This is a genomic window from Cupriavidus pampae, from assembly GCF_914271485.1.
Lineage (GTDB): Bacteria > Pseudomonadota > Gammaproteobacteria > Burkholderiales > Burkholderiaceae > Cupriavidus > Cupriavidus pampae.
Map to the genome: position 1 here is coordinate 628,773 of NZ_CAJZAG010000003.1, position 55,530 is coordinate 684,302.

General features: G+C 65.3%; 54 protein-coding genes (2 of these 54 running past the window's edge). 22 read left to right on the forward strand and 32 right to left on the reverse strand.

The features are described from left to right. Nucleotides 1–395 carry the start of a methyltransferase domain-containing protein gene (locus LDO41_RS10520; RefSeq protein ID WP_223986459.1) on the reverse strand. 544 nt of this gene lie to the left of the window's left edge, so the window shows 395 of its 939 coding nt (coding positions 1–395); the start codon lies at nt 393–395; its stop codon lies beyond the left edge, outside the window. Nucleotides 396–479: 84 nt separating this feature from the next. On the opposite strand from LDO41_RS10520, the gene LDO41_RS10525 reads away from it, so the two are divergent. Both LDO41_RS10525 and trmL read left to right on the forward strand, forming a co-directional pair. After that, the gene (locus LDO41_RS10525; protein ID WP_223986462.1) at nt 480–1,247 is read left to right on the forward strand and encodes a ComF family protein; all 768 of its coding nucleotides are present in this window, start codon (nt 480–482) and stop codon (nt 1,245–1,247) included. A gap of 59 nt (nt 1,248–1,306) precedes the next feature. Continuing rightward, nucleotides 1,307–1,777: a tRNA (uridine(34)/cytosine(34)/5-carboxymethylaminomethyluridine(34)-2'-O)-methyltransferase TrmL gene (gene trmL / locus LDO41_RS10530; RefSeq protein WP_223986464.1), complete on the forward strand. Its 471-nt coding sequence runs from the start codon at nt 1,307–1,309 to the stop codon at nt 1,775–1,777. 37 nt (nt 1,778–1,814) lie between these two features. On the opposite strand, the gene LDO41_RS10535 is transcribed toward trmL, so the two are convergent. The 5 genes from LDO41_RS10535 to LDO41_RS10555 form a co-directional block, all read right to left on the reverse strand. Continuing rightward, nucleotides 1,815–2,804: a Bug family tripartite tricarboxylate transporter substrate binding protein gene (locus LDO41_RS10535; RefSeq protein ID WP_223986466.1), complete on the reverse strand. Its 990-nt coding sequence runs from the start codon at nt 2,802–2,804 to the stop codon at nt 1,815–1,817. Between the two features lie 132 nt (nt 2,805–2,936). After that, nucleotides 2,937–3,965, reverse strand: a complete 1,029-nt coding sequence (locus tag LDO41_RS10540; protein WP_223986469.1) for an NAD(P)H-dependent glycerol-3-phosphate dehydrogenase — start codon at nt 3,963–3,965, stop codon at nt 2,937–2,939. A gap of 57 nt (nt 3,966–4,022) precedes the next feature. Beyond that, nucleotides 4,023–4,541, reverse strand: a complete 519-nt coding sequence (gene secB, locus LDO41_RS10545; protein ID WP_223986471.1) for a protein-export chaperone SecB — start codon at nt 4,539–4,541, stop codon at nt 4,023–4,025. A gap of 225 nt (nt 4,542–4,766) precedes the next feature. Further along, nucleotides 4,767–5,024 carry a glutaredoxin 3 gene (gene grxC, locus LDO41_RS10550; protein ID WP_223986474.1) on the reverse strand — a complete coding sequence of 86 codons (258 nt, stop codon included), beginning with the start codon at nt 5,022–5,024 and terminating at the stop codon, nt 4,767–4,769. Nucleotides 5,025–5,106: 82 nt separating this feature from the next. Beyond that, nucleotides 5,107–5,520 carry a rhodanese-like domain-containing protein gene (locus LDO41_RS10555; protein WP_223986477.1) on the reverse strand — a complete coding sequence of 138 codons (414 nt, stop codon included), beginning with the start codon at nt 5,518–5,520 and terminating at the stop codon, nt 5,107–5,109. A 134-nt stretch (nt 5,521–5,654) separates the two neighbouring features. On the opposite strand from LDO41_RS10555, the gene gpmA reads away from it, so the two are divergent. The 3 genes from gpmA (at nt 5,655) to LDO41_RS10570 (ending at nt 9,089) form a co-directional block, all read left to right on the forward strand. Then, nucleotides 5,655–6,401 carry a 2,3-diphosphoglycerate-dependent phosphoglycerate mutase gene (gpmA, locus tag LDO41_RS10560; RefSeq protein WP_223986494.1) on the forward strand — a complete coding sequence of 249 codons (747 nt, stop codon included), beginning with the start codon at nt 5,655–5,657 and terminating at the stop codon, nt 6,399–6,401. Nucleotides 6,402–6,635: 234 nt separating this feature from the next. Then, nucleotides 6,636–8,252 (forward strand): S41 family peptidase, encoded by a 1,617-nt coding sequence (locus LDO41_RS10565; protein WP_223986497.1) that lies wholly within the window; start codon nt 6,636–6,638, stop codon nt 8,250–8,252. An 87-nt stretch (nt 8,253–8,339) separates the two neighbouring features. Beyond that, entirely contained in the window at nt 8,340–9,089 is a 750-nt protein-coding gene (locus tag LDO41_RS10570) for a HesA/MoeB/ThiF family protein (RefSeq protein WP_223986500.1), read from the forward strand. Nucleotides 9,090–9,326: 237 nt separating this feature from the next. On the opposite strand, the gene bfr is transcribed toward LDO41_RS10570, so the two are convergent. The 10 genes from bfr to LDO41_RS10620 form a co-directional block, all read right to left on the reverse strand. Then, complete coding sequence (gene bfr / locus LDO41_RS10575) at nt 9,327–9,806, reverse strand: bacterioferritin (protein WP_223986502.1); 480 nt, start codon at nt 9,804–9,806, stop codon at nt 9,327–9,329. A 126-nt stretch (nt 9,807–9,932) separates the two neighbouring features. Further along, nucleotides 9,933–10,250 (reverse strand): (2Fe-2S)-binding protein, encoded by a 318-nt coding sequence (locus tag LDO41_RS10580; protein ID WP_223986505.1) that lies wholly within the window; start codon nt 10,248–10,250, stop codon nt 9,933–9,935. A gap of 191 nt (nt 10,251–10,441) precedes the next feature. Then, nucleotides 10,442–12,202, reverse strand: a complete 1,761-nt coding sequence (gene ptsP / locus LDO41_RS10585) for a phosphoenolpyruvate--protein phosphotransferase (RefSeq protein WP_223986508.1) — start codon at nt 12,200–12,202, stop codon at nt 10,442–10,444. A 65-nt stretch (nt 12,203–12,267) separates the two neighbouring features. Further along, nucleotides 12,268–12,537: an HPr family phosphocarrier protein gene (locus LDO41_RS10590; RefSeq protein WP_150372940.1), complete on the reverse strand. Its 270-nt coding sequence runs from the start codon at nt 12,535–12,537 to the stop codon at nt 12,268–12,270. After that, entirely contained in the window at nt 12,506–12,961 is a 456-nt protein-coding gene (locus LDO41_RS10595) for a PTS sugar transporter subunit IIA (RefSeq protein ID WP_223986524.1), read from the reverse strand. The genes LDO41_RS10590 and LDO41_RS10595 overlap by 32 nt, the downstream gene beginning before the upstream one ends. Before the next feature lie 110 nt (nt 12,962–13,071). Continuing rightward, nucleotides 13,072–14,028 carry a glutathione synthase gene (gene gshB, locus LDO41_RS10600; RefSeq protein WP_223986527.1) on the reverse strand — a complete coding sequence of 319 codons (957 nt, stop codon included), beginning with the start codon at nt 14,026–14,028 and terminating at the stop codon, nt 13,072–13,074. A 33-nt stretch (nt 14,029–14,061) separates the two neighbouring features. Beyond that, complete coding sequence (gene gshA, locus LDO41_RS10605) at nt 14,062–15,357, reverse strand: glutamate--cysteine ligase (protein WP_223986530.1); 1,296 nt, start codon at nt 15,355–15,357, stop codon at nt 14,062–14,064. A 497-nt stretch (nt 15,358–15,854) separates the two neighbouring features. Next, nucleotides 15,855–17,378 (reverse strand): ammonium transporter, encoded by a 1,524-nt coding sequence (gene amt / locus LDO41_RS10610; RefSeq protein ID WP_223986533.1) that lies wholly within the window; start codon nt 17,376–17,378, stop codon nt 15,855–15,857. A 31-nt stretch (nt 17,379–17,409) separates the two neighbouring features. Beyond that, entirely contained in the window at nt 17,410–17,748 is a 339-nt protein-coding gene (locus LDO41_RS10615; RefSeq protein ID WP_109582230.1) for a P-II family nitrogen regulator, read from the reverse strand. 54 nt (nt 17,749–17,802) lie between these two features. After that, nucleotides 17,803–18,600 carry a TorF family putative porin gene (locus tag LDO41_RS10620; RefSeq protein WP_223986550.1) on the reverse strand — a complete coding sequence of 266 codons (798 nt, stop codon included), beginning with the start codon at nt 18,598–18,600 and terminating at the stop codon, nt 17,803–17,805. 521 nt (nt 18,601–19,121) lie between these two features. Between LDO41_RS10620 and LDO41_RS10625 the strand changes: the two genes are divergently transcribed. Then, the gene (locus LDO41_RS10625; protein WP_223986553.1) at nt 19,122–19,391 is read left to right on the forward strand and encodes an accessory factor UbiK family protein; all 270 of its coding nucleotides are present in this window, start codon (nt 19,122–19,124) and stop codon (nt 19,389–19,391) included. A gap of 97 nt (nt 19,392–19,488) precedes the next feature. Next, a complete protein-coding gene (locus tag LDO41_RS10630) occupies nt 19,489–21,027 on the forward strand; it encodes a YifB family Mg chelatase-like AAA ATPase (protein WP_223986556.1) in 1,539 nt (512 codons plus the stop codon). A gap of 252 nt (nt 21,028–21,279) precedes the next feature. Here the strand turns inward: LDO41_RS10630 and LDO41_RS10635 are convergent, their stop codons facing one another. Both LDO41_RS10635 and LDO41_RS10640 read right to left on the reverse strand, forming a co-directional pair. Next, entirely contained in the window at nt 21,280–21,924 is a 645-nt protein-coding gene (locus LDO41_RS10635; protein ID WP_223986585.1) for a LysE family transporter, read from the reverse strand. 19 nt (nt 21,925–21,943) lie between these two features. Further along, entirely contained in the window at nt 21,944–22,504 is a 561-nt protein-coding gene (locus LDO41_RS10640; protein ID WP_223986586.1) for a hypothetical protein, read from the reverse strand. Between the two features lie 98 nt (nt 22,505–22,602). On the opposite strand from LDO41_RS10640, the gene LDO41_RS10645 reads away from it, so the two are divergent. The 3 genes from LDO41_RS10645 to LDO41_RS10655 all read left to right on the forward strand — a co-directional run bounded on the left by LDO41_RS10645 (nt 22,603) and on the right by LDO41_RS10655 (nt 26,009). Beyond that, a complete protein-coding gene (locus LDO41_RS10645; protein WP_223986589.1) occupies nt 22,603–23,094 on the forward strand; it encodes a SoxW family protein in 492 nt (163 codons plus the stop codon). 128 nt (nt 23,095–23,222) lie between these two features. After that, nucleotides 23,223–23,747: a TlpA disulfide reductase family protein gene (locus LDO41_RS10650; RefSeq protein WP_223986604.1), complete on the forward strand. Its 525-nt coding sequence runs from the start codon at nt 23,223–23,225 to the stop codon at nt 23,745–23,747. A gap of 165 nt (nt 23,748–23,912) precedes the next feature. Continuing rightward, the gene (locus tag LDO41_RS10655; RefSeq protein ID WP_223986607.1) at nt 23,913–26,009 is read left to right on the forward strand and encodes an ATP-dependent helicase; all 2,097 of its coding nucleotides are present in this window, start codon (nt 23,913–23,915) and stop codon (nt 26,007–26,009) included. 13 nt (nt 26,010–26,022) lie between these two features. Here the strand turns inward: LDO41_RS10655 and LDO41_RS10660 are convergent, their stop codons facing one another. The 3 genes from LDO41_RS10660 to LDO41_RS10670 all read right to left on the reverse strand — a co-directional run bounded on the left by LDO41_RS10660 (nt 26,023) and on the right by LDO41_RS10670 (nt 30,834). Next, entirely contained in the window at nt 26,023–27,354 is a 1,332-nt protein-coding gene (locus LDO41_RS10660; protein ID WP_223986610.1) for a sigma-54-dependent transcriptional regulator, read from the reverse strand. A 17-nt stretch (nt 27,355–27,371) separates the two neighbouring features. Then, a complete protein-coding gene (locus LDO41_RS10665) occupies nt 27,372–29,399 on the reverse strand; it encodes a sensor histidine kinase (RefSeq protein ID WP_223987078.1) in 2,028 nt (675 codons plus the stop codon). A gap of 139 nt (nt 29,400–29,538) precedes the next feature. Beyond that, nucleotides 29,539–30,834, reverse strand: a complete 1,296-nt coding sequence (locus tag LDO41_RS10670; RefSeq protein WP_223986613.1) for a dicarboxylate/amino acid:cation symporter — start codon at nt 30,832–30,834, stop codon at nt 29,539–29,541. 401 nt (nt 30,835–31,235) lie between these two features. Here LDO41_RS10670 and LDO41_RS10675 point away from each other — a divergent pair, with 401 nt between their 5' ends. The 7 genes from LDO41_RS10675 (at nt 31,236) to LDO41_RS10705 (ending at nt 36,659) form a co-directional block, all read left to right on the forward strand. Next, nucleotides 31,236–31,553, forward strand: a complete 318-nt coding sequence (locus LDO41_RS10675; protein WP_223986615.1) for a (2Fe-2S) ferredoxin domain-containing protein — start codon at nt 31,236–31,238, stop codon at nt 31,551–31,553. A gap of 72 nt (nt 31,554–31,625) precedes the next feature. Then, nucleotides 31,626–32,279, forward strand: a complete 654-nt coding sequence (locus LDO41_RS10680) for an alpha/beta hydrolase (protein ID WP_223986618.1) — start codon at nt 31,626–31,628, stop codon at nt 32,277–32,279. Between the two features lie 35 nt (nt 32,280–32,314). Then, nucleotides 32,315–33,505, forward strand: coding sequence for a D-alanyl-D-alanine carboxypeptidase family protein (locus LDO41_RS10685; RefSeq protein WP_223986622.1), 1,191 nt, complete (start codon nt 32,315–32,317; stop codon nt 33,503–33,505). A gap of 31 nt (nt 33,506–33,536) precedes the next feature. After that, a complete protein-coding gene (locus tag LDO41_RS10690) occupies nt 33,537–33,860 on the forward strand; it encodes a DUF493 family protein (protein WP_223986625.1) in 324 nt (107 codons plus the stop codon). Continuing rightward, entirely contained in the window at nt 33,861–35,054 is a 1,194-nt protein-coding gene (locus LDO41_RS10695; protein ID WP_223986628.1) for a class I SAM-dependent rRNA methyltransferase, read from the forward strand. Between the two features lie 233 nt (nt 35,055–35,287). Next, complete coding sequence (locus LDO41_RS10700; RefSeq protein WP_223986629.1) at nt 35,288–36,265, forward strand: NAD(P)H-dependent flavin oxidoreductase; 978 nt, start codon at nt 35,288–35,290, stop codon at nt 36,263–36,265. Next, entirely contained in the window at nt 36,231–36,659 is a 429-nt protein-coding gene (locus tag LDO41_RS10705; protein WP_223986632.1) for a YbaN family protein, read from the forward strand. Before LDO41_RS10700 ends, LDO41_RS10705 begins: the two co-directional genes overlap by 35 nt. Here the strand turns inward: LDO41_RS10705 and LDO41_RS10710 are convergent. From LDO41_RS10710 to LDO41_RS10740, 7 genes are all read right to left on the reverse strand, one after another. Then, the gene (locus tag LDO41_RS10710) at nt 36,650–37,930 is read right to left on the reverse strand and encodes a phenylacetate--CoA ligase family protein (RefSeq protein WP_223986649.1); all 1,281 of its coding nucleotides are present in this window, start codon (nt 37,928–37,930) and stop codon (nt 36,650–36,652) included. The two genes, LDO41_RS10705 and LDO41_RS10710, sit on opposite strands and share 10 nt — an antisense overlap. Before the next feature lie 11 nt (nt 37,931–37,941). Beyond that, nucleotides 37,942–38,751, reverse strand: a complete 810-nt coding sequence (locus tag LDO41_RS10715) for an ABC transporter ATP-binding protein (protein WP_223986653.1) — start codon at nt 38,749–38,751, stop codon at nt 37,942–37,944. A 4-nt stretch (nt 38,752–38,755) separates the two neighbouring features. Beyond that, nucleotides 38,756–40,093 carry an ABC transporter substrate-binding protein gene (locus tag LDO41_RS10720; protein WP_223986666.1) on the reverse strand — a complete coding sequence of 446 codons (1,338 nt, stop codon included), beginning with the start codon at nt 40,091–40,093 and terminating at the stop codon, nt 38,756–38,758. A 65-nt stretch (nt 40,094–40,158) separates the two neighbouring features. Then, nucleotides 40,159–41,235, reverse strand: a complete 1,077-nt coding sequence (locus LDO41_RS10725; RefSeq protein ID WP_223986669.1) for a branched-chain amino acid ABC transporter permease — start codon at nt 41,233–41,235, stop codon at nt 40,159–40,161. 12 nt (nt 41,236–41,247) lie between these two features. Next, nucleotides 41,248–42,162 carry a branched-chain amino acid ABC transporter permease gene (locus LDO41_RS10730; protein ID WP_223986672.1) on the reverse strand — a complete coding sequence of 305 codons (915 nt, stop codon included), beginning with the start codon at nt 42,160–42,162 and terminating at the stop codon, nt 41,248–41,250. Nucleotides 42,163–42,181: 19 nt separating this feature from the next. Continuing rightward, nucleotides 42,182–43,138 (reverse strand): ABC transporter ATP-binding protein, encoded by a 957-nt coding sequence (locus tag LDO41_RS10735; protein WP_377741756.1) that lies wholly within the window; start codon nt 43,136–43,138, stop codon nt 42,182–42,184. Between the two features lie 18 nt (nt 43,139–43,156). Beyond that, nucleotides 43,157–45,145 (reverse strand): AMP-dependent synthetase/ligase, encoded by a 1,989-nt coding sequence (locus LDO41_RS10740; RefSeq protein ID WP_223986689.1) that lies wholly within the window; start codon nt 45,143–45,145, stop codon nt 43,157–43,159. A gap of 250 nt (nt 45,146–45,395) precedes the next feature. On the opposite strand from LDO41_RS10740, the gene LDO41_RS10745 reads away from it, so the two are divergent. Next, complete coding sequence (locus LDO41_RS10745) at nt 45,396–46,088, forward strand: Crp/Fnr family transcriptional regulator (RefSeq protein WP_223986693.1); 693 nt, start codon at nt 45,396–45,398, stop codon at nt 46,086–46,088. A 4-nt stretch (nt 46,089–46,092) separates the two neighbouring features. On the opposite strand, the gene LDO41_RS10750 is transcribed toward LDO41_RS10745, so the two are convergent. Continuing rightward, nucleotides 46,093–47,496 carry an aminotransferase-like domain-containing protein gene (locus tag LDO41_RS10750; RefSeq protein WP_223986696.1) on the reverse strand — a complete coding sequence of 468 codons (1,404 nt, stop codon included), beginning with the start codon at nt 47,494–47,496 and terminating at the stop codon, nt 46,093–46,095. Between the two features lie 163 nt (nt 47,497–47,659). On the opposite strand from LDO41_RS10750, the gene LDO41_RS10755 reads away from it, so the two are divergent. The 4 genes from LDO41_RS10755 to LDO41_RS10770 all read left to right on the forward strand — a co-directional run bounded on the left by LDO41_RS10755 (nt 47,660) and on the right by LDO41_RS10770 (nt 52,846). Next, the gene (locus LDO41_RS10755) at nt 47,660–47,989 is read left to right on the forward strand and encodes a DUF2917 domain-containing protein (RefSeq protein ID WP_223986699.1); all 330 of its coding nucleotides are present in this window, start codon (nt 47,660–47,662) and stop codon (nt 47,987–47,989) included. A gap of 157 nt (nt 47,990–48,146) precedes the next feature. Further along, nucleotides 48,147–51,437, forward strand: coding sequence for a fused isobutyryl-CoA mutase/GTPase IcmF (gene icmF / locus LDO41_RS10760; protein WP_223986702.1), 3,291 nt, complete (start codon nt 48,147–48,149; stop codon nt 51,435–51,437). Between the two features lie 76 nt (nt 51,438–51,513). Beyond that, a complete protein-coding gene (locus LDO41_RS10765; RefSeq protein WP_223986706.1) occupies nt 51,514–51,960 on the forward strand; it encodes an HIT family protein in 447 nt (148 codons plus the stop codon). A 31-nt stretch (nt 51,961–51,991) separates the two neighbouring features. Further along, nucleotides 51,992–52,846: a 3-hydroxybutyryl-CoA dehydrogenase gene (locus LDO41_RS10770; protein WP_223986709.1), complete on the forward strand. Its 855-nt coding sequence runs from the start codon at nt 51,992–51,994 to the stop codon at nt 52,844–52,846. 48 nt (nt 52,847–52,894) lie between these two features. Here the strand turns inward: LDO41_RS10770 and LDO41_RS10775 are convergent, their stop codons facing one another. The 3 genes in view from LDO41_RS10775 to LDO41_RS10785 are tightly spaced (at most 30 nt apart) and all read right to left on the reverse strand, a layout consistent with a single transcriptional unit that may run on beyond the window. Continuing rightward, nucleotides 52,895–53,872 carry a Bug family tripartite tricarboxylate transporter substrate binding protein gene (locus tag LDO41_RS10775; RefSeq protein WP_223986712.1) on the reverse strand — a complete coding sequence of 326 codons (978 nt, stop codon included), beginning with the start codon at nt 53,870–53,872 and terminating at the stop codon, nt 52,895–52,897. A gap of 23 nt (nt 53,873–53,895) precedes the next feature. Further along, the gene (locus LDO41_RS10780; RefSeq protein ID WP_223986715.1) at nt 53,896–55,038 is read right to left on the reverse strand and encodes a CaiB/BaiF CoA transferase family protein; all 1,143 of its coding nucleotides are present in this window, start codon (nt 55,036–55,038) and stop codon (nt 53,896–53,898) included. Nucleotides 55,039–55,068: 30 nt separating this feature from the next. Continuing rightward, nucleotides 55,069–55,530: the 3' portion of a citryl-CoA lyase gene (locus tag LDO41_RS10785; RefSeq protein ID WP_223986717.1), read on the reverse strand. It continues 345 nt past the right edge of the window; the window shows 462 of its 807 coding nt (coding positions 346–807); the start codon falls outside the window, past its right edge; it ends in the stop codon at nt 55,069–55,071.

The following is a 55,530-nucleotide window of genomic DNA, read 5'->3' on the forward strand; positions in this document are numbered from 1 at the left end:
CTGGCTGCCTCGAAAGGCAGTGTGGCAAGATCGCCCTGGACCAGATCGAACGTCGGCCGCTTGCCGAGCATGCGGCCGAGCCAGCCCGGCTGGCGCTGCGGATCGCGCTGAGCGGCCTCGCGCAGCATCGCGCCGGAGATGTCGAGCCCGGCGATCTGCGCATCGGGAAAGCGCGCGCGCAGCGCCGCAAGGCCTTGGCCATGGCCGCATCCGAGATCCAGCGCGCCGCGCGGCGCGAGCCGGATCACCTCCATGCGCTCCTGCATGCGGCGGCCGATTTCGCCGAGCATGAAGTCGAGCTGGCCGAATCCGGCGCTGCGCCGGTCGAAGGCAAGACGAGTCAGCCGCGTGGGCGGCAGCCAGGCATCGGGAGTGGCGGCGGAATGCGAGGACACGAGGGAATCGATAAGAAAGATGGCGAACAGCGGAGTGGCGAACCACAGGATGGCGCGCGACAGCAGGCAACCCCGCCGCGGCCCATGAACCGGCCGCAAGTATACGCGCCCTCCCCGGCTCGCGCCGAGGGCGCGCCATGCGCTGCCGGCCTGGCCGCGCTTCGCCACGGACTACCGCGCCTGTGGCGCGCGTTGCTGCCGTCCGCGTGCGCGCTATGCGGGCAGGTACAGGCCGAAGTGGTCTGCACGGCCTGCGCCGCGCGGCATCTGGCGCCGAAGCCCCGTTGCCCGTTCTGCGCGCTGCGTAGCACGCGCGGGCGGGCCTGTACGCTGTGCCTGGCGGACCCGCCGCCATTCGATGCCGTATTCACGCTCGGCGATTACGCCGCACCGCAGGACCATCTCGTGCTCGCGCTGAAAAGCGGCGCGGCGCTGCCGCACGCACGCTGGTTTGCCGACGCGCTCGCGCTGCGGCTGGCCGCCGCCGCGCTGCCCCTGCCCGATCTGCTGATCCCACTGCCGCTCGCGCGGGCACGGCTGGCCGCGCGTGGCTTCAATCAGGCGTGGGAGATCGCGCGACCGCTGGGCCGGCAGCTCGGCATCGCCACGGCCGCCACGCTGCTCGCGCGCCGCGGCGATGCCGCCACCCAACACATGCTGAGCCTGAACGACCGACTGGCCAACGTGCAGGACGCCTTCACGGTCACGCACCCGGCAGCCGTCGCAGGACGCCATATCGGCATCGTCGACGACGTGATGACCACCGGCGCCACGCTGCGCGAGGCGGCACGCGTGCTCAAGGCCCATGGCGCCGCGCGCGTCACGGTGCTGCCCGCGCTGCGCACGCCATGATTGCCGCACGGGGCCGCAGGCGTTAAGCTGCGCAGCGCTTCCCACCGTCCCACGTCCGCATGTTTAACGTCGTCCTCGTCGAACCCGAGATTCCTCCCAATACCGGCAACGTGATCCGGCTATGCGCCAACACTGGCGCGCAGCTGCATCTGGTCAAGCCACTCGGCTTTCCGCTCGAGGATGCGCGCATGCGCCGCGCAGGGCTCGACTATCACGAGTACGCCACCATGCGCGTGCACGACAACTGGGAGGCGCTGATGGCCAGCGAGCAGCCGAACGTCGATCGCATGTTCGCGCTGACCACGCATGGCTCGACGCCGTTCGGTGAGGTGGCGTTCCAGCCCGGCGACTGGTTCGTTTTCGGCTCGGAAACCCGTGGGCTGGCGCCAGAGCGGCGTGAATGGTTTCCGCCCGCGCGCCGCATCCGCCTGCCGATGCGCCCCGACAACCGCAGCCTCAACCTGTCGAACACCGTGGCGGTGGTCGTGTTCGAGGCCTGGCGCCAGAACGGGTTCGCCGGCGGCGCATAAGGGCCGCGCAAGCGGGTCCGGCGCGCCGCGGTTACGCCTACTCTGGCTGCACGTGCGCGGCGCGAATGACCTTGTCCCAGCGCAGTTTCTCGCTGGCCATGGTCTGCCGCAACGAGGCCGGCGCGGTGCCGGCCGGCGCGAAGTACTGCGCGCGCATTTTCTCGCGCACGTCTTCCCTGCCAATGATCGCCACCAGCTCGCGATAGAGCCGATCGACGATCGGCGCCGGCGTGCCCGCAGGCGCGAGCACGGCCTGCCACGAGATCGCCTCGAAGCCCGGGTAGCCCGATTCCACCACCGTCGGCACCGACGGCAACAGCGCCGAGCGACCGGTGGTGGTCACCGCAAGCATGCGCAGCTTGCCCGCCTGTACCAGCGGCATGGCGATCGCCGGCACCATAAAGCCGGCCTGCACCTGCCCGCCGACGATGGCGGTGGTGACCTGCGGAAATCCGGCATACGGCACGTGCTGCAGATCGATACCAGCCATCGCCTTCAACTGCTCCATGGCCAGATGCGCGGCACTGCCGTTGCCCACCGAACCATAGTTCAGCGTGCCGGGCTTCGACTTCGCCAACGCGACAAACTCCTGCAACGTGCGCACGGGCAGCCGCGCATCGACCACCAGCACATTCGGCGACGTGGCCACGAGCGTCACCGGCGCGAGTTGCCGCACCGGATCGTAGTTGAGGTTGCGCCAGAGCGTGGGCGCGGTGACGAGCGGCCCGTTGATCGTGAACAGCAGCGTGTAGCCGTCCGGCGTCGCGCGCGCCACCATGCCGGTGCCGATGTTCCCACCGGCGCCCGGATGATTCTCCACCACGACGGGCTGGCCAAGCGCCGCGGCCAGTTGTTCGGTCAGCAGACGCGCGATCAGATCGGGCGACGAACCCGCCGGAAACGGTACGATCATGCGCAACGGCCGCGCGGGCCAGTCCTGCGCCAGGGCATCGGACGCGCGCGCCAGTGCCGACAGGCACAGCGCGGAGGGAAGTAGCACGCCCAGGGCGCGACGGCGGGAATTCATGTCAGTGTGGTGGCCTTCAGGGTGGGCTTCAGTGCGGGCTTCAGTGCGGCAAGCGCACTGCTTAGTGCCATGATTCTGCGCCGGGTTTCAAGGCGCAGACCCCGCACCGTGCCGTTCAGTGCCAAGCGGGCATTAGTGCAACGGCGACTCGTCACGCGCGTCGCGCTGCAACAGCTGCGCCACCGCATCCGCGGCACCGAGACCTTCGAACAGCACCGCGCAGACCGCGCGCGTAATCGGCATATCGACACCATGCTGCGCGGCCAGCGCGGCAACGGCCTGCGCGCAGCGCACGCCTTCGGCCACGTGCCCGAGATCGGCAAGCACCTGCGCCAGGGTCTTGCCTGCGGCAAGCTGCTGGCCGACCTTGCGATTGCGCGACAGATCGCCGGTCGCGGTAAGAATCAGGTCGCCGACGCCGGCGAGGCCCATGAACGTATCGAGGCGCCCACCGAGCGCGAGGCCCAGTCGCGTCATCTCGGCCAGCCCACGCGTCACCAGCGCGGCGCGCGCATTGAGCCCCAGCCCGAGGCCATCGCTGGCACCGGTGGCGATCGCCAGCACGTTCTTGACGGCCCCTCCCACCTCGACACCGATCAGGTCGTCGCTGCGATAGATACGCATCGCATGGTGATGGAATGCGGCCTGCGCGCGCTCGCCGAGCACCGGTGACGTGCCCGCCACGGTCAGCGCGCACGGCAGTCCGAGCGCGACCTCGCGCGCGAAGCTCGGCCCGGTCAGCACGCCATAGTCGATGGCGGGCGCGCCGGGCAACGCATCAAGCTCGGCACGCACCATCTGGTGCGGCATCGCATGGGTGTCGGCCTCGAAACCCTTGCACAGCCACAGCATCGCGGCCGGCCCCTTGATGGTCGTGGCGATTCTGCGCGTGGTCTCACGCAAGCCGGACACCGGCGTGGCAACGATGAGCAGCCCCGACGGATCGCTTTCGGCATGCGCAACGGCACGCGCGAAGTCGGCTTCGTAGGCGAGTCTGGGAGAAAGAGAGATGCCAGGCAGATAGCCGGCGTTGACGCCGCCCGCAGCCATCGCCGCGAGCTCGTCGGCGTCGCGGCCCCACAGCACCACGTCGTGCGTGGCCGCCGCGTGGCTCGCGAGGGCGGTGCCCCATGCGCCAGCGCCAAGGATCGTGAGTTTCATGACGTCATGACGCTAGGCCAGAGCAGACCCTCTCCGCGCGGGAGAGGGTGCGACGCATCAGTGACGCGCCTGGCTGCCGTCGGGCATGACGATGCCCGACTCAGCGCCTTGCTGGCCGGCCTCGGCCATCGCGGCTTGCAGACGTTGCTCGTACAGCGCCTGGAAGTTGATTTCCGACAGATGGATGGCCTGGAAGCCGGCACGCGTGATCACGTCGGCGATATTGCCGCGCAGGTACGGGTACAGGATGGTCGGGCAGGCAATGCCCAGCAGCGGGTCGAGCTGCTCGGCCGGCACGTTGCGGATATCGAAGATACCGGCCTGATGCGCTTCCACCAGGAACGCCACCTTGTCCTGGACCTTGGTCGTCACGGTACCGGTCACGACCACTTCGAAGATGCCTTCCTGCAGCTGGGCGGCGGCCACGTTGACCTGCACCTCGACGGCCGGCGCTTCCGACTCGAGGAAGATCTGCGGCGAGTTCGGCTGCTCGAGCGACATGTCCTTCAGGTACACGCGCTGGATATTGAAGAAGGGCTGGTCGTCCTGCTGGGTAGCTTGTTGCTGGTCGCTCATGAGAGGCTTCCGGATTGACTGAAAGGGGTGATGGGGTGCTGCAAGGGTGCCGGCACGCGCGTCCGCGCGGGTCGAGCCCGGTTTGGAAAGCGCATATGGTACATGACGCGGGTGGCGAATTCACCCGCTCGTTGACCCAGTCAGAGAGGAATCAGAGATTCACGACCTGCCGGAAGCCGCAGGCCGCGAATCTGTCACAGAAATGTGCCGCGCGGCACGGGCGTGTCAGGCCGCAAGCAGCGGCACGAGGTCGCCCTTGCGATCGAGCGCGGAGAGATCATCGAAACCGCCCACATGACGCTCGTCGATGTAGATCTGCGGTACGGTACGGCGGCCGGTGCGCGACATCATTTCCTCGCGCTTGCCCGCTTCGCGGTCGATCATGATCTTCTCGATCGTCTCCACTCCGCGCTGGCGCAGAAGGCGCTCGGCCATCTGGCAATAAGGGCAAACCACCGTGCTGTACATGACGACGCGGGCCATGCGAAATCTCCTTGTCCTGAAATGCAGCGGCGCGGATGCCAGGGGCGATCCGCGCCGCGCACAGCAAATAAATGAATCGACGTTACTTGACGACCGGAAGTCCGGCCTGCTGCCAGGCGGTCATGCCGCCTTCGAGCGCGTAGACCTCACTGTACCCGGCTTCTTTCAACGCTGCTTGAGCCTTCCCCAGGCTCTGGCCGGTCTGGCTGATGACGATGACGGGGGCGCTCTTGTCCTTGGCGAGCGAGCCGGCGCGGTTCGGGAGGTCGGCAAGCGGCGCGCTCTTCGCCTGGGGCATGTGGCCCTTGGCGAACTCCGCGGCGTCGCGCACGTCGATGGCCACCGCGTTGCGCTTGTTGATCAGCTGGGTGGCGCCGGCGGTATTGACGCTTTTTCCGCTCGTGCTGCGCATGATGGCCGGCCAGGCTAGCAGGCCGCCAGAGACCACTGCGATAGCGATCAGGGCCAGGTTGTTGTAGTCGGCGAAGAAATTCACGTTGGCATTTCCGTTGGGTTGGGTCGGCGGCATTATAAAATACGCGGTTTGGCGCCACCCTTCATTTTATGGGGTGCGGGCCGCGCCGCATTCGCGCCGCCGCGCCAGCAGGTTACCTACTCTCTGGAAGCAGCATGTACAAGCTCGTTCTCATCCGCCACGGCGAATCGACGTGGAACCTCGAAAACCGCTTCACCGGCTGGGTCGACGTCGACCTGACCGACACCGGCGCCGCCCAGGCACGCCAGGCGGGCCAATTGCTCAATGAAGCCGGCCTGACGTTCGACATCGCCTACACCTCGGTGCTCAAGCGCGCGATCCGCACGCTCTGGCATGTCCAGGACGAAATGGACCTGATGTGGATTCCGGTGCGCAACGAATGGCGCCTGAACGAGCGTCACTACGGTGCACTGTCGGGCCTCAACAAGGCCGAGACCGCCGCCAAGTACGGCGACGCGCAGGTTCTGGTCTGGCGCCGCAGCTACGACACGCCGCCGCCCGCACTCGAAGCGGACGACCCGCGCGCCTCGTTCGACGATCCGCGCTACGCCAATGTGCCGCGCGAGCAGGTGCCGCTGACCGAATGCCTGAAGGATACGGTGGCCCGCGTGATTCCGCTATGGAACGAATCCATTGCTCCCGATATCAAATCGGGCAAGCGCGTGGTGATTGCCGCCCATGGCAACAGCATCCGCGCGTTGGTGAAGTACCTGGATCAGATTTCGGATGACGACATCGTCGGCCTCAATATTCCCAACGGCACCCCGCTCGTATACGAACTGGACGCCGACCTGCGCCCCCTGCGCCATTACTATCTCGGCGACGCGGACGCCATCGCCGCTTCGCTGGCCGCCGTGGCCAACCAGGGCAAGGCGCGCTGACCGTGACATGGTGCGGGCGTCGGGGCAGGACCCCGGCCCCGCGCATACCGCAGACTCGGGATGATGTGGCAGCGCTGGCCCCGGCCAATGTTGCCGCGCCCACCGTCACCGCGGTGACGCGCAGGCCTTTTTTCCCGCACCCTCTTATACTGTCGGACAAATCCGGTCCAGGCACCCGTCGTGGCGCCCACCGGATTCCACCAGGCACAATCCTCACACGTTCAGGCTGCCCTCATGCGTAAGTCGCTCAAGAACATTAGCCTTGTCTCAGTCGGCGTCGTTGCCGGCGTGCTCGCCACGCTGCAGATTTCGGCGACGGCGCAGAACTCATCCGGACCGCTACCGCTCGACCAGTTGCGGCTGATGTCCGATATCTTCGGGCAGATCAAGCGCGAATACGTTGAGCCGGTCGATGACAAGAAGCTGCTGACCGAAGCCGTCAAAGGCATGGTCGCCAGCCTCGACCCGCACTCGGCCTATCTGGACGAAAAAGACTTCAAGGAACTGCAGGAAGGCACGCGCGGCCGCTTCGCGGGTCTCGGCATCGAGATCTCGCAGGAAGAAGGCCTGGTCAAGGTGATCAACCCGATCGAGGACACGCCCGCGTTCCGCGCCGGCATTCAGCCGGGCGACCTGATCACGCGTATCGACGACAAGCCCGTGCGCGGCCTGCCGCTGGAGCAGGCGGTCAAGCGCATGCGCGGCGAGCCCGGTACCAAGGTCACGCTGACGATCTATCGCAAGAGCGAGGAACGCACGTTCCCCGTTTCAATCACCCGTGCCGAGATCCGTGTGCAGTCGGTCAAGGCCAAGATGCTCGACCATGACATCGGCTGGATCCGCCTGACCAGCTTCCAGGAGCGCACCGTCGCCGACCTGGGCCGCAGGCTGAATGAGATGGCCCAGAAGAACCCGAATCTGAAGGGCATCATCCTCGATCTGCGCAACAACGGTGGCGGTGTGCTGCAAGGCGCCGTGGGCGTGGCGGCGGCGTTCCTGCCCGAGGATGCGACCGTGGTCTCGACCAACGGCCAGGTACCCGACGCCAAGCGCGTGTACAAGGCGTCGTTCAACAACTATCGCCTGTCGTCGCTCGAGGACGATCCGCTCAAGGATCTGCCGCCGCTGTTCAAGAAGATTCCGATGGTCGTGCTGACCAACGCCTACTCGGCATCGGCTTCGGAGATCGTGGCCGGCGCGCTGCAGGATCACCACCGCGCGCTGATCATGGGCAAGACCACGTTCGGCAAGGGTTCGGTGCAGACCGTGCGTCCGCTGACCAACGACACCGGCATCAAGCTGACCATCGCGTACTACTACACGCCGACGGGCAAGTCGATCCAGGCCAAGGGCATCCGTCCGGACGTGCCGGTCGATCAGAACCCCGAGGGCGATCCCGACGACGCGCTGATTACGCGCGAGATCGATACCGAGCGCCACCTGCACAACAAGCAGGAATCGGAAGAACCGGAAATGGCCGAACGCGAGCAGCGTCGCGTGGAAGAACTGCGCCGCCTCGAGGAAGAAAACGCCAAGAAGTCGCCGGAGGAGCGCGAGAAGGAACGTCGCAAAAAGCCGGTGGAATTTGGTACCGCCGACGACTTCATGCTGCAGCAGGCCATCGCGCAGTTGAGCGGTCAGCCGGTCAAGCGTTCGAAGTCGCGCCTGGAACTCACTCAGGCCGCCGGCAAGCCGGACGAGAAGCCGGATGCCACCGCCAAGCCCGCCGCGAAGCCCGCGAGCAAGGCCACGCCGGCCAAGCCCGCGCAACCGGCCACGCAGCCGGCGCAGCCGCCCGCCAGCGCACCCGTTGGCGAACCGCTCGGCACGCCGACCGGCAAGGCGCGCTGATCCGGTAGCGCTGTTTCCCTCTCACACGGCCCGCGGTTTTCACGACAGCGGGCCGTTTTTGTTTTCAGCTTCGGTCTTGCCCCTGCCATGAACGACGATCAACTGCTGCGCTACTCGCGCCATATCCTGCTGGACGAATTCGGCATCGAAGGCCAGGAACGGCTGCTCGCGGCCCGGGCGCTCGTGATTGGCGCGGGTGGACTCGGCGCGGCCGCGCTGCCGTATCTGGCATCGGCTGGCGTGGGACATATCACGCTCGTCGATGACGACGACGTCGACCTGACCAACCTGCAGCGCCAGATCGTGCACACCACCGCGAACGTCGGACGCCCCAAGGTGGAATCCGCGCGCGAGGCGATGCTACGCATCAATCCCGACCTCGACATCCAGCTCATGCCCCAGCGCGTCAGCGACGCCGAGCTCGGGCCGCTGGTGGCACAGGCGGATGTGGTGCTCGACTGCTGCGACAACTTTGCCACGCGCCACGCGATCAATCGCGCATGCCTCGCGCACCGCGTGCCGCTGGTCTCCGGCGCGGCGCTGCGCTTCGACGGCCAGATCAGCGTGTATGACCTGCGCCAGCCCGATGCGCCCTGCTACGCATGCCTGTTCCCACCCTCCGAGCCCGCCTCGGAGGCGGCCTGCGCGACCATGGGCGTGTTTGCGCCGCTGGTTGGCATGGTGGGCACGGTACAGGCCGCGGAAGCGCTCAAGCTGCTGTCGGGCGTGGGTCAGCCACTGGCCGCACGGCTGCTGATGGTCAACGCACTGACGATGGAATGGACGGAGATGCGACTGGCGCGCGCGCCTGACTGCGAGGTGTGTGGGGGGAAATAGGGGAAGCTGGGGAGCTGTGGAGCTGGGAAGGTGTGGCGGTCATCGGTACCGGGCGCCCTGACGGCGGAGCAAACCGCGGGGCCCGATTACCAATGACTGGATGAGAGCAAGAATCCGAATGAGAACGGTTATTGCCTCATCGCGCACAAAGCGGTGACACCTGTCAGCGTCACGCGCCGCGCCGACCGCTGTCGAACATCGTTTCAGCGGCTGGCGGTACGACCGTGAGACCGGCGCTTATTGCTCGCCGGGCTCCATCTGCGATTGCAGATAGTTCTGCAGGCCAACCTTGTCGATCAGGTCGAGCTGCGTCTCGAGGTATTCGATGTGCTCTTCGGTATCGGTGAGGATATCGACGAGGATGTCGCGGCTGACGTAGTCACCGACGGACTCGCAATACGCGACGCCTTCCTTGACCGTGGTGTGAGCGGTCTGCTCCAGCTTCAGGTCGCACTTGAGCATTTCAGGCGTGTCTTCGCCGAGCAGCAGCTTGTGCAGATCCTGCAGGTTCGGCAGGCCGTCGAGCATCAGGATGCGGTCGATCAGGCGGTCGGCGTGCTTCATCTCGCCGATCGATTCCTTGTATTCGACATCGCCGAGCTTCTTCAGGCCCCAGTGGCGGTACATGCGGGCGTGCAGGAAATACTGGTTGATCGCGGTCAGCTCGTTCTTGAGCTGGGCGTTCAAATGCTGGATGACCTTCTTGTCACCTTTCATACGGGGCTCCTAGATGTGCAAACGGGCCCGCAGTCGGAATTGCGAAAGCACAAAAGCGCGCCGCGGTTTCTACCCGCTGGCACGCTTCATACTTCACACGAATTCAAATTGACGCAGACAACGACCTTAAGCAACAAGCTCGCTGCGCTGATCATTCGCGACTGCCGGGTCACGAGCGTCCATTATCGCACGTGAGGCAGAAGCCGAACAGGTAGAAATCTCCACAATCTGGATCGTGGAGATCGTGGAGACGGTAGGAGCGGGAGAGATATTACGTACTGCTGCCACGCCTTCGGCGAGGACCTGTCTTGCGCAGTCGGTGCAACGTCCGCAGCAAGTGCCAACGCCGAGGGTTTCGGCCAGCTCGTCCAGCGTCGAAACGCCAAGATGGGCAGCGCCATGAATCTCGTGATCGGTGACCTGGTTGCAGATGCAGACGTACACAACATACTCCTCGGGGGCTTGCGCGACACCGGCATGTCGGCGCGTTTGAGGAAGATTAACAGAGATCGAAAATGATAACAATTCCCATTAATCACCAATGGGCAATCGTTACAACTGCGCGCTGATTCCGCCACTTTCCCCCTGAAAAGTGACGGCCAATACATCACATGAAAACAATAACCCTAAAAACCTCAGGGTTGTGCGACGCGTTGGAGCGCCACGGCAAGGTCGTCGGGCTCGTACGAGCTCAGCACCTGGTCCACGAGCGGCCCGAGTCGTTCGCAGTCGGCATGGATGACCTCCTGCTTGACGCGCAATAGCTGCGACGGATGCATCGAGAACTCGCGCAGCCCCATGCCCAGCAGCAACCGCGTCATGGCGGGGTCGCCCGCCATTTCGCCGCACACGGCGACGGGCACGCCGGCCCGGTTGGCCTCGCGGATGGTGCGCGCCACGAGTTCCAGCACGGCCGGGTGGCAGGGATCGTAAAGGTGCGCCACGGCGTTGTCGGCACGGTCGATCGCCAGCGTGTACTGGATCAGATCGTTGGTGCCAATGGACAGGAAGTCCATGCGGCGCAGGAACAGCGGCAGCAGCAGCACCGCCGCCGGAATCTCGATCATGGCGCCGACCTTCACGCCTGGGTCGTATGGCAGCCCGCGCTCGTCGAGCTGGCGCTTGGCCTGTGCGATCAGGTCCAGTGTCTGGTCGATCTCGCTGGCGTGCGCGAGCATCGGAATCAGCAGCCGCACCGGCCCGAAGGCCGAGGCGCGCAGCAGCGCGCGCAACTGCGTGAGGAACATCGCCGGCTCCGACAGCGACCAGCGGATCGCGCGCAGACCCAGTGCCGGGTTCGGCGCGGTCTCGAAATCGTCGTTGCGGGAATCGAGCGGCTTGTCGGCGCCAATGTCGATCGTGCGGATCGTCACCGGCAGACCGTGCATCGCCTCTACCGCGCCGCGATAGGCCGCGAACTGCTCGTCCTCGCCGGGCAGTGCGTCGCGCCGGTTCATAAACAGGAATTCCGAGCGGAACAGCCCCACGCCCACGGCGCCGGCCGCGAGCGCCGCACCCGCATCCTCGGCCATCTCGATATTGGCGAGCAGCTCGATCTCGAGGCCGTCGAGCGTGACCGCCGGCGTATGCCGCAGCCGCTGCAGGCGCTTTTTCTCGAGCGCGCGCTCGCTCTGGCGATGGCGGTACTCCTCGAGGATGATCGGCGACGGATCGACGATCACGAGGCCGGCATCGCCGTCGATGATGATCCAGTCGTCCTGCCGGATCAGCTCGCTTGCGCTCTTCACGCCCACCGCGGCGGGGATATCGAGACTGCGCGCGACGATCGCGGTGTGCGAGGTGCGCCCGCCGAGATCGGTGACAAAGCCGTGGAAGACCGTGTGGCGGAACAGGAGCATGTCCGCCGGCGAGATATCGTGCGCAACCACGATCACGCCTGGCGCGGCCTCGCCGTCGGGTGCCAGCGCGGGTACCGGCGCCGGGGCAAGCACGGGTGCGCCCGCTAGCACCTTGAGAATCCGCTCGACCACCTGCTCGATATCGGCCTTGCGCTCGCGCAGGTATTCGTCCTCGATCTCGTCGAACTGGCGCATCAGCTCCTCGAGCCGCGTGGTCAGCGCCCATTCCGCGTTATAGCGGCGGGTGCGGATCAGCATCTCGGGTTCCTCGGACAACGCTTCGTCGTCGAGGATCATGGCGTGCACGTCGAGGAAGGCGCCCATCTCTTCTGGCGCATCGCGCGGCAGGTCCCGCTTCAGTGTCACCAGCTCCGCGCGTACCGCCGCCCTCGCCCCACGCAATCGCTCGACCTCCGCATCGAGCCGGTCTTCATCGACCAGATAGTGCGAGACGTCGAGCGCCGCGGGCGCGAGGATATGGGCGCGCCCGATGGCGACCCCACGCGAAACCGGAATGCCGTGCAAGGCAAAGGGCATGAACCGCTCCGTTCAGGAACGTTGAAGAATGAGCCGTGCGAGCCTTTGCTCGCGGTCGTTATGTGTTACTCACCCTCGCCGAAGCGATTGGCGATCAGCGCCAGTAGCGCGTCCATCGCCTCCTGCTCGTCGGGACCGTCGGTTTCCAACGTGACCGTGGAGCCGATGCCTGCTGCAAGCATCATCACCCCCATGATGCTTTTGGCGTCGACCTGCCGCCCGTTGCGTGACATCTTGACCTGACTGGAGAACTTTCCCGCCAACTGCGTCAGCTTGGCCGAGGCCCGGGCATGCAGCCCGAGCTTATTGATGATGGTGGTGTCCCTCTGCAGCATATTTATCGGGGTGGTTGGCTTGTTGGTTCTGGACGGTGGTCGCGCCGACCTGCAGCACGCCTTGCGCGCCGCCCGCCAGGGCCTTGGTTGCGAGCTGGTCGAGCTTCTCCGCGCGGTAGCAGATGGCACGGACCAGCATGGGCAGATTGACGCCGGCTAGCACCTTGACGCGGCCGGGTTCGGCCAGGCGCGCGGCGATGTTCGCCGGCGTAGCGCCAAAGATGTCGGTCAGCACGAGCGCGCCGTTCTCCTCGCAGAGCCCGGCCAGACGTCGTCGGGCCTCGGCCAGCACGGCTGCGGGATCGGCGTCGGGAACGACATCGATGGCCTCGAGCTTCGGCGGCTGGCCGCAGTAAACGTGGGCAGCACAATCGCGCAGCGCCGAAGCCAGCGGTGCGTGCGCGATGATCAGAATTCCTGCCATGGTGGTGAGCGCGTTGGGATGCCGGAATTGTAGCAGGCGCCCCTTCGTGCTATTCGGCTAATGCCCCATTGCCGGGAATTCCCCGCGGGGAACTCCCATACTGTGGCGCGCTAGCGTCGGCGCGCCTCCGCGACGGCCGACTCGAGCGCGTCGATGAACATGCCCGCGACGTCGAAGCCGGTCTGCTGCGTGATCTCCTGGAAACACGTCGGGCTCGTCACATTGACCTCGGTCAGGTAGTCGCCAATCACGTCCAGGCCCACCAGCAACAGACCCTGCTCCCACAGCCCCGGCGCCAGCGTCTCGGCGATCTCGCGGTCGCGCACGGTCAGTTCCTGCGCACGGCCCAGACCTCCGGCGGCCAGGTTGCCACGGATCTCGCTGCCCTGCGGAATGCGGGCCAGCGAATACGGCACGGGCTTGCCGCCGATCAGCAGCACGCGCTTGTCACCTTCCTTGATGGCCGGGATAAAGCGCTGGACCATCAGCGTGCGCGCGCCGTTGTCACCGAGCGTCTCGACGATCGACCCGAGATTCATGCCGTCCGGGCCGACGCGGAAAATCCCCATGCCCCCCATGCCGTCGAGCGGCTTGACGATGATATCGCCGTGCTCGGCATGGAACGCGCGGATGCGGTCGGCATCGCGCGTCACGAGCGTCGGCGTGACGAACTGCGGATAGCGGCCGATCGCCAGCTTTTCCGAGTGGTCGCGGATCGCGCGCGGACGGTTGAAAATGCGTGCGCCCTGATCCTCGGCGAGCTCCAGCATCCACGTGCTGGTCACGTATTCCATGTCGAACGGCGGATCCTTGCGCATCAGCACCGCATCGAACGCAGTGAGCGGCTGACGCGCCGGATCGCCCAGGCGGAACCAGTCGTGCGCGTCATCCAACAACGCCAGCGGACGGACCGTGGCCTCGACCACGTTGTCCGCGAGCGACAGCTGCGACTGCAGGCAGAAGAACAGCTCGTGCCCGCGGGACGCCGCCTTGGTCATCATCGCGTAGGTGGAGTCCTTGTACGTCTTGAAGGTCTCGAGCGGATCGGTGATGAAGAGAATGCGCATGGTCTTCGCGGCTGGTAGGTCAGAAGGTCGGATTCAGAGGATCGGGTTCGGGTCGGTCTTCTCGAGCTCGATCGACGCGGCCAGCAGGGCGAGACGTGCCACCACGCCGTACATATAGAAGCGGTTCGGCACCGCGGCACCCGGCTTGGCGTGGCTGTCCGGAATGCCGTTGGGCGCGAACGCGAGCGGCACGAAGTGCATGCCCGGCGCGTTCAGGTTCTCGTCGTTGCCGCGGCCCGTGTGCACGCGATAGAAGCCGCCCACCACATAACGGTCGATCATGTAGACCACCGGCTCGGCCACGGCCTCGTTGACCTTCTCGAACGTGTGCACGCCTTCCTGGATGATGACGTCGGAGACCTCGAGGCCTTCCTTGACGACGCTCATCTTGTTGCGTTCCTTGCGGTTCAGGCCCTTGACCTCGGACGGATCGCGCACGGTCATGATGCCCATGCCATAGGTGCCGGCATCGGCCTTGACCACCACGTACGGCGTTTCCTTGATGCCGTACTCGCGGTACTTCTTCGCAACCTTTTTCAGCACGCCTTCCACCGCGTCGGCCAGCTCCTCCTCGCCCACGCGCTCGTGGAAGTCCACACCCGAAGTGCGCGCGAAGTAGGGATTGACCATCCACGGATCGATATCGATCAGGCGCGCGAACTTCTTGGCCACCTCGTCATAGGCGGCGAAGTGGCTGGTCTTGCGGCGCGTGGACCAGCCCGCATGCACCGGCGGCAACAGGTACTGCTCGTTGATGTTCTCGAGCACGGCCGGCACGCCGGCCGACAGGTCATTGTTGAGCAGGATGGTGCAGGGGTCGAAGTTCTCGAGGCCCAGGCGGCGGCCCTTGGTGCCCAGCCGCGCCAGCGGCTCGACCACGAGGGTCTGGCCGTCGGGCAGCTCGATCGGGGTCGGCTCGGTAATGTCTTCCGAGAGCGAGCCCAGCCGCACGTTGAGACCAGCTTGACGCATGATCAGCGACAAACGCGCCACGTTCTGCAGATAGAACACGTTGCGCGTGTGACGCTCGGGGATCAGCAGCAGGTTTTTGGCATCCGGGCAGATCTTCTCGATCGCGGCCATCGCGGCCTGCACGGCCAGCGGCAGCATCTCGGGCGCGAGGTTGTTGAAACCGCCCGGAAACAGGTTGGTATCGACCGGCGCCAGCTTGAAGCCAGCATTGCGCAGGTCCACCGAACAGTAGAACGGAGGCGTATGTTCCTGCCATTCCAGCCTGAACCAGCGCTCGATGGACGGCGTGGCGTCCAGAATCTTCTTTTCCAGTTCGAGCAGTGGACCGTTCAGAGCGGTGATGAGATGCGGGACCATATCCATCCTAATTGATCGTCTTTATTGTCCGCCCCGATTGTAGAGGAACGGCCAATAGCCTGCAGGCATGGTTCTCATAACGTTATGAGCATGCTGGTGTCTGGACCGGATATGGGGACGGCCGTGCGGATTTCAAACGCTTGCTGGGAAGAGCCAAAAAACCCAGAAACGCGACGGCGGGAGTCGCGAAACAAAAAAAAAGCGCGGCGGGAGCCGCGCTTTCAAATGGCCTGACAGATACGGGGAGCGTTCTGCAGGTGGAGGAAACTGCCTCACTCGCACTGTATGTGCGCTCTCCCTTAAAGACAATTGAGACTTTTTAAGATCGGAGTTAAGCACTCTGCGAATTGTTACAACCCCGATGACAACCCCACCCCCGGCACCCGTTGCGGCGCCTCGCATCGCGCGGCGCGGAAAAGAAAAAGCCCGGCACAAGGCCGGGCAAAACTCCTGAGAGAAGATTCCCAATCAGCTCTCCAGCACAACACTTTTGTGGATCACACCTCGTAAGCGGTCTCGCCGTGGGAGGTGATGTCCAGACCTTCGCGTTCTTCCTCTTCGGGGACGCGCAGGCCAATCAGCATGTCAACCAGCTTGAAGGCGACCAGAGCCACCACGCCCGACCACACCACGGTGGTCAGCACACCTTCGAACTGGATCCAGACCTGTCCGGCGATCGAGTAGTCGTCCGCCACCTTGTTGGCCACGTAGTCGTAGATGCCCACGCCACCGAGGCTCGGTGCCGCGAACACGCCGGTCAGCAGCGCGCCGACGATACCGCCCACGCCGTGCACGCCGAACACGTCGAGCGAGTCGTCCATGCCGAGCATGCGCTTGAGACCGGTCACGCCCCACAGGCACAGCAGGCCGGCAACCAGGCCCATCACGATCGAGCCCATCGGGCCGACGAAGCCGGCAGCCGGGGTGATGGCCACGAGGCCGGCGACGGCACCCGAGGCGCCACCGAGCATCGAAGGCTTGCCCTTGCCGATCCACTCACCGAAGGTCCACGACAGCACTGCGGCGCAGGTGGCCAGCAGCGTGTTGACGAAGGCCAGTGCAGCGCCGCCGTTGGCTTCCAGGCCCGAACCGGCATTGAAGCCAAACCAGCCGAACCACAGCAGCGAGGCGCCAACCATCGTGAACGTCAGGCTGTGCGGACGAATCGCTTCACGACCGAAGCCGATACGCTTGCCGTACATGAAGGCACCCACCAGACCGGCGACAGCGGCGTTGATGTGCACCACGGTACCGCCGGCGTAGTCGAGCGCGCCCTTCTGGAACAGCCAGCCGGCCTTGGAGGTCGCGGCCGTCGCGGCAGCGGCGTCGGTGTAGGCGTCCGGACCCGGCCAGAACCAGACCATATGGGCCATCGGGATGTACGAGAACGTGAACCACAGCACCACGAACACGAGCACCGCCGAGAACTTGGCGCGCTCGGCGAAAGCGCCGATGATCAGGCCGCAGGTGATGGCCGCGAACGCGCACTGGAACGCGAAGAAGCCCAGTTCCGGCACGACCACACCCTTGCTGAAGGTTGCGCCAACGGCATCGACGTTGAGGCCCTTCATGAAGAGACGATCGGTACCGCCGAAGAAGGCATTGCCTTCCGTGAATGCGAAGCTGTAGCCGTAGATCGCCCACAGGATCGACACCAGCGAGAAGATCACCAGGCACTGCATCAGCACCGAGAGCATGTTCTTCGAACGCACCAGGCCGCCGTAGAACAGCGCGAGACCGGGCAGCGTCATCAGAATCACGAAGGCCGTGCAGACCAGCAGCCAGGCCGTGTCGCCCTTGTTGGGAACGAGCGCCGGCGCCGCGGCGGGTGCGGCTTCGGCAGCTGCGGCCGGTGCGGCAGCAGCGGGCGCGGCAGCAGGTGCGGCGGCCGCTGCCGGTGCGGATGCTTCGGCGGCGGGCTTGTCCTGCGCCACGGCATGCGTGGACAGGCCGAGGCCGGCTGTGCCGAGTGCCAGCGTCATTGCGCCGGCTGTCAGGAATCGCTTGAACCAGGTTTTCATTGGATTAACCTCTTGTCTTTGTGTCTCTGTCTCACAGGGCATCGCCGCCGGTCTCGCCGGTGCGGATGCGAATGACCTGCTCGATCGGTGCAATAAAAATCTTGCCGTCACCGATCTTGCCGGTGCGCGCGGATTTCTCGATGGCTTCGATGGCGCGATCGACCACGTCGTCCGGCACGGCGACTTCGATCTTCACCTTCGGAAGGAAGTCGACGATGTACTCGGCGCCGCGATAGAGCTCTGTATGCCCTTTCTGGCGGCCGAAGCCCTTGACCTCGGTCACGGTAATGCCAGACACGCCGACGTCGGACAGCGCTTCGCGCACCTCGTCGAGCTTGAACGGCTTGATGACTGCAATGATGAGTTTCATCGGGTTTCTCCTGTTGGCGGCGCCGTGCACGGCGCCGTCCGGCCGGATGCGTGTTTAGAAAGTCTTGGTAAGCGATGCCCAGGCCGTGGCCTTGCCCACGTAGCGGCCGCGCGTGTTCGTGTAGACGGACTTGTCGGCGTTCGTGTCGATGTACGCGACGGCGACCGAGAAGCCCTTGCCCAGGTCCTTCGTCAGGCCGATCTTCCAGTCCGTGTACGACGCGTCGCTGAAGTTCTTCACGCCCTGATAGCCCACGTGGGCGTTGAACGTCAGGTCCCAGAAGTTCAGCGGCACGTTCGCATTCAGGTCGACGTAGTAGCTGTTCTTGCTGTCGTCGAAGCCGAACAGGTTGGTCACTGCGTGCGAATACTTCAGGAACACCGGGCCCCAGCCAATGCCGGCATATAGTTCAGTGGTGTACGGACGCGTCGTTGTGTAGCCGCCCGGGTAGTAGTACTCGAGCACGCCGACGTCGTAGTTGAATTCGAGGTCGGAGACCTTGAAGGTGTTCTTGTAGCCGCCGTAGAAGTCCATCTCCACCGGAGCCGACACCGACGAATCGGCGTCCTCGAGCCAGCTGATGCTCGAGTTCCAGTTACCGATGTAGAAGCCGCTGGAGTGCGAATAGTCGAAACCACCCTGGATCGCCGGACGACGATTGGTCTGGCTGATACCGCGATAGCGGTAGTCGGTCACCAGCGCGACGTTGGCAGAGAACGTGTGCGGGGACGCTTCCTCGGCGGGCGCTGCGGCGGGGGCCGCGGCATCCGGCGCGCTCTGTGCGAGCGCGGCGGATGCGGCAAGGCTCAACAGGACCGCACTGACGCTGACTGCGAGGGTCGACTTCTTCATGGGTGATTCCTCCTTTTCCTCAATCTCTTCGTGGGCTCGGTAAAGCGATGTCTTGAGTTCTTTCCGCGGCGCCGCTCTTGTTGGGCGGTTGGCTCTTGTGACTCCATTACTGCAACAGGCGTGCCAGCCTGTATCGCGAATGAAATTTTCGAACGATTTGCGGGTCGAAAGGCTATACAAGCGTCGCCAAAACCACTTTTTGTCAATGCAATGACAGCAGTCGTGCTTTCACGAAAACACGAAAAGATGCGGGCAAACCCTTGTCACGGCTTTCATGGCGGGCGCTGAAGGGCCATAATCCGCGTCATGCGGGGGCCGGAAAGTTGTGTAACCTGCGCGCGGTCATGGATGGGGCGATTCGGGGTCAGGCGGCGGGTTCGCCAGATGCCAACGCCCCAATCAAGTGCACGACCATGGCGCACCCAGCACACTGGGCCGCGCACATGCACAAACAAGGTGCGAGCGTGCGGAACGCGGCGCAAGCCCCCACGAATCGTCATTCGTTTTTTAAGGAGTTCGCCATGAAACCGACCGATCTCTTCAATGATCTGCAGAGCAAGGTCAGCGAGGCGCTGCGCAATTCGCCGGCCAAGGACATCGAAAAGAATGTGCGCAGCATGATGAGCCAGGGCTTTGCGCGCCTGGACCTCGTGACGCGCGAGGAATTCGACGTGCAGTCCCAGGTGCTGGCCCGTACGCGCGCGCGATTAGAAGAGCTGGAGACGCGCGTGGCCGAACTCGAGCGCAAGCTCGGGGCCGGTGGCACTCCCACGGGGACCGGCGGCGTCTGACGACTGCCCGAGTTTCCCGCCCACGCGCAGAAGGCCGCCAGCAATGGCGGCCTTCTTGTTTTTAAGTCGCCCCCTGACTTAAGACAATCAAGACACCATGAGTCTGGCCGTATTGCGCAGCCGCGCGCTGACGGGCATCGACGCGCCGCCCGTATCGGTGGAGATCCACCTGGCCAATGGCCTGCCCGCGTTCAATATCGTCGGGCTTGCGGACACGGAAGTCCGGGAGGCGCGCGAGCGCGTGCGGGCCGCGCTGCTGCACGGCGCGTTCGACTTTCCGAACCGGCGCATCACCGTCAACCTCGCCCCGGCCGACCTGCCGAAGGAGTCGGGCCGCTTCGACCTTGCCATCGCCGTCGGCATCCTCGCCGCTAGCGGGCAATTGCCGGGCGACCGACTCGACGATTGCGAGTTCGTGGGTGAACTGTCACTGTCGGGCGAGCTGCGCCCGGTGCGCGGAGCGCTCGCGATGGCGATGGGGCTCGCGCAGGACAACGCCATGCGCGCGCAGATCGACGCAGCGCCGCGCGCGTTCGTGGTACCGGCAGGCAATGGTTCCGAGGCCGCACTGATCGACGGCCTGCGCGTATTGCCGGCCGCCACGCTGGCGGAGGTCTGCGCGCATCTGACCGGCAAGCCCGAGCAGCAGCTGGGCACCGCGCGCGCGCCTTCGCTCGACACGAGCCCTGTTACGGCGCTCGACATGAAAGACGTGCGCGGGCAGCTGCAGGCGCGGCGCGCGATGGAGATCGCGGCAGCCGGGCAGCACTCGGCGTTGCTCGTCGGGCCACCGGGGACGGGCAAGTCGATGATTGCGCAGCGCTTTGCCGGGCTGTTGCCGCCGATGACGCAGGCGGAAGCGCTCGAAGCCGCGGCGGTGTTGAGCCTGACGACGGTTGGGTTCCAGCCGTCGCTATGGGGGCGCCGGCCGTTCCGCGCGCCGCATCACACGGCGTCCGCGGCGGCGATGGTGGGTGGCGGCGGCAATCCGCGGCCCGGCGAGATCTCGCTCGCGCATCACGGCGTGCTGTTCCTGGACGAGTTGCCCGAGTTTGAACGACGCGTGCTGGAGGTTCTGCGCGAGCCGCTCGAGACCGGGCACATCACAATCTCGCGCGCCGCCGCTCACGCCGACTTTCCGGCGCGCTTCCAGTTCATCGCGGCCATGAACCCGTGCCCGTGCGGGTACCTCGGCCACCCTACGCGACCGTGCCGTTGCACGCCGGATCAGATCCGGCGCTACCAGTCGCGCGTGTCGGGGCCGCTGTTGGACCGTATCGACCTGCAGATCGAGCTGCCGGCGCAGAGTCACGAAGAAATGCTCGATGGGCCCGCCGGCGAGGCCAGCGACGTGGTGCGCGCGCGGGTCATTGCCGCGCGTGAGCGGCAGCTCGCGCGTCAGGACAAACCCAATGGCGATCTTGGTGGCCGCGAGATCGACACGCTGTGTCCGCTCGACGACGCCGCTTGCGCGCTGCTGCGCGGCGCGATGCACAAGCTGGCATGGTCGGCCCGCGCGTATTTCCGCGTGCTGAAGGTGGCGCGCACGATCGCCGACCTCGACGGCACGGAAACGCTGGCGGTGCGCCACGTGGCCGAGGCCATCCAGTATCGCCGCGCGTTGCGGGGCGGCTAGCGTCAGCGTGCGGCTCAGTCGAGCACTGGCGGTTCCACCGGGGGTGGCGGAGGTTCCTCGATGGGCGGGAGATCCGGCGGGTGGCCCGGCGGCGGCGGGGCTTCCGGTGGGGGTTCCCGGTGGGCGTGGAGGGGAAATGCCTGGCGCATGGGCGCTCCTGCGGTTGGATACTGCAGTGGATGCTTCCCATTGAAGCAAACCGGAGCAGCGTTCGCCACCCGCGGTTTGCTTGCGCGCCTCAGATGTCCAGGGTCAAGCGTGATGTCGTCGCACGAAGAACAGCGCGGTCCCCACGGCCATCAACACGCTGCCGAAGAAGCGGTTCTGCCAGCGCAGCGCGCGCGCGTTGCGAAACAGGCCCTGCATGCGCGAGGCAAGCAGCGCGTAGCCGTGCATCACGGTCACGTCGACCGCGCACATCGTCAGCGCGAGAATCGCCAGTTGTGCCGCGAGTGGGTGCGTGGTGTCGATAAACTGCGGCAGCACGGCGACCATGAACACGATGCCCTTTGGGTTGGTCGCGTTGGTCAGCACGCCCGTGGCGAACCGGCGCTGACGGCTCATGGTCGGCACGCGCGCCGGGGCCGCGCTGCCGCCATCCCCATCCGCCGCCACGCGTGCGCGCCATTGCTGAATGCCGAGGTAGATCAGGTACAGCGCGCCGACCGTCTTGACCGCCACGAACGCGGTTTCCGAGGCCAGCAGCAACGCGCCGAGGCCGCCGCCCGCGATCAGCAGCACCATGACCAGCCCGACCTGCAGCCCCAGAATCGTGGTGGTCGCGCGACGTACGCCGTATGACAGGCCGTGGCTCATCGACAGCACCGCGCCCGATCCCGGTGACACCGCGATGACCCAGCATGCCGCGAAATAGGCGACCCAGACTTCCCAACGCATTCTCTTCTCTCCCTTCGTTTCAATACGGATGAAAGCCGGTCAGGAACTGCTCGACCTGCTCGGCCTGACGTTGATCGCGCGCGGCGTCGCCGGCCTCGAGCACCACCGCCTGATATACGTGCCGGCCCGATGCCACGAGCCGCGCGGTGAGCCGTCGCGGTGACTGATCCTGCGGCGAGATGCCGGACACCTGCACCTCCACCGCATCGAGCGCCAGCGCCGGCTGCACCGCGGTCATGACCTTGACCGCGCGCGTCTGCGGCGGGTTGTCGGTGTGCGCACCCAGGTTCGCCGTCAGCCCCGCCTGCATCGATGCGAGTGCCTGCTGGCGCAGCGCGGGATCGTCCTCGGGCAGCGTGACCACGCCCACCGCGAACAGCGTGTCGTCGATGCGCGCGGCCTCCATGGTCATTGGCAGCTTGCGGCCCGCAACCGCCACCTCGCGCGCGGCGCGCGTGGGCTTGGCGGGATAGAGCGCAGCATAGCCGCCCTCGCTCGAGACGGTGGTGCGCCAGTCGTAGCGCGGCGAACAGGCCGCCAGCGCGCCGGCAAACAAGATCAACAGCAGGAGTCGTGACATGCGTGGGCGTGGTGGGGGACGGCCGGAACGTGCGACAACCAACGACATTCGCCGGCGCAAATCGCTATTATCCGGGAAAGCCTTGTTCAGGTGACACCATGTCCGCCCTCCCCCGCTCCTTGCCATCGTTTCTACTGCCCGCCGTTGCCGCGCTGCTGATCGCCGTGGCAGGCCCGGCATCGGCCGCCACTGCGGATCATCTGCCGTGGATGACCGACCTGCCCGCGCAGGCAGCCGCCGCCAGCAAGGCCGGCGAGCCGCTCGTAGTGCTGGTCAGCCTGCCCGGCTGCACTTATTGCGAAGCCGTGCGCCGCAACTATCTGGCGCCGCAGGCGGCTGCGGGCGAGATTCGCGTGCGCGAGATCGATATGAGCGCGGACACGCCGCTGCGCGATGTGGACGGCACCATGACCACCGCGCGAGCCTGGGCCCGCGCGCGCAATATCAGCGCGGCGCCGACAGTGCTGTTCCTCGACCCGCGCGGACGCAACGCCGCCGCGCCGCTGCGCGGCATGCAGCCGGACTTCTACGGCGCCTATTTCGAGCAGGCGCTCGATGCGGCACGCGAGAAGGTGGCCGTCGCGCGCTGATCGCCGCACCTGCGGCCGAATGACGCAGCCCTGCCGCCAATCAGCACGCCGGCCAACGACATCGCGCGCGCGGCAGTAGAATAGACGCCACTCCGGGCCCCCACCCCGTCCATCCAACGGACCGCATCATGTCGACCTCCGCTTCTTCCGGCAGCAAACGCCTGCCCATCGCCATCGCCGCCCTCGTCATCGTGGCCGTGCTTGGCTGGTTTGGTTTCCGCGCGCTGTCCCCGGCTTCGGCCGCCCCGGCTGCCACGTTCACGCTGCTGTCCGGCGAAAAGGTCAGCACCGCCGAGCTCAAGGGCAAGGTCTATATCCTCAATTTCTGGGCCACGAGCTGCACCACGTGCGTGAAGGAAATGCCGGACATGGTCCGCACGTATCAGCAGTTCAAGGACAAGGGGCTCGAATTCGTCGCGGTAGCGATGAACTACGATCCGCCGATGTACGTGATGAACTACGCCAAGACGCGCGAACTGCCGTTCAAGGTGGCGATGGACTCCGATGGCGCCGCCGCCAAGGCGTTCGGCAATGTGCAGCTGACGCCGACCACGTTCGTCGTGGACAAGAACGGCAAGATCCTCAAGCGCTACGTGGGCGAGCCCGAGTGGGATGCGCTGCACAAGCTGCTGGAGGACGCGCTGGCAACGTAAGCTAAGCGCCCTCGCCGGTTGCAGAAAGGTGCCGCAAGGCACCTTTTTTGTTGCGCGCGATGTTGTGATGCGACCACCCCCGCGCAGGTTCGGGGCGTCGCGCCTTGCCTCCGCAGGCTGTATGGATATACAGTGGGCGCCAGCTTTCTCTCCGCCGCCCCTCCCGTGTCCATTGAACTTGCCCCCGACGTCACTTCATCAGTGTCGCCTGACGATCCGCCCGCCTATCTGGCCAAGCTCAACCCCGAGCAGCGCGCGGCCGTGGAACACGCGGGCGATGCGCCGCTGCTGATCATCGCCGGCGCGGGCTCGGGCAAGACCAACACGCTCGCCCATCGCGTCGCGCATCTGGTGCTGGGCGGCACCGATCCGCGCCGCATCCTGCTGCTGACATTCTCGCGTCGCGCCGCCGCCGAAATGGGCCGGCGTGTCGAACGCATCGTCGATCAGGCGCTCGGCACGCAGACCGGTGCAGGCCGCGCGGCCTTGCAATGGTCAGGCACGTTCCACGCGCTCGGCGCGCGACTGCTGCGCGAGTATGCGGAGACGCTGGGCCTGGCGCCGACGTTCACGATCAGCGATCGCGGCGACTCGGCCGACCTGATGCACGTAGTGCGGCACGACCTCGGCTTGTCGGAGCAGACCTCGCGCTTTCCGCGCAAGGAGACCTGCCTCGCGATCTATTCGCGCGTGGTCAATACGCAGTTGCCACTCGAGGTCGTGCTGAAGACGCAATTCCCGCGCTACACGATGTGGGCCGAGGCGCTCAATGGTCTGTTCGCGGGCTACGTGGAAGCCAAGCAGAAGCAGCAGGTGCTCGATTACGACGACCTGCTGCTGTACTGGGCGCAGGCGATGCAGGAGCCGGCCATCGCGCAGGATATGGGCGCGCGCTTCGACCATGTGCTGGTCGACGAGTATCAGGACACCAATGCCTTGCAGGCGTCGATCCTGCTCGCGCTCAAACCCGATGGGCGTGGCCTGACCGTCGTGGGCGACGACGCGCAGTCGATCTACGCGTTTCGCGGTGCCACGGTGCGCAACATCCTCGACTTCCCGTCGCACTTTACGCCGGCCGCGCATCAGGTCACGCTCTCGCAGAACTATCGCTCGACGCAGCCGATCCTGCGCGCCGCCAACGCGGTCATCGGTCTCGCGGCGGAGCGCTTTACCAAGGACCTGTGGTCCGAGCGCGAATCCGCGGAAAAGCCCGGCGTGGTGGTGGTCAACGACGAGGCCGATCAGGCGCGCTTTGTGGTCGAGCAGGTGCTTGCGCGGCGCGAGGCGGGACTCTCGCTGATGTCGCAAGCCGTGCTGTTTCGCGCGGCCGATCACAGCGCGCAGGTCGAGATCGAACTCGCGCGCCGCAATATCCCGTTCGTGAAGTTCGGCGGGTTGAAGTTCCTCGAATCCACACACGTCAAGGACGTGATGGCCGTGCTGCGCTGGTTCGAGAATCCGCGCGATCGCATGGCGGGATTTCGCACGCTGCAGTTATTGCCGGGCGTCGGGCCCAAGACCGCCGGGCGCGTGCTCGATGGCCTCGATGGCGCGATGGCCCCCCTGGATGCGCTGTCGGCGTTCGAGCCACCACCGGCCGCCGCGCCCGCATGGACCGAGCTGCTGGCGCTTGCCGATGCGCTGATGGCGCCGACAACCGCATGGCCCTCCGCGTTCGAGCAGGTGATTGCGTGGTACGGGCCGCATCTCGAGCGATTGCACGACGATGCGGCCGCGCGGCAGGCCGACCTGCAACAACTCGAACGCATCGCCGCCACCTATGCCTCGCGCGAACGCTTTCTGACCGAGCTGACGCTAGACCCGCCCAGCGCGTCGAGCGACGAATCGGGCGTGCCGTCGCGCGACGAGGACTATCTGATCCTGTCGACGATCCATTCGGCCAAGGGGCAGGAGTGGAAGGCCGTGTACGTGCTCAATGCGGTGGATGGGTGCATGCCCTCCGATCTCGCGACCGGTACGACCGAGGAGATCGAGGAAGAACGACGACTGATGTATGTGGCGATGACGCGGGCCAAAGATCATCTCGATGTGATCGTGCCGCAGCGCTTCTACGTGCATCAGCAGGTCGGCTTCGGCGACAAGCATGTGTACGCGTCGCGCACTCGCTTTCTGCCGAACCGCGTGATGACAAATTTCTACAGCCGCTCGTGGCCGCCGCCGCCGATGCCGGGCGAGGCACCCGCGAAGGCGCCGCTGCCGAAGATGGATCTGGCGGGGCGTATGCGCGGGATGTGGAAATAGTCCCGCGCGGTCTTCAAAGGCCGTAGCGCTTGATCTTGTCGTAGAGCGTGGCCTTGCCGACCTGCAGCAGATCGGCGGCCTGGCTGACCGCGCCGCCGGTGCGCGCAAGCACATCGGCGATGACCGCGCGTTCGTAGTGCTCCATACGCTCGCGCAGCGGCTGCGAGTCGGGCTGCAGATCATCATGCGCATCCGCCCTGCCGTGATTGCCTTCGGGCACACCCAGCACAAAGCGATCGGCCGCATTGCGCAGCTCGCGGACGTTACCGGGCCACGGGCGCTGCATCAGCGCCTGCCGCTGCATCTCCGACAGGATCGGCGCGGGCCGTTGGTAGCGCACCGCGGCCACCAGCATGAAGTGTTCGAACAACGGCACGATGTCCTCGCGCCGGTCGCGCAGCGGCGGCAGCGGAATCGTGACGACGTTGAGCCGGTAATAGAGGTCTTGCCGAAACAACCCCTGCTCGACCAGCGCCTCCATATCGCCCTTGGCCGCCGCGACGATGCGCACATCGATGCGAATCGATGCATTGGAGCCGAGCCGTTCCAGCGTGCCTTCCTGCAGCACACGCAGCAGCTTTACCTGCAGCGCCAGCGGCATGCTCTCGATCTCGTCAAGAAACAGCGTGCCGCCCGACGCATGCTCGAGCTTGCCGACGCGGCGCTTGCCCGCGCCGGTGAACGCGCCGGCCTCGTGGCCAAACATCTCGCTCTCGAAGATCGACTCCGGCACCGCGCCGCAATTGAGCGCGATAAACGGCGCATCGCGGCGCGTGGACAGCGCGTGCAGGCTGCGCGCGGCGAGCTCCTTGCCGGTGCCGGTCTCCCCATTGATCATGACGGGCACATCGGTGGCGGCAACGTTGGCGATAAGCGCGCGCACCTGATCGATGGCCGGCGAACGGCCAATGATGCGCGTGCCCGCCGCAGGCCCGGCCAGTTCGCGCCGCAGCGCGACGTTCTCGAGCTCCAGCGCGCGGCGTTCGAGCGCGCGCCGCACGGTATCGGTCAGGCGGTCGGCACCGAATGGCTTCTCGATGAAATCGTAGGCACCTTCGCGCATCGCCTGCACGGCCATCGTGATATCGCCGTGGCCCGTGACCAGAATCACGGGCACGCCCGGCGCCACGTTGCGGCAATGATGAAGCAGGTCCAGCCCACTCGCGCCAGAGAGGCGCACGTCGGTGACCAGCACGCCGGGAAAATCCGGCGCGAGGTGCGGCATCGCCGCTTCCGCGGATGGCAGCGCCAGCACGGAGAACCCGGCCAGTTCGAGGCTCTGCGCGGTGGCCTGGCGCACCAGCGGCTCATCCTCGACGAACAACACCTTCAGACCGTCTTGCATGTCAGTACCCCTGCTCTTTAACTATGAACGGGCTGATGGGCCCGCCGCAGCGTGACGACAAACTCGGCACCGCCATCCACATTGCGCGCCACCAGCTGCCCACCGAACTCGCGCACGATCGACGACGAAATGGCGAGGCCAAGGCCAAGGCCCTGACCGATTTCCTTGGTCGTGAAGAACGGCTCGAACAGCCGCGGCAGCGCTTCGGCCGCGATGCCGCCGCCGTTGTCGCGCACCGCTACCGTGACGAGCGGCTCGTCCGTATTCACGATGATGTCGATATGCCCGGCCACGCGCGCCGACGCGATCGCATCGAGCGCGTTGCCGACGAGGTTCAGCAGCACCTGCTCGAGCTTGAGTTCATCGGCCCACACGGCAATCTCGCTCGCGACATCGTCGGTCTCGGGGGGCTCGCCAAGGCCGTGCACGACGATGGCCGTGCCGGCGGCGCGCGGCGCCGTGATCGCCAGCACGTGATCGATCGCGGCGCGCACACGCACCGCATTGCGCCGCGGCCGCGCCTTGCCCGCGAACAGCTTGAGCTGGCTCGTGATCTTGCCCATGCGCGCGGTCAGGTCCGCGATCGCGGAAAGGTTGCCGGTGGCGGCGTCGAGCTGGCCACGTTCGAGCAGCACGCGCGTGTTGTCCGAGAACGTGCGCAGCGCGGCCAGCGGCTGGTTGAGTTCGTGCGTGATGCCGGCGGCCATCTGCCCAAGCGCCGCCAGCTTGCTCGCCTGCACGAGTTCGTCCTGGGTGGCGCGCAGTTCCTTCTCCGCGCGCGTGCGCTCGACCACCTCACCCTCCAGTTGCTCGTTGATCGCCATCAGGTCTGCCGTGCGCGCTTCTACCCGGCGTTCCAGTTCGTCGTAGGCGGCTTCGAGCAACCGCCGGCTGTATTGCATGTCGCGCGCGCGCTGACGGCGCTGGCGCAGGTTGACGAGCATCAGGCAGATGCACGCGTAAGCGAGCGCCGCGCCGATGGTCGCATTGCGCGCGGCGGCCAGCACCGGATCGAGCGGCGCCATCACCTGCATGGTCCATCCCGCGGGGCCCACCGCGCGGCTGACTTCGAGGAAGCGGCCATGATCGTCTTCGAGGTCTTCAAGGCTGGGGCCGGCCGCCGCGCCGGCCGTCTGGGGCGCGGGCGGGTTGGCGCCCACGCGCACCAGCCGCGCGCCGTCGGACAGCGTGGTGCCGGCGAGCCAGCGCGTGATCGGCGACATCAGCGGCTCCAGCGGCAGCGGCGTGACGTCCTTGTCGTGATACTGGCGCGTGTTGTAGAGCTCGGCCTGCAGGTCCTGCGGCAGCGGCCGCAACGTGCGGTACTGCCAGGCCGGCACCGAGGACAGGAAGATCACGCCGTGGTCATCGCTGACCATCAGCGGCTCCGCGCTGCCACCGCCGGCGCGCTGGAACCATTCGAGATTGAGCTTGACCACCGTCACGCCGATGACCTTGCCGTCCGCCTCCACCGGCTGCGCGATGTAGTAGCCGGGCTCGTCGCTGGTCACGCCGATCGCATAGAAACGGCCGACCTCGCCACGCGACGCGATCTGGAAGTACGGACGGAAACGGTAGTCGGTGCCGACGAAGCTGCCCGGCTCGCCATGATTGCTGGCGGCCAGCGCGATGCCGTTGGCGCCGATGACATAGGTGGCCGAGGCGCGCGCGCGGCGGTTGACGTCGACGAGGTAGGCATTGGCCGCGTCGATACGCGCCTGGTCATGCGGATTCCGCAATAGCTCCCGCACGAACGGGTGCAGCGAGACCAGAGAGGGAAGGAATTCGTAGCGGTCGAGCGTGCTCTCGAGCGTGGCTGCGTAGCGATCCGCGCGTGTGGCGGTCGATTGTTGCAGCCCGGCAATGCCGCGCTGCACCGAGATCAGCCACGTGAGTGCGCATAGCACGAGTAGCCCGGCCGTCAGCGCGGCCGCGAACGCCCACCAGCGCGACATGGCACCCGACCCATCCGGTGCGTGCGGCGGGTGTGCATCGCCGGGGGCGGCGGGGTCGTGGACTGCCAGGAAATCGTCGGAATGGGGCATCGGCGCGCGCAGGGGATCTGGCGCCGATGATACCCGCTGACGATGATCGCCTGCGGGTGCGGGGGAAGCGGCGCCGATCGAACGATCGGCGCCGGAGTTGACGTGCCCCGCGGCAGCACGAGCCGCCGCAGGCGACACGTCAGCGGGCGCCCTGACCGGCGTCGGCGAGCCCGGCCGAGTCATCGTCGCCACGCAACACACGGGCGAGGCGCGGACGGTCGAGCTCGCGCTCCCATGCGGACACCACCACCGTTGCCACGCCATTGCCAATGATATTGGTCAGCGCGCGGCACTCGCTCATAAAGCGGTCGATACCGAGAATCAGCACCATGCCGGCCACCGGAATGTCCGGCACCACGGCCAGCGTCGCGGCCAGCGTGATAAAGCCCGAACCGGTGACACCGCTTGCGCCCTTGGACGTCAGCATGGCCACCGCGAGGATGGTCAGCTGTTGCCATAGCGTCAGGTCGATGCCAGTGGCCTGCGCGATGAACACCACCGCCAGCGTCATGTAGATGTTGGTGCCGTCAAGGTTGAACGAATAACCGGTCGGCACCACTAGGCCCACCACCGGCTTGGAGCAGCCGAGGCGTTCCATCTTCTCCATCAGGTGCGGCAGCGCGGCTTCCGACGAGCTGGTACCGAGCACGATCAGCAGTTCTTCCTTGATATACGCGACGAAGCGGATGATCGAGAAGCCCGTGAAACGCGCGATGGTACCGAGCACCACCAGCACGAACACGACGGCCGTGAAGTAGAACGTGCCGATCAGCTTGAGCAGCGGAATCAGCGAGCCCAGACCGTACTTGCCGATGGTGAAGGCCATCGCGCCGAACGCGCCGATCGGCGCGACCTTGGTGATGACGTGCACGATGTGGAAGAACACCTTCGAGACTTGATCCACCATGTCGTGGATCACCTTCGCGCGGTCGCCGACGACGCCGAGCGCCGAGCCGAAGAACAGCGAAACCAGCAGGATCTGCAGGATGTCGCCATTGGCAAACGCGCTGAAGATCGTGTCCGGGATGATGTGCATCAGGAATTCGACGCTGCTCTGGCCATGGGCCTTCGACACGTATTGCGAGATCGCCTTGGTGTCGAGCGTGGCGGGGTCGATGTTGAAACCGACGCCGGGCTTGAGCAGATGCGCGGCGCACAGGCCGATCAACAGCGCAAACGTCGACACGATTTCAAAGTACAGCAGTGCCTTGCCACCTACGCGGCCCACCTTCTTCATATCGCGCATGCCGGCAATGCCGGAAACGACGGTACAGAAGATGATCGGACCGATGATCATCTTGATGAGCTTGATGAAGGCATCGCCGAGTGGCTTCATCTCGACCGCAGTGTTGGGCCAGAAATGGCCCAGCACGATGCCGACGATGATGGCGAAGATCACCTGCGCATACAGGATCTTGTAAAAGGGTTTCCTCATGATGTCGTCCTCGGTATTTGACCGTGACGGATGCCGCGACCCGGCAACCGATTTTCCGCACGTCTCGGAATTGCGACGCGTCTGGTTGTAACTGTTTGCAACCCGCATGCCAGTGCATACATCGATCGCAACGCATTGATTGAAAAGCATTTTTTTCTGGGGGTGCGCGCCAAGGCTCCGACTTTCCGGAATTCCGGAAACGGCCGGTCCGGAGATCCGGAAGAAATAGAGATTTAAAAAGCACTTTTCGCACTGAGGAAAGCGTTGACGGCGTCACGTGAGGGCTTCTGACAGGCCAGCGAACGCATCGGATTCCGGAAATCCGGGCAGCCGTTTCGGGCAGTAGCGCGTGTGCGTGCACGTATAATTGCGAGCTTCCCCGGACGTCCCCCCGCCGACGCATGAGCAGCCACTTCCAACACCACGTATTTTTCTGCCTGAACCAGCGCGAGAACGGCAAGGCATGCTGCGCCGACCACAACGCCAAAGAGATGCAGCAGTACGCCAAGAAGCGTTGCAAGGAGCTTGGCATCTCGGGCGAAGGGCGCGTGCGGATCAACCAGGCCGGGTGTCTCGACCGATGTGAACTCGGCCCGGTACTCGTGGTCTACCCCGAGGCCGTCTGGTACACCTTCGTCGACGAGCAGGACATCGACGAGATTATCGAGAGCCATCTGGTGAACGGTAAGCCGGTCGAGCGTTTGATGGTCGATCGCTAAGGTCGTTGTTGAGATCGATCAGTCAGCTTCACCCGCACTGCCACCCTTCCTGTCGTACTCCTGCCCGATAACATGAACGCGCACACCGAGGTTCTCTCCATCGCCGGCCCCGTCGGCGCCATCGATATTTCGGTCGATCGTCCGCAGAACGCTCCCGTGCGCGGTCTCGCGCTGGTGGCGCATCCCCATCCGCTGTTCGCCGGCACCAAGGACAACAAGGTGGCGCAGACGCTGGCGCGCACGTTCGTGGCGCTGGGCTATGCCACCGTGCGGCCGAACTTCCGCGGCGTGGGCGGCACCGAGGGCGAGCATGACAAGGGCATCGGCGAGCAGGACGACCAGTTGGCGGTGATCGACTGGATGCGCCAGCAGACCGCATGGTCGCCCGATGCCGCCACGCTGCCGCTCGCGCTCGGTGGCTTCTCGTTCGGCAGTTTCGTGACCACACATGTGGCGCGCCGGCTCGCCGAAGCGGGTACGCCCGCGCAACGCCTGGTACTGGTCGGCACCGCCACCAGCCGCTGGGAAGTCTGCGACGTGCCGGCCGATACCATCGTGATTCACGGCGAGCTCGATGACACCGTGGCGCTTGCGAGCGTGTTCGACTGGGCACGCCCGCAGGAACTGCCCGTGATCGTGATTCCGGGCGCCGACCACTTCTTCCATCGCAAGCTGCACCTCATTAAGCAGCTTGTTGTAAACGCCTGGGCGACCACGTCGGCCTGACGTCCAAACTTTTTCGAATCTTAGGTAACTGAACAATGATGAACAGAGCCATGCCGCACCTCGCGCCTCTTGCCTCCATCGCGCTTGCCGCCACGCTGGCCGCCGCTCCGATGGCCGTGCTCGCGCAGGGCGTGCCGATGCCGCAGGTGGCCGCCAAGTCCTGGATGCTCTATGACGTGACCAGCGGCCAGGCGCTTGCCTCGCAGAACGCCGACCAGCGCGTCGAGCCCGCGTCCCTGACGAAGCTGATGACCGCGTACCTGGCCTTTGCCGCGCTCAAGGAAAAACGCCTGACGCTCGAGCAGACCGTGGTGCCGACCTCGCTCGTGCTCAAGGTGAAGAGCGACGAGTCGCGCATGTTCATCGAGCCGAACAAGCCCGTGAGCGTGCAGGACCTGCTGCTAGGCCTGATCGTGCAGTCGGGCAACGACGCCGCGCTGGCACTGGCCGAAGCCGTGGGTGGCTCGGAAGAAGGCTTCGTCAAGATGATGAACGACGAGGCGGGGCGCATGGGCCTCAAGGGCACGCACTTCACGAACACCGACGGTATTCCCGACCCGAATCACTACACCACCGCGATGGATCTGGCCACGCTGACCACGCGGCTGATCAACGACTTCCCCGAGTACTACCCGATGTACTCGCAGAAGGAGTTCACCTATAACAAGATCAGGCAGCCGAACCGCAATCGCCTGCTGTACATCGACCCGACCGTCGATGGCGTGAAGACCGGCCACACCAAGTCCGCCGGCTACTGCCTGGTCTCCTCGGCCAAGCGCCCGCTTGCCAACGTGCCGAACGGCTCGCGCCGCCTGGTGTCGATCGTGATCGGCACGGTGAGCGAACAGACGCGTACCGCGGAAAGCCTGAAGATCCTGAACTACGGCTTCCAGTTCTTCGACACGCTGCGCCTGTACGACAAGGGCCAGGTACTGGCAACGCCGGACATCTACAAGGGCAAGGCTGGCACCATCAAGATCGGCGTGTCCAGCGAGACGTTCGTGACCGTGCCCAAGGGTACCGGCGGCCGCCTCAAGCCCGTGCTCGAGCGCCAGGAGCTGCTGATCGCGCCGATCTCGGCGGGCCAGCAGGTGGGTACCGTCAAGCTGATGGACGGCACCACGAAGGTCGGCGAGTTCCCGGTGGTCGCGCTCGAGGAAGTGCCCGAGGCTGGCTTCTTCGGCCGTCTGTGGGACACCATCCGCCTGTGGTTCAAGCGCAAGTAATGACGCAACCGAGCTCCTGAGGATTAAAAGCATGAGTACCGATTCCAACGATCAAGACAACGACCGTAAGGACGATCCGACCGAGGGCGTCTCGCCACGCGAGTCGCTGATCGAATACCCGAGCGATTTTCCGATCAAGGTCATGGGCGCGATGCAGGATGGTTTCGCCGAAACCATCGTGGAAGTCGTGCGAGGCTTCGATCCCGAATTTGACGCCGGCAAGATGGAAATGCGTCCGTCGCGCAACGGCAACTACCTGGGCCTGACGGTGACGGTACGGGCGACGAGCCGCGAACAGCTCGACAACCTGTACCGCGCGCTGAGCTCGCACCCGATGGTCAAGGTGGTGATGTAAGTGAATGTGATCACGCTCAAGCCGGGCAAGGAGAAGTCCCTGCTCCGGCGCCATCCGTGGGTCTATGCCACGGGTATTGCCACCACCACCGGTCGTTGCGAGCCGGGCGCCACCGTGACGGTGCGCGCCGCCGACGGACGCTTTCTGGCGCGCGGGGCCTATAGCCCCGAGTCGCAGATCCGCGTACGGGTATGGACCTTCGACGAGGACGAGCCCGTCGATCACGCGCTGATCAAACGGCGCGTGGCCAGCGCGCTTGCGCATCGCAAGCAATGGGTACACGACACCAGCGCCGTGCGGATCGTGTTCGGCGAATCGGACCGCTTGCCGGGCCTGATCGTCGATTACTACGGCACGGGCGAGCGTGGCCAGCTGGTGTGCCAGTTCAACTCCGCCGGTGTGGAGCAGTGGAAGAGCGCGATCGTGCAGGCGCTGGTCAAGGAGACCGGCTGCCCCAACGTGTACGAGCGTTCCGACGCGGCCGTGCGCGAGCGCGAAGGGCTGCCGTTGGTGACCGGCGTGCTCGCCGGCGCCGAGCCCGATCCCGAGCTGTCGGTGACCGAGCACGGGGTGCGCTACTACGTGGACGTGCGCAACGGCCACAAGACCGGCTTCTACGTCGACCAGCGCGACAACCGCAAGCTGGTCGGCGATCTCGCGCAGGGTCGCGAAGTGCTGAACTGCTTCTGCTACACGGGCGGCTTCTCGCTGGCCGCGTTGCGTGGCGGTGCGACGGCCGTAACGTCGATCGACTCGTCGGGTGAGGCGCTCAAGATCGCCGCCAACAACGTCACGCTGAACGGCTTCGACGCGGAACGTGCCACGTGGCTCGATGCCGACGTGTTCAAGACGCTGCGGCAGTTCCGCGCCGAGGGCCGCCAGTTCGACCTGATCGTGCTCGATCCGCCGAAGTTCGCGCCGTCCGCGCAGCATATCGAGCGGGCCGCGCGCGCGTACAAGGAGATCAACCTGGTCGGCATGCAATTGCTGCGGCCGGGCGGGCTGCTGTTCACGTATTCGTGCTCGGGTGCGATCAGCATGGAACTGTTCCAGAAGATCGTGGCGGGCGCCGCCACCGATGCGCGCGCGGATGCCCGCATCCTGCGCCGCCTGTCGGCCGGCACCGATCATCCGATGTCCGCGGCCTTCCCGGAAGGCGAATATCTAAAGGGCCTGCTTCTCGAAAAGATCTGAAGCTGACTGTCTTGGGACGGTAACAATGGCCACCTATCATTGGCTTCGCGGTGGAAGCATTGGCAGGTGCCCCACCGCCTCTTCTTATCAGTCTTCGTGGTAATTGCCCCGCAGGTAAGACCTGCGGGGCATTTTTTTGCCTGAAACTAGACGACTGCCACTAGCGATAGCCGCCACGAAACTCCCTATAATCGACCGATCGTCGAACGATCGTTCGCAAAAAAGGAGACCTCATGCCCGCCGCCAAGCACCTGCCACCGGTTCTGCAAGATCTGGCCCTGCCTGTCATTGCCTCACCGATGTTTATCGTGAGCTATCCCGAGCTCGTGCTGGCGCAGTGCAAGGCCGGGATCGTCGGTTCGTTTCCGGCGCTCAATGCGCGGCCCGCGGAGCTGCTCGACGAATGGCTGACGATGATGCAGGAGGAACTGGCCGCGCATGTGGCGGCGAACCCTGGCGCGCGCGTGGGCCCGATCGCGGTGAACCAGATCGTGCACGCTTCCAATGCGCGGCTGGAGCATGACATCAAGGTGTGCGTCGAACACAAGGTGCCGATCTTCATCACGTCGCTGCGCGCGCCGCCCAAGGAGATGATCGATGCCGTGCACAGCTATGGCGGCATCGTGCTGCACGACGTGATCAACCTGCGCCATGCGGAGAAGGCGATCGAGGCCGGCGTCGATGGCCTGATCCTCGTCGCGGCCGGTGCGGGGGGCCATGCGGGCATGATGTCGCCGTTCGCGCTCGTGGGCGAAGTGCGTCGCATCTTCGATGGCCCGATCGCGCTGTCGGGCTCGATCGCCACTGGCGATGCCGTGCTGGCGGCCCAGGCGATGGGCGCCGACTTCGCGTACGTCGGCACGCGCTTTATCGCATCGCAGGAAGCGCATGCAAGCCCCGAATACAAGCATTCGATCACGCATTCGGCCGCGGCGGATATCATCTACACCAACCTGTTCACGGGCGTGCATGGCAACTACATCCGCGAGAGCATCCTCAATTCGGGGCTCGATCCGGAAAACCTGCCGGTCGCGGACAAGTCCAAGATGGATTTCTCGAGCGGTAGCTCCAAGACCAAGGCTTGGAAGGACATCTGGGGCGCAGGCCAGGGCGTGGGACAGATCCACGATATTCCAACCGCGGGCGAGATCGTCGCGCGCATGAAGACCGAATACGATGCCGCAAGAGCCCGGCTCGCACTCTCGCTATAGTCGTCCCGTCAGGGCGCTCTGGGTCACCCTGGGCGTCATCAGCCTGGTGCTCGGCATCATCGGCATCTTCCTGCCGCTGCTGCCGACCACGCCGTTCGTGCTGCTGGCCGCCGCGTGTTTCGCGCGCGGCTCGGCGCGCTTTCATACCTGGCTCGTTTCGCATCCGCGCTTCGGGCCCACCATCCTCGACTGGCAGAAGCATCGCGCGATTCCCTGGCGTGCCAAGGTGTTCGCGCTGTCGACAATGTGGGTGTCGATGGGGACCACCGCGTGGTTCCTGCGCGCGCGCCCTTATGCTTCCCTCACGCTGATCGGCATCGCGCTCGCGGTGAGCATCTGGATGCTGCGGCTGCCGACGCGCGCGCCGGCAAGCCGATCCTCGTCTCAGTCGTAACGACGCGCGTCCTCGATGGTCTTGCCGTCCTGCGGCAACGCGCCTTCGGCCACGAACCTTACCTCGCCGCGCAGGCGCAACACCTCGCGCAATGACGTGCCGATGGCCGTGGCCAGTGCGTCGTCCTGCCGCGTCGCATCGCAATGCAGCGTCATGGTGTCCGCACCCACGGTGCCCGTCACCACGAGCCGCGCGGCACGCACTTCCGGATGGCGCCGTACCACCTCCGCCACCTGCCCCGGATAGACGAACATGCCCTTGACCTTGGTGGTCTGGTCCGCGCGGCCGAGCCACCCCTTGAGCCGGATATTGGTGCGGCCGCACGGACTCGCACGCTGCGGCGAATCGGCCACGATCGCCGACAGGTCGCCAGTGCCGAAGCGGATCAGCGGATAGTCGCCATTGGCGAGCACGGTTACCACCACTTCACCGATCTCGCCATCGGGCATCGGCTGCGTGCCGCCGGGCTCGACGATCTCCACCAACACGCCCTCATCGACGATCCAGCCATCGCCACCCTCGGTCTCGTAGGCGATCAGGCCGAGGTCGGCGGTGCCGTACATCTGGCGCGCGGTCACGCCGTGGTCGTGCAGCCACGCGCGCAGCGGCGGCGGACAGGCCTCGCCCGAGACCAACGCCTTGGACAGGCTCGCGCAGGGCTGCCCCATCTCGGCACCTCGCTCGAGCAGCAGCTTGAGGAACGATGGCGTACCCGCATAGGCGGAGGGCTGCAAGCTGGCCAACGCTTCCACCTGCGACTCGGTCTGCCCGACGCCGGCGGGGAACACACAGCAGCCGAGGCGGTGCGCGCCGGTTTCCATCATCATGCCGGCCGGCGTGAAGTGATACGAGAACGTGTTGTAGACCAGTTCCCCCGCACGAAAACCCGCGGCGTACATCGCGCGCGCCACGCGCCACCAGTCGCCCGAATGGCCATCGGGTTCGTGGATTGGACCCGGCGAGCGGAACAGATGACGCAGGCCGCCGATCGGCGTGGCGTTGAGCCCGCCAAGCGGGGGCGCCAGACGTTGGCGCGCGGTCAGTTCGGACTTGCGCGTGACCGGTAGCTGTGCAAGCGCCTCGCGCGTATGGACGTCGCGCGCATCGATGTGGCCGAGTACCTCGGCGAAATACGTCGCGTGGGACTGCGCATGCGCGACCTGTCGCGACAACGCGGCAAGTTGCGCGTGTTCGCGCGCTTCCGGCTCGCGTGTTTCGAGCGCGTCGAAATACTCGCCGGTGCCCGCGGCGGCCATCTGATTGGTGTCCATGAATCGATCCTTCACGCCAGCCAGCGTTTGCGGCGGCGATAGCTCTTTACGTCGCGGAACGACTTGCGCGCGGCGCCTTCCGCATCGTTCGCCGCCACGCCGAGGTAGAACTCCTTGACGTCCTCGTTGGTGCGCAGCGACTCGGCATCGCCATCCATCACCACGCGGCCGTTCTCGAGGATGTAGCCATAGTCCGCATAGCGCAGCGCCACCATCGTGTTCTGCTCCGCCAGCAGAAAGCTCACGCGCTCGCGCCCGTTGAGGTCGCGCACGATCTCGAAGATCTCCTCGACGATCTGCGGCGCGAGCCCCATCGATGGCTCGTCGAGCAGGATCATCGCGGGCTTGGCCATCATCGCCCGGCCGATCGCACACATCTGCTGCTCGCCGCCCGACGTGTACCCGGCCTGCGACTTGCGTCGCGTCTTCAGCCGCGGGAAGTAGTCATAGATCTTCTCGAGCTCGTCGCGCGTGGCCGCGCGGGACAGCCCGCGCGTGTATGCACCGGTCAGCAGGTTCTCCTCGATGGTCAGGTGCGCAAAGCAGTGGCGCCCCTCCATCACCTGGATCACACCGCGCCGCACGAGGTCGTTCGGCGTGAGCTGATCGACGCGATCCCCGCGGTAGGTGATGGAGCCCTTGGTCACGTCACCACGCTCGGCGTGCAGCAGGTTGGAGATGGCCTTGAGCGTGGTGGTCTTGCCGGCGCCATTGGCGCCGAGCAGGGCCACGATACGACCCTCGGGCACTTCGAGCGAGACGCCCTTGAGCACGAGGATCACGTGGTCGTAGATGACCTCGATATTGTTGACGGTGAGCATGGCGTCAGGACTTCACGCAGCCCGGCGTGATGCCCTTCTCCTTCGCGTATTGCGCCGCGTTGGCCTTGAACAGCGGGTGGATCAGCGCCTTGTTGCCTTCGATCCAGTCCGACACCACGACCCACTTGCTGCCGTCCCACTGCTGAATCTTCACCTTGCCCGAGCCCTCGTGGTTCTCGCACGACGTCTTGATCTCGGGCAGCAATCCGGTGGCGCCGAGCTGCTGCAGACGCGCGTTGGTCACGTTGAGGTTCTCGAAGGCCCAGCGCATCTGATCGCCGTTCATCGGTTTGCCCTTGCCGAACTTGTCCTGCGCAACGCGAATCGCTTCCACCGTCACCACGGCCGCCGATACGCCACGGTTGTAGAGCACCGAGCCCACCTTGTTGCGGTCCTGCATATTGCCCTTGTTGGCGCCGTAGACCACCTTGTCGATATCGGCGATCAGCGGCACGTTGCGGCCCGCCACGTTCCACGTCGCGCTCAGATACCCCTTGGCCGCGTCGCCGGCGGGCACGGTGTCCTCTTCCGAGCCGGCCCACCACGAGCCGATCATCTTGTCGCGCGAGAAGCCGACCTTCTGCGCCGCCTTGAGCGCGGTCTGGTTCATCACACCCCAGCCCCAGAAGATCACGTAGTCCGGATTCTCCTGGCGAATGCGCAGCCACTGCGCGCCCTGCTCGTTGCCGGGGTGCGCCACCGGAATCTCGACGAGGTTGAACTTGTTGAGCTTGGACTCCGCCTGCAACGCGACGATCGGCTCCTTGCCGTATGCCGAGTCGTGATACAGGTAGACGATCTTCTTGCCCGCGAGCGAACCGCCGCTCTTCGTCTGCAGGTATTTGACGATGGCCGACACCTGCATCTGATACGTGGTGACGAGCGGGAATGCGTATGGGAACACCGAGCCGTCCACCGCGTCGGTGCGGCCATAGCCCATCATGACCAGCGGGACCTTGTCGGCCGCGGTCTTGTCCACCAGCGCGTACGAGATGCCCGTCGACATCGAGTGATAGGCCGTGCCTTTGGTGGTCGCGTTCTTGGCCTTCAAACGCTCATAGCACTCGACGCCCTTGGCGTTGTTGTACTCGGTCTCGCACTCCTCCCACGACAGCTTGACGCCGTTGACGCCGCCGTCCTTGAGGTTCACGTAGTTGAGGTAGTCGATAAAGCCACCGTAGAACGACTGGCCGTTGGCGCCGTAGGGGCCGACGCGATAGCTGGGCAGCGCGACAAACTGCTCGTTGGTCTGCGCGAATGCGGCGCCGGCCGGCGCGAGCAGCGCCACGGCGGTAGCCGCCGCGAGCGCGACACGCCACAAATTGCGGATCTCGAATGCCATGACTTGTCTCCTGTTCCTGATGTTTGTTGTTTTGCTACTACCCCTCGAAATCCCTTCGGTGCGGCTCAATGTGGAAATGGCCACAGGCGCAGCTTCTCCTTGCCGATCTGCCACAGGCGCGCGAGCCCGTGCGGCTCGACGATCAGGAAGAAGATGATCAGGCCGCCGAACACCATCAGCTGGATATGCGAAACAGTGGCGTTGGTGAACGGCAGGTTGAGCGTCGTGGCGAGCGCCGGCAGCACGTTGTCGAGAAAGATCGGCAGCAGCAGGATGAACGCCGCGCCGAGGAACGAGCCGAGAATGCTGCCCACCCCGCCGATGATGATCATGAACAGCACGCGGAACGACAGGTCCAGCGAGAACCCATCCGGCTCCACCGAGCCGAGGTAGCAGAACGCGTACAGCGCGCCCGCCACGCCGCAGTAGAACGAACTGACCGCAAAGGCCAGCAGCTTGGTGCGCATCAGCGGAATGCCAATGACCTCCGCAGCCACGTCCATGTCGCGCACCGCCATCCATGCGCGGCCCGTGGCCGAGCGTACGAGGTTCTTGGCCAGCAGCGCGAGCACGGTCACCACGCCGAGCACGAACAGGTATTTGCGCACCGGCGTGTCGAGCGGCAGGCCGAACAGGTCCAGCCGCTGGGCCGTAATCACGCCCGAGGAGCTGTTGTTCGAGAACCAGGGAAACTTGGTCAGCGCCCACACCACGAAGAACTGCGCGGCCAGCGTGGCCACCGCGAGGTAAAACCCCTTGATGCGCAGCGAGGGTAGCCCGAACGCCACGCCCACAAGGGCCGCGGAGAGACCCGCCAGCACGAAGGTGAGCAGCACCGGCAGCCCTTCGATACGTAGCTGGAAGTTGTACGCGGCGTACGCGCCCACGGCCATGAATGCGGCCGTGCCGAGCGAGAGCTGGCCCGCGTAGCCGGTGAGGATGTTGAGCCCGAGCGCGGCCAGCGAGAAGATCAGGAACGGAATCAGGATCGCGTTGAACCAGTATTCGCTGCCGAGGAACGGCACGGCAACGAATGCGATCGCCATCGCGAACGCGAAGCCGATGCGGTCCTGACGGATGGGGAAGATCTGGCTGTCGGCGACGTATGAGGTCTTGAACTGGCCCGCTTCACGATAGAACATTGTCCCTGCTCCTCAGACCCGATCGATGTGCTTCTCGCCGAACAGCCCCTCAGGCCTGACGAGAAGAAACAGCAGTGCGAACACATACGGGAACCAGCCCTCGATGCCACCGAAGTTGCCCCCGAACATCGACTGGAACACCGGCGGGATATAGATTTCCGCCAGCTTCTCCGACGCGCCGATGATCAGGCCGCCGACGATCGCGCCAGGCACCGAGGTAAAGCCGCCGAGGATCAGCACCGGCAGCGCCTTGAGCGCGGTCAGCGTCAGCGCGAACTGCACGCCGTTGCGCGAGCCCCAGAGCATGCCGGCCACCAGCGCGACAAAGCCCGCCACGCCCCACACGATGGCCCAGATATGCTGCAGCGGAATGCCGAGCGAAAGCGCGGCCTGGTGATCGTCGGCCACCGCGCGCAGCGCGCGTCCGACCTTGGTGTACTGGAAGAACAGCGCGAGCGAGCCTACCAGGATCGCGGCGATGCCTGCGGCCGCGAGGTCGAACTTCGATATCACGATATTGAAGTGCGTGAGGATCGGCTCGATCGGCTCATCGACGATGCCGAGCTGGATCGGCCGCACCTCGTTGCCAAACAGCAGCGGCCCGAGTCCTTCGAGGAAGAACGACAGCCCGATGGTCGCCATGAATAGCGTGATCGGCGGCTGGTTGACGAGCTTACGCAGCACGAGTCGTTCGGTGCCGATGCCGACCAGCACCATCACCACGAAGGCGCCGATGACCGCGGCCCACATCGGCATGCCCTTGTCCATCAGGCCGACCACCGCGAGCGCGGCAAAGTACACCATCGCGCCCTGCGCGAAGTTGAACACGCCGGACGCCTTGTAGATCAGCACGAAGCCCAGCGCGACGAGCGAGTACATCAGTCCCGACAGCAACCCGCCCAGCAGAATTTCAAAGAAGAAAGTCATGTTCGATGCCCGCGCTGGTTTAGTGCGACGCGCCGAGATAGGCGCGGATGACGTCCGGATTGGCCTTCACCTCTTCCGGCGTGCCGTCGCCGATCTTCTTGCCGTAGTCGAGCACGACCACGCGGTCCGAGATATCCATGACCACGCCCATGTCATGCTCGATCAGTACGATGGTCGTGCCGAACTGCTGGTTGACGTCCAGGATGAAGCGGCACATGTCCTGCTTCTCCTCGACGTTCATGCCGGCCATCGGCTCGTCGAGCAGCAGCATCGATGGCTCGGCCGCGAGCGCGCGCGCGAGTTCCACGCGCTTTTGCAAGCCGTATGGCAACCGTCCCACCGGCGTCTTGCGGATGGCCTGAATTTCGAGGAAATCGATCACCTCCTCGACCTTGCGCCGGTGACGCATCTCCTCCGCGCGCGCGGGTCCCCACCACAGCGCGTGCGCGAGGATGCCGCTGCGGAACAGCGTGTTGCGCCCGGTCATGATGTTGTCGAGCACCGTCATGCCCTTGAACAGCGCGATGTTCTGGAACGTGCGCGCAATGCCCTGGCGCGCGGCCGCGGTCGGATGCATCTGCCGGCGCTCCTCGCCGCGGAATACGATGCGTCCCTGCTGCGGGTGATACACGCCATTGATCACGTTGAGCATCGAACTCTTGCCCGCACCGTTGGGGCCGATGATCGCGCGGATCTCGTGCTCGCACACATCGAACGAGATGTCGGTCAGCGCCTTCACACCGCCGAACGCCAGCGAGATGTGCTGCAGGTCCAGAATCACGTCGCCACGCGTGTGCGCGCGCGTCGGCATGCGAGGGTCCAGCGCTTCGCCGGGCCGCACCTCCGCACAAGGGGTGTGCGGAGAGCCCGCACCTTGCGCGGGCGATGCGATCGTGCCGGTCGTGGTGTGCGCGCTCATCGTCTGCGTACCCCCTGGTGGGGGGCTGTCCGCGCGGGTCCGTGCCATCTGTGTCATGCCATCGCTCCGTTCGGGTTAGGCTGCACGCGTGGCGCCTGGCGTGTGGCCCGGCAGAAACCGCGTGGCCTCCACCAGTTTCAGCGTGGCGGACACGCTGCCTTCGCGCCCGTCCTCGAACTTGACGCGCGTCTCGATGAACTGCTCGGTCGCGCCTGTATAGAGCGCGTCGATCAGCACGGCATACTTCTCAGCGATAAAGCCGCGGCGCACCTTGCGCGTGCGCGTGAGCTCGTCGTCGTCGGGGTCCAGTTCCTTGTGCAGTATCAGGAAGCGCGCGATCTGCGAGCCGGCAAGCATCGGATCGTTGGCAAGGTCCGCGTTCACCTGCGCGACGCATTCGGCGATCATCGCGATCACCTCGGGCTGCCCGGCGAGGTCGACGTAGCCCGCATACGCCAGATGGCGCCGTTCGGCCCAGTTGCCGACCGCGTCGAAGTCGATATTGATAAAGGCGGTCACGTGCGCGCGCTCCGCGCCGAAGGCCACCGCCTCCTTGATGTACGGGAAGAACTTGAGCTTGTTCTCGATGTACTTCGGCGCGAACATCGAGCCGTCGGCGAGCTTGCCGACGTCCTTCGCGCGATCGATGATCTTCAGGTGACCATCGGCATCGATCACGCCAGCGTCGCCGGTCATGAAGTAGCCGTCGTCGTTGATCGCTTCGCGCGTGGCATCGGGACGCTTGTAGTACGCCTTGAGCAGGCCCACGCCGCGCACCAGCACCTCGCCGTTGTCGGCGATGCGGATCTCCATGCCAGGCGCGGCCGGCCCCACGGAATCGAACTTGACCTGACCGTCCGGCTGCAGGCAGACGTAGGCGCAGGTCTCGGTCTGCCCGTAGAACTGCTTCAGGTTGACGCCAATCGAGCGATAGAAGCGGAACAGATCGGGCCCGATGGCCTCGCCCGCGGTGTAGGCCACACGGATGCGGCTCATGCCGAGCACGTTGCGCAGCGGACCGAAGATCAGCGCAGCACCCACCGCATAGCGCAGGCGCTCGACCGGCGCAACGTGACGACCGTCGAGCAGATCCGCGCCGCAGCGGCGGGCCACGGCCATCGCCCAATGGAACAGCTTGCGCTTGATCCATCCCGCATCTTCCATGCGGATCATCACCTGCGTGAGCAGGCCTTCGTAGATGCGCGGCGGCGCGAAGTAATACGTGGGGCCGATCTCGCGCAGGTCGGTCATCACGGTCTCGCGCGACTCGGGACAATTCACCGTGAAGCCGGCCACCATCGCCTGCGCATACGAGAACAGGTTGTCGCCGACCCATGCCATCGGCAGATACGACAGCACATCGTCATCGGGGCCGAGGCCATCGAAACCGCAGCCGTTGCGCGCGGCGCCGATCAGACCCTCGTGCGCGTGGCACACGCCCTTCGGCTTGCCCGTGGTACCCGACGTGTAGAGGATGATCGCGGTGTCGCCAGGCTGGCCCGCGGCCACCGCCTCGTCATACATGCCCGGATGCGTGCGATCGTACTCGCGGCCGATTTCCTGCAACCGCTCGTAGGACAGCAGCGACGGATGATCGTAATCGCGCAGGCCGCGTGGATCCTCGTAAATCAGATGGCGTACCGCGCGGCCGCGCGCAGCCAGTTGCGCTTCCACCTCGAGCAGCTTGTCCACCTGCTCCTGATCCTCGACCACCGCGAAATCGATCTCTGCGTCGTCGAGCACGTACACCATCTCGTTGGCGATCGCATCCTGATAGAGCGGCACCGGTACACCGCCGAGCGCCTGCGCGGCGGTCATCGCCCAGTACAGACGCGGCCGGTTATCGCCGATCACGGCGAGGTTCATACCGCGCGTAAAGCCGAGCGCCGCGAGCCCGCACGCGGCTTCGCGCACCTCGCGTGCAACCTGGGCCCAGTTGTGAGTCTGCCAGATACCGAGGTCCTTCTCGCGGTAAGCCGGATGGTTTGGCCGCTGCCCGGCATGCGCCAGCAGCAATCGCGGAAAGGTCGTTGCCGACAACGTCGCTGCAAACGACTGCTGCATCGCTCCACCTCCTGTGCCGCAGTGTGGGGGCACGCCCGGGTATCAAGCCATTGGAGCGGTCGCTATACTGGGCCGTGCCGCGCGTCGCTGGTGTGCGTGCCGCACCGCATCAAATGCCCGCCGTGCCTTGTCCTGTCTGGCACGCGCCCCGCTGTCCCTGTGATGTAACGGTACGATAGCCCATGGAAATTGGCGGGGTTGTCGCGCCGGTGACAATCTCGGGTTAATCCCTACGGGAGTTGCCGCGCCGATGCAGAATGCCAAGCCGAACGCCGACGCCAATGACTTGATCGACCGCTGCGTGTGGGCGCGCGATCTGAGCACGGCGCAGCGCGACCATGTCCGCGCCGTGACAGTGATACGCGAGTACGACCAGGGCGACTACGTCGTGCACAAGGGCGATATGGCCGACCATTGGCTCGGCGTGGTCGAGGGCATCGTCAAGATCACGACGGTATCGCCGTCGGGCAAATCGGTGACCTTCACAGGTGTACCGACCGGAGGCTGGTTTGGCGAAGGCGCCGTACTCAAGTCGGAAGTGCGCAAATACGACGTGATGGCGCTGCGCCGCTCGCGCATCGCGTTTATTCCGCGCGAGACGTTTCAATGGCTGCTTGAAACGAGCCTGCCGTTCACGCGCTTCCTGCTGACGCAGTTCAACGAACGACTCGGGCAATTCATCGCCGCGGTGGAATACGAACGGCTGCTCGACATCGACTCGCGCGTCGCGCGCGCGGTGTCGTCTCTGTTCAACGAGCAACTGTATCCGGGGCTAGGCAATACGATCGAGATCTCGCAGGAAGAGATCGGCCTGCTGGCTGGCATCTCGCGGCAACGCGCGAACCAGGCGCTCAAGGTGCTGGAGCAGCAGGGACTGGTGCGTGTGGACTATGGCGTGATCGAGGTACTCGATCTGGACGGATTGCGGCAGTACGGAGAGTGAAACATCACGACTTGCCACCGGCCTCGCGCAGGAACGCCAGCGCGCGGTCTTCGCTGACGTAGGCCGAGTTCACGCGCACCCACGGCGTGGTCTCGCCGCCCGGGCGGAAAAAATTGCCTGGCGCGATCTTGACGCCGTGGCGCTCGCCGATCGCCAGCAGTTCGCGCGAGTCCTCGATACCCTGCGGACGCGTCCACAGGAAGTTGCCACCGGCCGGTTCGCAGAACACTTCCCAGCCGCAGTCCGCGAGCGTGTCCACCGCATCGGCGGTGACCTCGCGCGTGCGCAGCCGCAGCCGGTCCACATACTTGCGATACGCACCGCGTTCGAGCAGGCATGCCGTGACCGCCTCCGCGAAGTAGGAGCCCGCCACGCTCGTCAGCACCTTCACATCCGCCAGCGCCTTGATCACCGGCTTGCTCGCGACGATGTAGCCGACGCGCAGCGCGGCCGAGACCGTCTTGGAAAAACCACCGATGTAGATCACGTGCTCGAGCTGGTCGAGCGTGGCAAGGCGATCGGTGAAGTGCGTCTGGAAGTCAGAGAAGATGTCATCCTCGACAAAGCGGAAGTCATGCTTGCGCGCGAGTTCGAGCAGGCGAAATGCGACGCGCGGCGCGAGCGTCGAGCCGGTCGGGTTCTGCAGGATGCTGTTGGTGAAGAACAGCTTGGGCTTGTGTTCGCGCAGCAGCGCCTCGGCCGCGTCGGGGTCGGGACCATCGGGTGTCTGCGGCACGCCCACGAGCTTGACGCCATGCAGCCGCAGCAGGCCGAACAGGTTGTAGTAGCCGGGGTCTTCGACAAACACGGTATCGCCGGGCTTCAGCAGATGCCGCACGACGAGGTCCATCGCCTGACTCGCGCCGTTGGTAATCAGCACCTGCGGCAACTCCGCGTTGATGCCCACCTGCCGCACGCGCGTCAGCACATGCTGGCGCAGCTCGGGCAGGCCCAATGGCGTTGCATAGTGAATCAGGCTGTCGACGTTATGACGCGAGACATGGCGAATCGCCGCGGTCAGGCCATCCACATCGCGCCATGATTCGGGCACGAAGCCGCCCGCGAGCTTGAGCATGCCGTACGGATGATGAAACTGCTCGATGATGTGGTCCGACAGATCCTCGGCCAGGCTTGGATCGGACCAGCCGCGCATCGCACGACCGGACAGTGGGCTGTCCGCGACGTAGAAGCCGGAACCCTGACGGGAATCGAGCAGCCCCTGCGACACCAGGCGGTCATAGGCCTCGATCACCGGAAAGCGGCTGATGCCGTGATCGGCCGCAAGCTGGCGGATCGACGGCAGCTTGGCACCGGGCCGCGCTTCGCGCGTGCCAATCCACGTGCGCACCGAGTTGACGATCTGTTCGGTCAGCGGCACCCCGGTGGTGGCGTCGATCATCAGCTTCATGAATCCCCCTGCATTGTTTCAAAGGCCGCGAACTGTCAGAGAAAACTACTGAACAGTTCATCTAAAACTGTTCGGAACTGTGCATGGGATTGTAGTGCAGGCCATGAATAATGGCAGCACGGTTCCGCGCCTTGCGGGGCCACGCTGCAGAAGGAGATGGGCCATGCGAGAACTCAGGACATTCGAATTGAACGAGCCGGGCCGGCTCGTGAACTGGCGCGCGCGCCACGACCAGCGCGTGCTGGCGCTGGAAGGCGTGCTATGGCTGACCGTCGAGGGCGTGCCATGCGACATCTGGCTCCGGCCCGGCACCGAACACGTGCTGCGCGAGGGCGAGATGGTGTGGCTGTCCGGCGAGGGCGGCGCGGCGCGCTTCGTGCTGTCGGAACCGGCCGCGCACTGGTCCGCCGGGCGCACCTTGCGACTGGCCCGCCGCGCGCTGGCGCGCATGACGAGCACGGTCGCCTATGGCGCGTGCCCGCGCGCGTCCTGATTGATGCGCTGCAACCCGAACAGCACACCGGCGACGCCCGTTTGAGTTACGTTAACGTAAGCGTCAAGTAACGTCATATAATCCACCGAGTCCGGCCAGAGCGACCATAGATGTCGCCGGCCGGCGGTTGCCAGTCACAGACCGAGCGGTGGAGACCATGACTGATCTTTCGGATGTCAGCAAGACGGTTGGCAAGGCCCCGGCGGATGCCGCCCGAGGCCCCGTCAACAAGGTGCGCTTCGTGACCGCGGCCTCGCTGTTCGACGGCCACGACGCGTCCATCAATATCATGCGGCGCATTCTGCAGTCGCACGGCTGCGAGGTGATCCACCTCGGCCACAACCGCTCCGTGCGGGAGGTGGTGAACGCCGCGCTGCAGGAAGATGCGCAGGGCATCGCAATCTCCAGCTACCAGGGCGGGCACGTCGAGTACTTCCAGTACATGATCGACCTGTTGCGCGAGCATGGCGGCGAACACATTCAGGTGTTTGGCGGCGGCGGCGGCGTGATCGTGCCCGAGGAGATCCGCGCGCTGCAGGCCTATGGCGTCGCACGCATCTACAGTCCCGAGGATGGGCAGCGTCTGGGTCTGGCCGGCATGATCGCGGACATGGTGCAGCGCTGCGATCTGGACCTCACGCGCTATGCGCCCGCCACGCTCGACGGCATCGAGTCCGGCGATCGTCGCGCGCTTGCCCAGCTGATTACCGCGCTCGAGAACGGCAAGGCCGACCCGGCGCTGGTCGAAGCCATGCATACCAAAGCACACGCCGCGCGCGTGCCGGTGCTCGGCATTACCGGCACCGGCGGCGCGGGCAAGTCGTCATTGACTGACGAGTTGATCCGGCGCTTCCGGCTCGATCAGCAGGATGCGCTGTCGATCGCGGTGATCTCGATCGACCCTTCGCGCCGCAAGTCCGGCGGCGCACTGCTCGGCGATCGCATTCGCATGAACGCGATCGATCATCCGAACATCTTTATGCGCTCGCTCGCCACGCGCGACGCGGGCTCGGAGATCTCGCAGGCGCTACCGGATGTGGTCGCCGCGTGCCGCGTGGCCGGCTTCGACCTCGTGATCGTGGAGACCTCCGGCATCGGCCAGGGCGATGCGGCGATCGTGCCGCACGTCGATCTGTCGCTATACGTGATGACGCCCGAGTTCGGCGCCGCGAGCCAGCTCGAGAAAATCGACATGCTCGACTTCGCCGATTTTGTCGCGATCAACAAGTTCGACCGCAAAGGTGCGCAGGATGCCTGGCGCGATGTCGCCAAGCAGGTATTGCGCAACCGCGAGCAATGGCACACCAGGCCCGAGGAAATGCCGGTGTATGGCACGCAGGCGTCGCGCTTCAACGACGATGGCGTGACCATGCTCTATCACGGCCTGCGCGAGGCACTCGTCGCGCACGGTTTGTCGCCCAGGTCGTCGGGCACGCTACCGGTCCCCGTCGGGCGTGTGTCGACCGGACAGAACGTGATCGTGCCGCCCGCGCGCAATCGTTATCTGGCGGAGCTCGCCGATGCCGTGCGCGCCTATCATCGTCGCGTGGACGAACAGTCGCGATTTGCGCGCGAACGCCAGCAACTGCGCGCGGCGCATCGCATGCTCGCCGAAGCCGATGGTGAGAGCGCGAACAACGATCGTCTGACGACGCTCGCCACCGAACGCGACGCGGCCATGGGCGCGGTGGAGCGCAAGCTGCTGGCGATGTGGCCACAGATGCGCGCGGCCTACGGCAGCGACGAGTACGTGGTGAAGATCCGCGACAAGGAGATCCGTACCGGCCTCGTCACCACCACGCTCTCCGGCACCAAGGTGCGCAAGGTGGTACTGCCGCGCTTCGAGGACGAAGGCGAAGTGCTGCGCTGGCTGATGCGCGAGAACGTGCCGGGCAGTTTCCCGTACACCGCCGGCGTGTTCGCGTTCAAGCGCGAGAACGAGGATCCCACGCGCATGTTCGCGGGCGAGGGCGATGCGTTCCGCACCAACCGCCGCTTCAAGCTCGTCTCCGAGGGCATGGACGCCAAGCGTCTGTCCACCGCGTTCGACTCGGTCACGCTCTATGGCGAAGACCCGCATCTGCGCCCCGATATCTACGGCAAGGTTGGCAACTCGGGCGTGTCCATCGCCACCCTCGACGATATGAAGGTGCTGTACGACGGCTTCGACCTCACGAGTCCGAGCACGTCGGTGTCGATGACGATCAATGGCCCCGCGCCGACGCTGCTGGCGATGTTCATGTGCACCGCGATCGACCAGCAGCTCGACCGCTTTCGCGCCGACAACGCGCGCGAGCCCACTGCCGACGAGGAAGCGAAGATCCGTGCGTGGGTGCTGCAGAACGTGCGCGGCACCGTGCAGGCGGACATCCTCAAGGAGGATCAGGGCCAGAACACGTGCATCTTCTCGACCGAGTTCTCGTTGAAGGTGATGGGCGATATTCAGGAGTACTTCGTCCATCATCAGGTGCGCAACTTCTACTCGGTGTCGATCTCGGGCTATCACATCGCGGAAGCCGGTGCGAACCCTATCTCGCAGCTTGCGTTCACGCTGTCCAATGGCTTCACCTATGTTGAGGCGTATCTCGCGCGCGGCATGCATATCGACGACTTCGCGCCGAACCTGTCGTTCTTCTTCTCGAACGGCATGGACCCCGAGTACAGCGTGCTGGGTCGCGTTGCGCGCCGCATCTGGGCCGTGACCATGCGCGACAAGTACGGCGCCAACGAGCGCAGCCAGAAGCTCAAGTACCACATCCAGACATCGGGCCGTTCGCTGCACGCGCAGGAGATCGACTTCAACGATATCCGCACCACGCTGCAGGCGCTGATCGCGATCTACGACAACTGCAATTCGCTGCACACCAACGCGTACGACGAAGCCATCACCACGCCGACCGGCGAATCGGTGCGCCGCGCGCTGGCCATCCAGCTGATCATCAATCGTGAATGGGGCGTGGCGAAGTGCGAGAACCCGAATCAGGGCTCGTTCCTGATCGAGGAACTCACCGACCTCGTCGAGGAAGCGGTCCTGCAGGAGTTCGAGCGTATCGCCGAGCGTGGCGGTGTGCTCGGCGCGATGGAGACCGGGTATCAGCGCGGCAAGATTCAGGAAGAGTCGCTGTACTACGAGCAACTCAAGCACGACGGCACGCTGCCGATCATCGGCGTCAACACGTTCCGCAATCCGGAAGCCGATCCGGTGCCGCAGACCATCGAACTCGCACGCTCGAGCGAGGAAGAGAAGCAGAGCCAGTTGCAGCGGCTCGAGGCGTTCCAGCGCGACCATAGCGCCGATGCACCGGCGATGCTGCAGCGGCTGCGCGAGGCCGTGATCGAGAACCGCAACGTGTTCGCGGTGCTGATGGATGCGGTGCGCGTGTGCTCGCTGGGGCAGATCACGCATGCGCTGTTCGAGGTGGGCGGACAATACCGCCGCAACATGTAGCGGCGGGTTCACGGCAGCGGGGCGCTGCGCTACACTCGAAGGCTGCGCCCCCTGCCCCGAACTTTCCGAGATTGTCATGTCCTACCAATCCCCTGAATACAACGCCGCCAACATCTTCGCCCGCATCCTGCGTGGCGAACTCCCCTGCTACAAGGTCTATGAGGACGCGCACACGATCGCTTTCATGGACATCATGCCGCAGGCCGACGGCCACACGCTCGTGGTGCCGAAGGAAGGCGCGCCGGACATCCTGACGCTGTCGCCGGAAGCTGCCGCCGCCGCGATCCACACCACGCAGCGCATCGCGCGCGCCGTGAACAAGGCGTTCGCGCCGGACGGCCTGCTCGTCACGCAGTTCAACGGCGAAGCCGCGGGTCAGACCGTGGCGCATATTCATTTCCACGTGCTGCCGCGCTATACGGACCAGTCGTTCCGCCGCCATGCGCGCGAACAGCAGCAGGCGGAAGTGCTCAAGGAACACGCGGACCGTCTTATCGCCGCGCTGTCGGAACTGTCCGACTGACGCGCGCGTTCCATCCATCAAAGGATCCAACATGCAGATCAAGACAGTGGGCATCGTCGGTGCCGGCACCATGGGCAACGGCATCGCGCAGGCGTGCGCGGTGGCGGGACTCGATGTGGTGATGGTCGATATCAACGACGCCGCGGTGCAGAAGGGTATCGCCACGGTGGCGGGCAGCCTCGACCGGCTGATCAAGAAGGAAAAGGCCACCGAGGCGGACAAGGCCGCGGCGCTGTCGCGCATCCATGGCAGCACTGCCTACGATGACCTCAAGCGTACGGACATCGTGATCGAAGCCGCCACCGAGAATCACGAGCTCAAGGTCAAGATCCTGAAGCAGATCGACGCGCTGGTCGGCGACGACGTGATCATTGCCTCCAACACGTCGTCTATCTCGATCACGAAGCTTGCCGCGGCCACCTCGCGCGCCGATCGCTTTATCGGCATGCACTTCTTCAACCCGGTGCCGATGATGGCACTGGTCGAGCTGATCCGCGGCCTGCAGACCAGCGATGCCGCGCATGCTGCGGTGGAAGACCTCGCGAAGCGCCTCGGCAAGTATCCGATCACGGTGAAGAACAGTCCGGGCTTCGTCGTGAACCGCATTCTGTGCCCGATGATCAACGAGGCGTTCTGCGTGCTCGGCGAAGGCCTGGCGTCGGCCGAGGAAATCGACGAGGGCATGAAGCTCGGTTGCAATCATCCGATCGGCCCGCTCGCGCTGGCAGACATGATCGGCCTCGACACGATGCTCGCGGTGATGGAAGTGCTCTACACCGAGTTCGCCGATCCGAAGTATCGTCCGGCGATGCTGCTGCGCGAGATGGTGGCTGCTGGTTACCTCGGTCGCAAGACCGGGCGCGGCGCATACGTTTATAGCAAATGAGCAGCAAGTAAGTCGGGTGGGGGCAGCGCCCCCGCCCACCCCGCCTGCTCAATCTACCTGCGCGTTGCTCTTCTTCACCACGTCGGTCCACTTGCGGACTTCGGCGTCGACGAAGCCCTGCAACTGCGCCGGTTCCAGCGTATTGGCCTCCAGGCCTTGCGCGACCAGTTGCTGATGCACCGCCGGGTCTTGCAATACGCTCGACACCGTCTGCAGCAGCTTGGTGCGCGTGCCCGCATCGACACCCGCCGGCGCGGCGAGGATAAACCACGCGGTGAGGTCAAAGCCCGGGTAACCCGATTCCGCGACGGTCGGTACGTTCGGCACCGCCGACGAGCGGCGCTGACTGCTGACAGCGAGTGCACGCAGCTTGCTGGCCTTGAGGTAAGGCAGCACCGCCACCGGGTGATAGAACATGAAATCGACCTGCCCGCCGAGCACCGCGGTCAGCGCCTGGCCGCCTTCCTTGAACGGCACGTGCGTCATGTTCACGCCCGCCATCGACTTCAGCAGTTCGCCTGCAAGGTGACCCGAGGTGCCGTTGCCCGCGGAACCGAATGACAGTTTGTCCGGATTGGCCTTGGCGTAGGCCACGAGCTCCGCGAGGTTCTTGTACGGCGCGTCGGCACGCACGACGAGCAGCGTTGGCGTGTAGCCCGGCATACCCAGATACGTAAAGTCCTTGTCGGGGTCGTACGGCAGCTTGCGGTACAGCGCCTTGTTGATGGCGTGCGTGCCCACGGTGCCGAGTGTCAACGTGTAGCCGTCGGCCTTCGACTTGGCCACGTAGTCGGTGCCGATCGCACCGCCGGCGCCGGCGCGGTTCTCCACCACGACCGGCTGGCCGAGCTTCTTCGCCATGCCTTCGCCGACCACGCGTGCAATCAGATCGGTCGAGGTACCGCCGCCGAATGGCACCACGAGCCGAATCGGACGCGTGGGGTAGTCTTCGGCGTGGACTGGCATGTGCGCGAGTCCAGTCGTCAACAGCAGTGCGGCCAGGGCCGCGCGTATCGTCTTGTTCATGTCTCCTCCGTCTTAGCGGTGTTTTATCGGGCCCTGCTTCGCAACTGCGCGCGAATCTCCTCGTCATGCTCGCCGAGCAACGGCGGCGCTGTCACGTCCAACGCGCGCTCGCCGTCGAACGATACCGGGCTGCGCACCGTGCGGAACTCGCCGAGCGTCGGATGCGTGCCCGTGACCAGCAGCTCCAGATGGCGGGCCTGCGGGTCCTCGAGCGCTTCGCTCGTGTCGTACATCGGCGCATGCGGTACGTCCTCCGCTTCGAGCCGCGCACACCATTCCGCGCGCGTGTGGCCGCGGAACAGTTCGCCCAGCAATTCGATCAACGTTTCCTGGTTGTCGATGCGCGCCTTGCGCGAGGCGAAGCGCGGGTCCTGAAACAGGTTGGGCCGCTCGATCGCGTTGGCCAGCCCCTGCCAGAATTTCTCCGGCGACGACATGTGCAACGCGACCCATTTGCCGTCCGCGCATTCGAGCACATACGACTGCGATACGCTCGGCCGGCTGTAGGGTCCCATCACCTCGCCCGCCGAATAGTAATGCGTGAACGCGTCGAGATTGAAGTGGCTCATCGCCTCGAGCATCGATACCTCGACCTTGCGGCCCACGCCCGTGCGCTGGCGCTCGTAGAGCGCGCCGAGGATGCCGTAGGTCGCGTAGAAGCCCGTCATCGAGTCGGCGATCGCCGGGCCCACTACGCGCGGATTGGCGGGATTGACCAGCAGATTCAGGAAGCCGCTTGCGGCCTGCGCCACGGTGTCGTAGCTCGGGCGGCCGGCGGCGGGACCGGTGGCGCCGAAACCGCTGATCGCGCAGTAGATCAGGCGCGGATTGATCTCGCGCAGACGCGCCTCACCGGCGTTGAGCCGTTCGGCAGCGCCGGGGCGGAAATTCTGGATATAGACGTCGGACTCGCGGATCAGCGCGTCGAACACTTCGAGGTCGTCGGGGTTCTTGGTGTTGAGCGTGAGGCTGCGCTTGTTGCGGTTGTACGTCTGGAAGTGCGGACTGTAGAGCCCGCCCTCGAACGCGCGAAACGGGTCGCCGGTCTCGGGCTGCTCGATCTTGATCACGTCGGCACCGAGGTCACCCAGCAGCATGCCGCATGCGGGTCCCGTGATGAAGGTGCCTTGTTCGAGGACCTTGAGGCCCGCGAGAACTTTGGACATGGTGTCTCCGGAATGCTGAACTGATACGGGTCAGGCGTGCGGGTCGTAGCCCGCCGGCGTATTGCCCGTGTAGACCAGTTCGCGCGTGGCCTGGTACGACAGCGCGAAGCCGATCGACTGACGCAGCTCCTCGCTCAGATGCGCGATCAGGCCGCCGGTGCGCGCGAGAATCGGCACGCCCTTGAGCGCGTTGAGCGGAAAGCCCACGCCGAGCAGCACGGCGGGGATCGCGGCCGACACGTTGAGGCGCAGATCCTTGCCGACCACGTCGGGGATGACTGCCTCGATCGCTTCGGCGATATCGAGGTACACGGTATCGGCACCGGCCTCGCGTGCCACCGCGAACAGCGCGGCCACACGCGGGTCGCGCGACTTGTGGAGCGGATGGCCGTAGCCGGGAATCGCGCGGCGCTCGGCGCGATAGGTGGACACCACCGCGCGCGCCGCGTCGGTGATCGTCTCGCCAGCCTGCACGCGTTGCCATACCTCGTT

What these genes read in the sequence shown, in the direction of transcription:
- LDO41_RS10525 (WP_223986462.1), top strand. Translation starts at nt 480, where the DNA reads ATGAACCGGCCGCAAGTATACGCGCCCTCCCCGGCTCGCGCCGAGGGC.
- trmL (WP_223986464.1), top strand. Translation starts at nt 1,307, where the DNA reads ATGTTTAACGTCGTCCTCGTCGAACCCGAGATTCCTCCCAATACCGGC.
- LDO41_RS10535 (WP_223986466.1), bottom strand. Translation starts at nt 2,804, where the DNA reads ATGAATTCCCGCCGTCGCGCCCTGGGCGTGCTACTTCCCTCCGCGCTG.
- LDO41_RS10540 (WP_223986469.1), bottom strand. Translation starts at nt 3,965, where the DNA reads ATGAAACTCACGATCCTTGGCGCTGGCGCATGGGGCACCGCCCTCGCG.
- secB (WP_223986471.1), bottom strand. Translation starts at nt 4,541, where the DNA reads ATGAGCGACCAGCAACAAGCTACCCAGCAGGACGACCAGCCCTTCTTC.
- grxC (WP_223986474.1), bottom strand. Translation starts at nt 5,024, where the DNA reads ATGGCCCGCGTCGTCATGTACAGCACGGTGGTTTGCCCTTATTGCCAG.
- gpmA (WP_223986494.1), top strand. Translation starts at nt 5,655, where the DNA reads ATGTACAAGCTCGTTCTCATCCGCCACGGCGAATCGACGTGGAACCTC.
- LDO41_RS10565 (WP_223986497.1), top strand. Translation starts at nt 6,636, where the DNA reads ATGCGTAAGTCGCTCAAGAACATTAGCCTTGTCTCAGTCGGCGTCGTT.
- LDO41_RS10570 (WP_223986500.1), top strand. Translation starts at nt 8,340, where the DNA reads ATGAACGACGATCAACTGCTGCGCTACTCGCGCCATATCCTGCTGGAC.
- bfr (WP_223986502.1), bottom strand. Translation starts at nt 9,806, where the DNA reads ATGAAAGGTGACAAGAAGGTCATCCAGCATTTGAACGCCCAGCTCAAG.
- ptsP (WP_223986508.1), bottom strand. Translation starts at nt 12,202, where the DNA reads ATGCCCTTTGCCTTGCACGGCATTCCGGTTTCGCGTGGGGTCGCCATC.
- LDO41_RS10590 (WP_150372940.1), bottom strand. Translation starts at nt 12,537, where the DNA reads ATGCTGCAGAGGGACACCACCATCATCAATAAGCTCGGGCTGCATGCC.
- LDO41_RS10595 (WP_223986524.1), bottom strand. Translation starts at nt 12,961, where the DNA reads ATGGCAGGAATTCTGATCATCGCGCACGCACCGCTGGCTTCGGCGCTG.
- gshB (WP_223986527.1), bottom strand. Translation starts at nt 14,028, where the DNA reads ATGCGCATTCTCTTCATCACCGATCCGCTCGAGACCTTCAAGACGTAC.
- gshA (WP_223986530.1), bottom strand. Translation starts at nt 15,357, where the DNA reads ATGGTCCCGCATCTCATCACCGCTCTGAACGGTCCACTGCTCGAACTG.
- amt (WP_223986533.1), bottom strand. Translation starts at nt 17,378, where the DNA reads ATGAAAACCTGGTTCAAGCGATTCCTGACAGCCGGCGCAATGACGCTG.
- LDO41_RS10615 (WP_109582230.1), bottom strand. Translation starts at nt 17,748, where the DNA reads ATGAAACTCATCATTGCAGTCATCAAGCCGTTCAAGCTCGACGAGGTG.
- LDO41_RS10620 (WP_223986550.1), bottom strand. Translation starts at nt 18,600, where the DNA reads ATGAAGAAGTCGACCCTCGCAGTCAGCGTCAGTGCGGTCCTGTTGAGC.
- LDO41_RS10625 (WP_223986553.1), top strand. Translation starts at nt 19,122, where the DNA reads ATGAAACCGACCGATCTCTTCAATGATCTGCAGAGCAAGGTCAGCGAG.
- LDO41_RS10630 (WP_223986556.1), top strand. Translation starts at nt 19,489, where the DNA reads ATGAGTCTGGCCGTATTGCGCAGCCGCGCGCTGACGGGCATCGACGCG.
- LDO41_RS10635 (WP_223986585.1), bottom strand. Translation starts at nt 21,924, where the DNA reads ATGCGTTGGGAAGTCTGGGTCGCCTATTTCGCGGCATGCTGGGTCATC.
- LDO41_RS10640 (WP_223986586.1), bottom strand. Translation starts at nt 22,504, where the DNA reads ATGTCACGACTCCTGCTGTTGATCTTGTTTGCCGGCGCGCTGGCGGCC.
- LDO41_RS10645 (WP_223986589.1), top strand. Translation starts at nt 22,603, where the DNA reads ATGTCCGCCCTCCCCCGCTCCTTGCCATCGTTTCTACTGCCCGCCGTT.
- LDO41_RS10650 (WP_223986604.1), top strand. Translation starts at nt 23,223, where the DNA reads ATGTCGACCTCCGCTTCTTCCGGCAGCAAACGCCTGCCCATCGCCATC.
- LDO41_RS10660 (WP_223986610.1), bottom strand. Translation starts at nt 27,354, where the DNA reads ATGCAAGACGGTCTGAAGGTGTTGTTCGTCGAGGATGAGCCGCTGGTG.
- LDO41_RS10665 (WP_223987078.1), bottom strand. Translation starts at nt 29,399, where the DNA reads ATGCCCCATTCCGACGATTTCCTGGCAGTCCACGACCCCGCCGCCCCC.
- LDO41_RS10670 (WP_223986613.1), bottom strand. Translation starts at nt 30,834, where the DNA reads ATGAGGAAACCCTTTTACAAGATCCTGTATGCGCAGGTGATCTTCGCC.
- LDO41_RS10675 (WP_223986615.1), top strand. Translation starts at nt 31,236, where the DNA reads ATGAGCAGCCACTTCCAACACCACGTATTTTTCTGCCTGAACCAGCGC.
- LDO41_RS10680 (WP_223986618.1), top strand. Translation starts at nt 31,626, where the DNA reads ATGAACGCGCACACCGAGGTTCTCTCCATCGCCGGCCCCGTCGGCGCC.
- LDO41_RS10685 (WP_223986622.1), top strand. Translation starts at nt 32,315, where the DNA reads ATGATGAACAGAGCCATGCCGCACCTCGCGCCTCTTGCCTCCATCGCG.
- LDO41_RS10690 (WP_223986625.1), top strand. Translation starts at nt 33,537, where the DNA reads ATGAGTACCGATTCCAACGATCAAGACAACGACCGTAAGGACGATCCG.
- LDO41_RS10700 (WP_223986629.1), top strand. Translation starts at nt 35,288, where the DNA reads ATGCCCGCCGCCAAGCACCTGCCACCGGTTCTGCAAGATCTGGCCCTG.
- LDO41_RS10705 (WP_223986632.1), top strand. Translation starts at nt 36,231, where the DNA reads ATGCCGCAAGAGCCCGGCTCGCACTCTCGCTATAGTCGTCCCGTCAGG.
- LDO41_RS10710 (WP_223986649.1), bottom strand. Translation starts at nt 37,930, where the DNA reads ATGGACACCAATCAGATGGCCGCCGCGGGCACCGGCGAGTATTTCGAC.
- LDO41_RS10715 (WP_223986653.1), bottom strand. Translation starts at nt 38,751, where the DNA reads ATGCTCACCGTCAACAATATCGAGGTCATCTACGACCACGTGATCCTC.
- LDO41_RS10720 (WP_223986666.1), bottom strand. Translation starts at nt 40,093, where the DNA reads ATGGCATTCGAGATCCGCAATTTGTGGCGTGTCGCGCTCGCGGCGGCT.
- LDO41_RS10725 (WP_223986669.1), bottom strand. Translation starts at nt 41,235, where the DNA reads ATGTTCTATCGTGAAGCGGGCCAGTTCAAGACCTCATACGTCGCCGAC.
- LDO41_RS10730 (WP_223986672.1), bottom strand. Translation starts at nt 42,162, where the DNA reads ATGACTTTCTTCTTTGAAATTCTGCTGGGCGGGTTGCTGTCGGGACTG.
- LDO41_RS10735 (WP_377741756.1), bottom strand. Translation starts at nt 43,138, where the DNA reads ATGACACAGATGGCACGGACCCGCGCGGACAGCCCCCCACCAGGGGGT.
- LDO41_RS10740 (WP_223986689.1), bottom strand. Translation starts at nt 45,145, where the DNA reads ATGCAGCAGTCGTTTGCAGCGACGTTGTCGGCAACGACCTTTCCGCGA.
- LDO41_RS10745 (WP_223986693.1), top strand. Translation starts at nt 45,396, where the DNA reads ATGCAGAATGCCAAGCCGAACGCCGACGCCAATGACTTGATCGACCGC.
- LDO41_RS10750 (WP_223986696.1), bottom strand. Translation starts at nt 47,496, where the DNA reads ATGAAGCTGATGATCGACGCCACCACCGGGGTGCCGCTGACCGAACAG.
- LDO41_RS10755 (WP_223986699.1), top strand. Translation starts at nt 47,660, where the DNA reads ATGCGAGAACTCAGGACATTCGAATTGAACGAGCCGGGCCGGCTCGTG.
- icmF (WP_223986702.1), top strand. Translation starts at nt 48,147, where the DNA reads ATGACTGATCTTTCGGATGTCAGCAAGACGGTTGGCAAGGCCCCGGCG.
- LDO41_RS10765 (WP_223986706.1), top strand. Translation starts at nt 51,514, where the DNA reads ATGTCCTACCAATCCCCTGAATACAACGCCGCCAACATCTTCGCCCGC.
- LDO41_RS10770 (WP_223986709.1), top strand. Translation starts at nt 51,992, where the DNA reads ATGCAGATCAAGACAGTGGGCATCGTCGGTGCCGGCACCATGGGCAAC.
- LDO41_RS10775 (WP_223986712.1), bottom strand. Translation starts at nt 53,872, where the DNA reads ATGAACAAGACGATACGCGCGGCCCTGGCCGCACTGCTGTTGACGACT.
- LDO41_RS10780 (WP_223986715.1), bottom strand. Translation starts at nt 55,038, where the DNA reads ATGTCCAAAGTTCTCGCGGGCCTCAAGGTCCTCGAACAAGGCACCTTC.